The organism is Tropicimonas sp. IMCC34043, assembly GCF_003390845.1.
Lineage (GTDB): Bacteria > Pseudomonadota > Alphaproteobacteria > Rhodobacterales > Rhodobacteraceae > Tropicimonas.
In genome coordinates, this window is the sequence record NZ_QMEK01000002.1 from 226387 (window position 1) to 281805 (window position 55419).

Annotated in this window: 58 protein-coding genes (2 of these 58 cut by a window edge); 37 read left to right on the forward strand and 21 right to left on the reverse strand. The window is 65.7% G+C overall.

Annotated elements, in window-relative coordinates; translation table 11 throughout:
• Positions 1-707, forward strand: partial view of an MFS transporter gene (locus DQG17_RS10820; protein ID WP_116132853.1) — the 3' portion only. It extends 523 nt beyond the left edge of the window; 707 of the gene's 1230 nt are visible here — the last part of the coding sequence; the start codon falls outside the window, past its left edge; the stop codon is at positions 705-707.
• A 130-nt stretch (positions 708-837) separates the two neighbouring features.
• Here DQG17_RS10820 and DQG17_RS10825 read toward each other — a convergent pair whose 3' ends face one another.
• From DQG17_RS10825 to DQG17_RS10835, 3 genes are read right to left on the reverse strand one after another with little or no spacing between them, the layout of a single operon-like run.
• On the reverse strand, positions 838-1470 hold the full coding sequence (locus tag DQG17_RS10825) for a Smr/MutS family protein (protein ID WP_116132854.1): 633 nt from the start codon (positions 1468-1470) through the stop codon (positions 838-840).
• Positions 1471-1492: 22 nt separating this feature from the next.
• On the reverse strand, positions 1493-2542 hold the full coding sequence (locus DQG17_RS10830; RefSeq protein ID WP_116132855.1) for an MltA domain-containing protein: 1050 nt from the start codon (positions 2540-2542) through the stop codon (positions 1493-1495).
• A gap of 7 nt (positions 2543-2549) precedes the next feature.
• Entirely contained in the window at positions 2550-3218 is a 669-nt protein-coding gene (locus DQG17_RS10835) for a Tim44/TimA family putative adaptor protein (protein ID WP_116132856.1), read from the reverse strand.
• 123 nt (positions 3219-3341) lie between these two features.
• Between DQG17_RS10835 and DQG17_RS10840 the strand changes: the two genes are divergently transcribed.
• Positions 3342-3836, forward strand: a complete 495-nt coding sequence (locus tag DQG17_RS10840) for an FxsA family protein (protein WP_116132857.1) — start codon at positions 3342-3344, stop codon at positions 3834-3836.
• A 79-nt stretch (positions 3837-3915) separates the two neighbouring features.
• Positions 3916-4416, forward strand: coding sequence for a protein-export chaperone SecB (gene secB, locus DQG17_RS10845; protein WP_116132858.1), 501 nt, complete (start codon positions 3916-3918; stop codon positions 4414-4416).
• 149 nt (positions 4417-4565) lie between these two features.
• Here the strand turns inward: secB and dnaQ are convergent, their stop codons facing one another.
• Genes dnaQ through DQG17_RS10865 form a run of 4 tightly spaced genes read right to left on the reverse strand, consistent with a single transcriptional unit; the run spans position 4566 to position 7285 of the window.
• Entirely contained in the window at positions 4566-5258 is a 693-nt protein-coding gene (dnaQ, locus tag DQG17_RS10850; RefSeq protein WP_116132859.1) for a DNA polymerase III subunit epsilon, read from the reverse strand.
• Entirely contained in the window at positions 5251-5847 is a 597-nt protein-coding gene (gene coaE / locus DQG17_RS10855; RefSeq protein WP_116132860.1) for a dephospho-CoA kinase, read from the reverse strand. Before coaE ends, dnaQ begins: the two co-directional genes overlap by 8 nt.
• Entirely contained in the window at positions 5844-6677 is an 834-nt protein-coding gene (locus DQG17_RS10860; RefSeq protein WP_116132861.1) for a shikimate dehydrogenase, read from the reverse strand. Before DQG17_RS10860 ends, coaE begins: the two co-directional genes overlap by 4 nt.
• Positions 6674-7285 carry a nucleoside triphosphate pyrophosphatase gene (locus DQG17_RS10865; RefSeq protein ID WP_116132862.1) on the reverse strand — a complete coding sequence of 204 codons (612 nt, stop codon included), beginning with the start codon at positions 7283-7285 and terminating at the stop codon, positions 6674-6676. Before DQG17_RS10865 ends, DQG17_RS10860 begins: the two co-directional genes overlap by 4 nt.
• Before the next feature lie 400 nt (positions 7286-7685).
• Here DQG17_RS10865 and hemJ point away from each other — a divergent pair, with 400 nt between their 5' ends.
• The 7 genes from hemJ to DQG17_RS10900 all read left to right on the forward strand — a co-directional run bounded on the left by hemJ (position 7686) and on the right by DQG17_RS10900 (position 15085).
• Positions 7686-8147 (forward strand): protoporphyrinogen oxidase HemJ, encoded by a 462-nt coding sequence (gene hemJ, locus DQG17_RS10870; protein ID WP_116132863.1) that lies wholly within the window; start codon positions 7686-7688, stop codon positions 8145-8147.
• A gap of 128 nt (positions 8148-8275) precedes the next feature.
• A complete protein-coding gene (rho, locus tag DQG17_RS10875; RefSeq protein ID WP_116132864.1) occupies positions 8276-9547 on the forward strand; it encodes a transcription termination factor Rho in 1272 nt (423 codons plus the stop codon).
• A gap of 28 nt (positions 9548-9575) precedes the next feature.
• Positions 9576-10856, forward strand: coding sequence for a tRNA uridine-5-carboxymethylaminomethyl(34) synthesis GTPase MnmE (gene mnmE / locus DQG17_RS10880; RefSeq protein ID WP_116132865.1), 1281 nt, complete (start codon positions 9576-9578; stop codon positions 10854-10856).
• 11 nt (positions 10857-10867) lie between these two features.
• Positions 10868-12730 (forward strand): tRNA uridine-5-carboxymethylaminomethyl(34) synthesis enzyme MnmG, encoded by a 1863-nt coding sequence (gene mnmG, locus DQG17_RS10885; protein ID WP_116133164.1) that lies wholly within the window; start codon positions 10868-10870, stop codon positions 12728-12730.
• Positions 12723-13355, forward strand: coding sequence for a 16S rRNA (guanine(527)-N(7))-methyltransferase RsmG (gene rsmG / locus DQG17_RS10890; protein WP_232829405.1), 633 nt, complete (start codon positions 12723-12725; stop codon positions 13353-13355). Before mnmG ends, rsmG begins: the two co-directional genes overlap by 8 nt.
• Positions 13348-14163, forward strand: coding sequence for a ParA family protein (locus tag DQG17_RS10895; protein WP_116132867.1), 816 nt, complete (start codon positions 13348-13350; stop codon positions 14161-14163). The genes rsmG and DQG17_RS10895 overlap by 8 nt, the downstream gene beginning before the upstream one ends.
• Before the next feature lie 10 nt (positions 14164-14173).
• Positions 14174-15085: a ParB/RepB/Spo0J family partition protein gene (locus DQG17_RS10900; protein WP_116132868.1), complete on the forward strand. Its 912-nt coding sequence runs from the start codon at positions 14174-14176 to the stop codon at positions 15083-15085.
• On the opposite strand, the gene DQG17_RS10905 is transcribed toward DQG17_RS10900, so the two are convergent.
• The 4 genes from DQG17_RS10905 to rph are packed head-to-tail and all read right to left on the reverse strand — an operon-like array spanning position 15060 to position 17910.
• Positions 15060-15413 carry a YbaN family protein gene (locus DQG17_RS10905; RefSeq protein WP_116132869.1) on the reverse strand — a complete coding sequence of 118 codons (354 nt, stop codon included), beginning with the start codon at positions 15411-15413 and terminating at the stop codon, positions 15060-15062. The genes DQG17_RS10900 and DQG17_RS10905 overlap by 26 nt on opposite strands.
• The gene (gene hemW, locus DQG17_RS10910; RefSeq protein WP_116132870.1) at positions 15404-16624 is read right to left on the reverse strand and encodes a radical SAM family heme chaperone HemW; all 1221 of its coding nucleotides are present in this window, start codon (positions 16622-16624) and stop codon (positions 15404-15406) included. The genes DQG17_RS10905 and hemW overlap by 10 nt, the downstream gene beginning before the upstream one ends.
• Positions 16581-17195, reverse strand: coding sequence for an RdgB/HAM1 family non-canonical purine NTP pyrophosphatase (gene rdgB / locus DQG17_RS10915; protein WP_116132871.1), 615 nt, complete (start codon positions 17193-17195; stop codon positions 16581-16583). Before rdgB ends, hemW begins: the two co-directional genes overlap by 44 nt.
• A gap of 1 nt (position 17196) precedes the next feature.
• The gene (rph, locus tag DQG17_RS10920; RefSeq protein ID WP_116132872.1) at positions 17197-17910 is read right to left on the reverse strand and encodes a ribonuclease PH; all 714 of its coding nucleotides are present in this window, start codon (positions 17908-17910) and stop codon (positions 17197-17199) included.
• A gap of 128 nt (positions 17911-18038) precedes the next feature.
• Between rph and hrcA the strand changes: the two genes are divergently transcribed.
• The gene (gene hrcA, locus DQG17_RS10925) at positions 18039-19103 is read left to right on the forward strand and encodes a heat-inducible transcriptional repressor HrcA (RefSeq protein ID WP_116133165.1); all 1065 of its coding nucleotides are present in this window, start codon (positions 18039-18041) and stop codon (positions 19101-19103) included.
• A gap of 71 nt (positions 19104-19174) precedes the next feature.
• Entirely contained in the window at positions 19175-19699 is a 525-nt protein-coding gene (locus DQG17_RS10930) for a nucleotide exchange factor GrpE (RefSeq protein ID WP_232829423.1), read from the forward strand.
• Between the two features lie 67 nt (positions 19700-19766).
• Here DQG17_RS10930 and mutS read toward each other — a convergent pair whose 3' ends face one another.
• A complete protein-coding gene (gene mutS, locus DQG17_RS10935; RefSeq protein ID WP_369908016.1) occupies positions 19767-22436 on the reverse strand; it encodes a DNA mismatch repair protein MutS in 2670 nt (889 codons plus the stop codon).
• Between the two features lie 198 nt (positions 22437-22634).
• Here mutS and DQG17_RS10940 point away from each other — a divergent pair, with 198 nt between their 5' ends.
• Together DQG17_RS10940 and DQG17_RS10945 are read left to right on the forward strand one after the other, a co-directional pair.
• Complete coding sequence (locus tag DQG17_RS10940) at positions 22635-24890, forward strand: NADP-dependent malic enzyme (protein WP_116132874.1); 2256 nt, start codon at positions 22635-22637, stop codon at positions 24888-24890.
• A gap of 4 nt (positions 24891-24894) precedes the next feature.
• Complete coding sequence (locus DQG17_RS10945) at positions 24895-25782, forward strand: ribokinase (RefSeq protein WP_116132875.1); 888 nt, start codon at positions 24895-24897, stop codon at positions 25780-25782.
• 68 nt (positions 25783-25850) lie between these two features.
• Here DQG17_RS10945 and msrA read toward each other — a convergent pair whose 3' ends face one another.
• Complete coding sequence (gene msrA, locus DQG17_RS10950) at positions 25851-26513, reverse strand: peptide-methionine (S)-S-oxide reductase MsrA (RefSeq protein ID WP_116132876.1); 663 nt, start codon at positions 26511-26513, stop codon at positions 25851-25853.
• Positions 26514-26667: 154 nt separating this feature from the next.
• Here msrA and DQG17_RS10955 point away from each other — a divergent pair, with 154 nt between their 5' ends.
• The 3 genes from DQG17_RS10955 to DQG17_RS10965 all read left to right on the forward strand — a co-directional run bounded on the left by DQG17_RS10955 (position 26668) and on the right by DQG17_RS10965 (position 29465).
• Positions 26668-27597, forward strand: coding sequence for a D-amino acid aminotransferase (locus DQG17_RS10955; protein ID WP_116132877.1), 930 nt, complete (start codon positions 26668-26670; stop codon positions 27595-27597).
• Entirely contained in the window at positions 27597-28313 is a 717-nt protein-coding gene (locus DQG17_RS10960) for an HAD family hydrolase (RefSeq protein ID WP_116132878.1), read from the forward strand. Before DQG17_RS10955 ends, DQG17_RS10960 begins: the two co-directional genes overlap by 1 nt.
• A gap of 387 nt (positions 28314-28700) precedes the next feature.
• Positions 28701-29465: a hypothetical protein gene (locus DQG17_RS10965; protein ID WP_198666091.1), complete on the forward strand. Its 765-nt coding sequence runs from the start codon at positions 28701-28703 to the stop codon at positions 29463-29465.
• Positions 29466-29607: 142 nt separating this feature from the next.
• On the opposite strand, the gene DQG17_RS10970 is transcribed toward DQG17_RS10965, so the two are convergent.
• The gene (locus DQG17_RS10970) at positions 29608-30831 is read right to left on the reverse strand and encodes an argininosuccinate synthase (protein WP_116132880.1); all 1224 of its coding nucleotides are present in this window, start codon (positions 30829-30831) and stop codon (positions 29608-29610) included.
• 108 nt (positions 30832-30939) lie between these two features.
• Between DQG17_RS10970 and ilvA the strand changes: the two genes are divergently transcribed.
• On the forward strand, positions 30940-32184 hold the full coding sequence (gene ilvA / locus DQG17_RS10975) for a threonine ammonia-lyase IlvA (protein WP_116132881.1): 1245 nt from the start codon (positions 30940-30942) through the stop codon (positions 32182-32184).
• 37 nt (positions 32185-32221) lie between these two features.
• Here the strand turns inward: ilvA and DQG17_RS10980 are convergent, their stop codons facing one another.
• A complete protein-coding gene (locus DQG17_RS10980) occupies positions 32222-32554 on the reverse strand; it encodes an Hpt domain-containing protein (RefSeq protein WP_116132882.1) in 333 nt (110 codons plus the stop codon).
• Positions 32555-32722: 168 nt separating this feature from the next.
• On the opposite strand from DQG17_RS10980, the gene DQG17_RS10985 reads away from it, so the two are divergent.
• Positions 32723-34012 (forward strand): PP2C family protein-serine/threonine phosphatase, encoded by a 1290-nt coding sequence (locus DQG17_RS10985; RefSeq protein WP_232829424.1) that lies wholly within the window; start codon positions 32723-32725, stop codon positions 34010-34012.
• Positions 34013-34075: 63 nt separating this feature from the next.
• On the opposite strand, the gene DQG17_RS10990 is transcribed toward DQG17_RS10985, so the two are convergent.
• Entirely contained in the window at positions 34076-34519 is a 444-nt protein-coding gene (locus tag DQG17_RS10990) for an NUDIX hydrolase (RefSeq protein ID WP_116132883.1), read from the reverse strand.
• Positions 34520-34596: 77 nt separating this feature from the next.
• Here DQG17_RS10990 and DQG17_RS10995 point away from each other — a divergent pair, with 77 nt between their 5' ends.
• From DQG17_RS10995 to DQG17_RS11035, 9 genes are all read left to right on the forward strand, one after another.
• Positions 34597-35622, forward strand: coding sequence for an Hsp33 family molecular chaperone HslO (locus tag DQG17_RS10995; protein ID WP_116132884.1), 1026 nt, complete (start codon positions 34597-34599; stop codon positions 35620-35622).
• A complete protein-coding gene (locus tag DQG17_RS11000; RefSeq protein WP_116132885.1) occupies positions 35579-36211 on the forward strand; it encodes a CoA pyrophosphatase in 633 nt (210 codons plus the stop codon). Before DQG17_RS10995 ends, DQG17_RS11000 begins: the two co-directional genes overlap by 44 nt.
• Positions 36208-37359 carry a CCA tRNA nucleotidyltransferase gene (locus DQG17_RS11005; protein ID WP_116132886.1) on the forward strand — a complete coding sequence of 384 codons (1152 nt, stop codon included), beginning with the start codon at positions 36208-36210 and terminating at the stop codon, positions 37357-37359. Before DQG17_RS11000 ends, DQG17_RS11005 begins: the two co-directional genes overlap by 4 nt.
• 48 nt (positions 37360-37407) lie before the next feature.
• On the forward strand, positions 37408-38013 hold the full coding sequence (locus DQG17_RS11010) for a LysE family translocator (protein WP_116132887.1): 606 nt from the start codon (positions 37408-37410) through the stop codon (positions 38011-38013).
• Positions 38014-38131: 118 nt separating this feature from the next.
• The gene (locus DQG17_RS11015; protein ID WP_116132888.1) at positions 38132-39988 is read left to right on the forward strand and encodes an ABC transporter ATP-binding protein; all 1857 of its coding nucleotides are present in this window, start codon (positions 38132-38134) and stop codon (positions 39986-39988) included.
• Complete coding sequence (locus DQG17_RS11020; protein ID WP_116132889.1) at positions 39985-41814, forward strand: ABC transporter ATP-binding protein; 1830 nt, start codon at positions 39985-39987, stop codon at positions 41812-41814. The genes DQG17_RS11015 and DQG17_RS11020 overlap by 4 nt, the downstream gene beginning before the upstream one ends.
• Positions 41811-43043 carry a class I SAM-dependent RNA methyltransferase gene (locus tag DQG17_RS11025; RefSeq protein ID WP_116132890.1) on the forward strand — a complete coding sequence of 411 codons (1233 nt, stop codon included), beginning with the start codon at positions 41811-41813 and terminating at the stop codon, positions 43041-43043. The genes DQG17_RS11020 and DQG17_RS11025 overlap by 4 nt, the downstream gene beginning before the upstream one ends.
• 25 nt (positions 43044-43068) lie before the next feature.
• Positions 43069-43914, forward strand: coding sequence for an ion transporter (locus DQG17_RS11030; protein ID WP_198666092.1), 846 nt, complete (start codon positions 43069-43071; stop codon positions 43912-43914).
• A 92-nt stretch (positions 43915-44006) separates the two neighbouring features.
• Positions 44007-44510, forward strand: coding sequence for a murein L,D-transpeptidase family protein (locus DQG17_RS11035; RefSeq protein WP_116132892.1), 504 nt, complete (start codon positions 44007-44009; stop codon positions 44508-44510).
• Between the two features lie 80 nt (positions 44511-44590).
• On the opposite strand, the gene DQG17_RS11040 is transcribed toward DQG17_RS11035, so the two are convergent.
• Complete coding sequence (locus tag DQG17_RS11040) at positions 44591-45127, reverse strand: CAP domain-containing protein (protein ID WP_116132893.1); 537 nt, start codon at positions 45125-45127, stop codon at positions 44591-44593.
• A 176-nt stretch (positions 45128-45303) separates the two neighbouring features.
• Between DQG17_RS11040 and DQG17_RS11045 the strand changes: the two genes are divergently transcribed.
• Positions 45304-45906, forward strand: a complete 603-nt coding sequence (locus DQG17_RS11045) for a L,D-transpeptidase (RefSeq protein ID WP_116132894.1) — start codon at positions 45304-45306, stop codon at positions 45904-45906.
• Between the two features lie 142 nt (positions 45907-46048).
• Positions 46049-46240, forward strand: a complete 192-nt coding sequence (locus DQG17_RS11050) for a hypothetical protein (RefSeq protein WP_116133168.1) — start codon at positions 46049-46051, stop codon at positions 46238-46240.
• Positions 46241-46341: 101 nt separating this feature from the next.
• Here the strand turns inward: DQG17_RS11050 and hemH are convergent, their stop codons facing one another.
• Together hemH and DQG17_RS11060 are read right to left on the reverse strand one after the other, a co-directional pair.
• Positions 46342-47376, reverse strand: coding sequence for a ferrochelatase (gene hemH, locus DQG17_RS11055; RefSeq protein WP_116132895.1), 1035 nt, complete (start codon positions 47374-47376; stop codon positions 46342-46344).
• 40 nt (positions 47377-47416) lie between these two features.
• Positions 47417-48265: a methyltransferase domain-containing protein gene (locus tag DQG17_RS11060; protein WP_116132896.1), complete on the reverse strand. Its 849-nt coding sequence runs from the start codon at positions 48263-48265 to the stop codon at positions 47417-47419.
• Between DQG17_RS11060 and DQG17_RS11065 the strand changes: the two genes are divergently transcribed.
• From DQG17_RS11065 to thpR, 6 genes are all read left to right on the forward strand, one after another.
• Positions 48264-49010, forward strand: a complete 747-nt coding sequence (locus DQG17_RS11065; protein WP_116133169.1) for a ComF family protein — start codon at positions 48264-48266, stop codon at positions 49008-49010. The two genes, DQG17_RS11060 and DQG17_RS11065, sit on opposite strands and share 2 nt — an antisense overlap.
• Before the next feature lie 29 nt (positions 49011-49039).
• Positions 49040-49297: a glutaredoxin 3 gene (gene grxC / locus DQG17_RS11070; RefSeq protein WP_116132897.1), complete on the forward strand. Its 258-nt coding sequence runs from the start codon at positions 49040-49042 to the stop codon at positions 49295-49297.
• Entirely contained in the window at positions 49294-50136 is an 843-nt protein-coding gene (locus DQG17_RS11075) for a carbon-nitrogen hydrolase family protein (RefSeq protein ID WP_116132898.1), read from the forward strand. The genes grxC and DQG17_RS11075 overlap by 4 nt, the downstream gene beginning before the upstream one ends.
• On the forward strand, positions 50133-50588 hold the full coding sequence (locus tag DQG17_RS11080; RefSeq protein WP_116132899.1) for a MarR family winged helix-turn-helix transcriptional regulator: 456 nt from the start codon (positions 50133-50135) through the stop codon (positions 50586-50588). Before DQG17_RS11075 ends, DQG17_RS11080 begins: the two co-directional genes overlap by 4 nt.
• Positions 50589-50701: 113 nt before the next feature.
• A complete protein-coding gene (locus DQG17_RS11085; protein WP_116132900.1) occupies positions 50702-52768 on the forward strand; it encodes a hypothetical protein in 2067 nt (688 codons plus the stop codon).
• A 74-nt stretch (positions 52769-52842) separates the two neighbouring features.
• Positions 52843-53376, forward strand: a complete 534-nt coding sequence (gene thpR, locus DQG17_RS11090) for an RNA 2',3'-cyclic phosphodiesterase (RefSeq protein ID WP_157973585.1) — start codon at positions 52843-52845, stop codon at positions 53374-53376.
• Between the two features lie 84 nt (positions 53377-53460).
• Here the strand turns inward: thpR and ubiG are convergent, their stop codons facing one another.
• Complete coding sequence (gene ubiG / locus DQG17_RS11095) at positions 53461-54207, reverse strand: bifunctional 2-polyprenyl-6-hydroxyphenol methylase/3-demethylubiquinol 3-O-methyltransferase UbiG (RefSeq protein ID WP_116132902.1); 747 nt, start codon at positions 54205-54207, stop codon at positions 53461-53463.
• Between the two features lie 68 nt (positions 54208-54275).
• Between ubiG and pip the strand changes: the two genes are divergently transcribed.
• Positions 54276-55265: a prolyl aminopeptidase gene (gene pip / locus DQG17_RS11100; RefSeq protein ID WP_116132903.1), complete on the forward strand. Its 990-nt coding sequence runs from the start codon at positions 54276-54278 to the stop codon at positions 55263-55265.
• Here pip and DQG17_RS11105 read toward each other — a convergent pair.
• Positions 55234-55419: the end of a sodium:proton antiporter gene (locus DQG17_RS11105; protein WP_116132904.1), read on the reverse strand. Its footprint extends 1059 nt past the window's final position; the window shows 186 of its 1245 coding nt (coding positions 1060-1245); its start codon lies beyond the right edge, outside the window — the gene reads right to left on this strand; it ends in the stop codon at positions 55234-55236. The two genes, pip and DQG17_RS11105, sit on opposite strands and share 32 nt — an antisense overlap.

Here is a 55419-nt window from a genome sequence, read left to right on the forward strand (position 1 = left end):
TCCTGCTGGTGCTGCCGCTGTTGTTGGGGCTGCTGCGCCGCGAACGGACGCCGCAGGACGACATTGCCGCCAATCCCGCGCCCGGCATGGGCGGGCGGCACTGGCGCCGCGGCGATGTCCTGCACCACTGGCTGTTCTGGGCGATGGCGCCGCTGATCCTCGGCCCGCCCGCCTTTATCACCGCGCTGTTCTTCCAGCAGGTGCATCTGGCCGGCATCAAGGACATTGCGCATCTGTCGCTGGTGGCCCTGTTCCCGCTCTACTCTCTGGCCGGTGTCGGCTCGATGGTGCTGAGCGGCATCGCGCTCGACAGGCTCGGGACCGCGCCGCTGATCCCATTCCTGCTGCTGCCGATCGCGGCAGGCTTTGCGCTGATCGCGGCAGCAGGGAACGTACCGGCGCTGGCCCTTGGCCTGATGCTGGTCGGCGTGACCAGCGGCGCCAATTCGACGCTGCCCAATGCCTTCTGGGCCGAATTCTATGGCACCGCGCATCTCGGCGCGATCAAGGCGCTGGCGACGGCGCTGATGGTCATGGGCTCGGCGCTGGGGCCGATCCTGACCGGGGTTCTGATCGACGCGGGCGTCGCGTTCGAGCTGCAGCTCGGCGCAATCGCGGTCTATTTTCTGGCGGCAGCCGCGCTTGCCGCCGCGGCGATCCGGCGGGCAGCACCGATGCTGCCGCTGCGGACGATGGCGCTCGCCTGACGACCGCGCGGCGCCTGCGGCCGGGCCCCGGCTTCTTCTGTTCCGAAATATCCCGGGGGAGGTCGCGGCTTGCCGCGACCGGGGGCAGCGCCCCCTGCGACGCTCGGCACAGCGCGCTGTCCTGCCCGGATTATCCGTTCCGCCTCAGATAGACGTAATAGGCGCCGCCGCCGCCATGGCTCTGGTGGGCGTCTGTCAGCTGCAGCACCACACCGCCGAGCGGCGGCGCCTGCAGCCAGCCCGGCACATGGTGGCGCAGCACCCCGCGCGGGGTCGGGATCGGGCCGTCATCGTCGCGCAGCTTGCCCTTGCCGGTGACGACGGCGACAAGCCGAAGCCGCTCGCCATGGGCGCGCAGGATGAAACGGATCAGCGCGGGATGGGCCTGCGCCAGGGTCATCCCGTGCAGGTCGAGCGTGCGTTCCGGCGAAAGCTTGCCGCGTTTCATCCGCTGAAAGGTCTTTCGGTCCATCCGCAACGGCTGCGCGGCAAGCCGTGCTTCAAGCGTCGGCAGGATGTCGTGGCCCTTCGAGTGATCATAGCGCACCGCCTCGCCGAGCGAGAAGGGTGCGATTCGCAGCGGATCGGGGGTCCGCGGCGGTGCGTCCCTGGACGGCATCTCGATTGTCGACTGGGTCTGCAGCGGCGTCTGTTCGGTGCTGAGCGCGCGCGCCTCGGGTTTTATCGGGTTCGCCGTCCCCGCGACCCTGCGCCAGATCGCGAGGTCGTCCTCGCTCAGTCTTGGCGGGTGCTTTTTTGACATGGGTCAGGGTCCGGGCAGTACGTCAATTCCCCTCAGCCATCGCATAGGCGCGCTGGATCGGCAACAGAACCACCATCCGGCCGCCGTCGCGAACCCGCCCCGCCTGCCGGCCGGCAGCGTTTCCGGTCCCAAAGAAGATATCCGCCCGCTGCGGCCCCTTGATGGCCGATCCGGTGTCCTGGGCGATCATCAGCCGTTCGAACGGCGCATCGCCGGCCTTTTCCACCCAGACCGGTGCGCCAAGCGGCACATAGGCGGGATCGACGGCGATCGAGCGCCGCGGCGTCAGCGAACGGTTCATGGCGCCAATCGGACCGGCACGGGACGGTAGGCCCTCGATCATACGGAAAAACACGTAGGACGCGTTGTGTTGCAACAGTTCGCGCCCTTCATCCGGATTGTCGCGGACCCAGGACCGGATCATTGCGGCCGATGCCTCGTGCGGTTGAAACACACCGCGTCGCACCAGCTCTTCGCCGACCGATTGATAGGGATGCCCGTTGTGGCCGGCAAAGCCCAGCCGCAGCACATTGCCGTCCGGCAGGTGGATCCGTCCCGACCCCTGGATCTGGAGGAAAAACAGATCGACCGGGTCGTCGACCCAGGCGATTTCGAGCCCCCGGTCCGCCAGCGCACCGCCATCGATCTCGGCCCGGGTCGGGCCCTGGCCGTCGGTCGGCAGATCGGGGGGCAGGGCATAGACCGGAAAGCGGTATCGGTCGTCGGGGGCGAGGGCACCGGCAAGTTCGGGTTCGAAATATCCGGTGAAGCGTGCCGCATCCTCGCCACCGATCAGCACCGGACGAAAGAATGTCTCGAAGAAGGCGCGCGCGGTGCGGTTCGGCAGGGCCTGATCGCGGGCGATCCGGCACAGCGCCCGTCCCTCGGGGTCACGCGGGATCCCGCAGGTGGTCAGGAAGACCGACAGAGCGGCGCCTTGATCGCTTTCGGCCCAGCCCGCCAGATCCTGAAACGACAGCATCGTGGCAGAGGGCGCGGCACGCGCAGGCATCCCCAAGACGGCAAAGGCCCAAAACGCGACCACCAGGTGCGCCCGAGGCAACCGTGACATGAGCGGACTATTCGACCGTGGCGACGAGCTGCCAGTTCGGGTCGCCGGTGCCCATCTTGCGGGCAAAGCTCCAGACATCCTTCTGGCGCTTGATTTCGGTGTCGCTGCCCTCGAGCACGGTGCCGGTGGCATCGCGCACGATCGAGGTAAGCTCGCCGAGGAACCGCACCGTGATCTCGCCGATATCGGTGGCGGGATCGAAGGTCGCATCGACAAGCGTCAGTTCGCGCACGCCGACGAAATTCGCCGTCACCGACAATCCCTGCTGGCGGCGGTGGGCAATGCCGGCGGCGAAGGCATCGTGGACATCCGGAGCAAGGAACGGTGCAACGGGATCGAGATCGCCGTGTTCGAAGGCCATGAGGATCATCTCGTAGGCACCGCGCGAGCCTTGCAGGAAGTCGCCGACGCTAAAGCCGGGCTCGACCCGCTTCATCTGCGCGAGCGCAATGGCCGCATCGCTGCCTTCGGCCACATGATCGGTGATGTCATGGTCAGGGCCGCCCTCGATCACCTCGAAATCCGGACGATCGGACACCTGCCGGCCGATGACCGACTCGTCAGGCACCTGCGGCTTTTCGAAGCCTTCACGGGTTCCAAGTACGGAGCGGAGCCGCAAAATCAGGAATATCGCTATTCCGGCCAATACCAGCAACTGGATCACGGCAGCACTCATATGGTCCTCTTCTAGAAACGCTGGGGTTGGTAAACCAACGCGTTCATACCTATGTAGGCGACGCGCCAAGACAAGTCCACTCGCACCGCCTTTGCGGTTTGAGGAATAAACCGGAGGAAATCCATGCCGCTGTTTGCCCTGTTTCTGGTCATCCCGCTGGTCGAGATCATGCTGTTCATTCAGGTGGGCCAGTTGATCGGGCTGGGCTGGGTTCTGTTGATCGTTGTTTTTACGGCGATTCTGGGAACCTGGCTGATACGACAGCAGGGCCGGGGCGTGATGCGCCAGCTTATGGAAACCTTCAACGACATGCGCGATCCGACCGAACCGCTGGCGCATGGGGCGATGGTGTTGTTTGCCGGTGCGCTTCTGGTGACGCCGGGGTTTTTTACCGACACGCTCGGATTTCTTTTGCTCATCCCCAAGGTGCGTGAAACGGTCTTTCGCCGTTTGCGGTCTCAGATCGTGGTTCGCACCACCATGGCCACCGGCACCACCTGGCAGACCCGAACCACAGAGCGGCCCGGGGACGCCGGCGACGTGATCGAGGGGGATTTTCAGGAAATCGACCCCGAGGCGCGCCGCACGAATGGGCCATCCGGCTGGACGCGGGATTGAGGCGCGACCCGGGCTTTGCTAAGCCGCGGGCAAGATACACGCCAGATCTCACGAAACTCACGGTCCAAGGAGTAAAGACATGTCCGATACCCAAAACGAAAACGGCGCCGCCCAGGAACCTCAATCCGTGAAGATGCAGGTCCTCGGACAATACATCCGCGATCTCTCCTTCGAGAACGTCGTCGCCCAGAAGGGTGCGCAGGGCGAGGTTTCGCCCGACATTCAGGTTCAGGTGAACCTCGATGCGCGCAAGCGGCCGGCGGACAACCAGTACGAAGTGATCACGAAGTTCAAGGTCGAGAGCCGCAACAAGGCCGACAAGGCGCCGCTGTTCCTGCTGGAACTTGAATATGCGGGCATCTTCGTGATCGAAAACGTCCCCGAAGAGCAGCTTCACCCCTTCCTTCTGATCGAATGCCCGCGGATGCTGTTCCCCTTCGTGCGCCGGATCGTCAGCGACATGACCCGCGACGGCGGCTTCCCGCCGCTGAACCTCGACAACGTCGATTTCCTGGCGCTCTACCGTCAGGAACTGGTGCGCCGCGCCGAAGCCGACAAGCTGAAGAAGGCCGACGCCTGAGAAAGGGCGTTTCCGGGTGGCTGCGCAGCGACCCGGAGCGCAGTCCATGACGGCAAGGGGGTCGGGGGCGCTGCCCCCGCCGCGGCACGCCGCGGCGCCCCCGAGGTATTTCAGCCAAGAAGAAGCCCGCGGGGGACCCCGGTTCCCCGCTAGCGCAAAAACCTGCGCCAGACGGCCGCGGGTCCGAGGCGGTCGAGCAGGCGGTCGTGCGCTGCGCGTTCGTCCTCGGTCAGACGCGGAGGCAGCGGGGCCGGGCGAGGCCGGGGGCGCCAGGCCGCCTGACCGTTGCTGCCTGCATTCGCCGCGGAGGCGCCAAGCGCGAAATCGGGCTGCCGGCCACCGATCAGTTCAAGATAGACCTCTGCCAGGATCTCGCTGTCGAGCAGAGCGCCGTGCAGGGTGCGGGAAGAACTGTCGATGCCGAAGCGGCGGCAGAGCGCGTCGAGCGAGGCGGGCGAGCCCGGAAAGCGTTTTCGCGCGATCGCGAGGGTATCGAGCGCACGCTCCATCGGCAGCCGCGGCTGGCCTGCCCACTCGAGTTCGGCATTCAGGAACTTCATGTCGAAGCTCGCATTGTGGATCACCAGCCGTGCATCGTTGACGAAGGCAAGAAAGTCGGCCGCGATGGAGCGAAACACCGGCTTGTCGGCCAGAAATTCGGTGCTGAGCCCGTGGACATCGAACGCCTCGGTCGGCATGTCGCGCTGCGGGTTTATGTACTGGTGATAGGTGCGGCCGGTTGGCACGTGGTTGTCGAGCTCGACACCGCCGATCTCGACAATGCGGTGGCCGTCGAACGGGTCGAGCCCGGTGGTTTCGGTGTCGAGCACGATTTCACGCATGAACCTTGCGCAGCCTTTCCAGAAGGGCCCGAACCTGGGCACGGGCGCCGTCAAGGGTCGAGGTTTCGATGATCTCGTCGGCGCGCAGGCGTTTTTCCTCGTCGGGAAGCTGACTTTCGAGGATGCGCCGGAACTGATGGGAGGTCATGCCCGGACGGTCGAGCACGCGGCGCTGCTGCTCGGCGCGCGGCGCCGATACGACGACGGTCATGTCCATGTCCGCCTCGGCGCCGGTTTCGAACAGCAGCGGGATGTCGAGCAGCAGGATCGGCGCGGTCGCCGCGGCAACGAAAGCGGCGCGATCTTGCGCCACCAACGGGTGAACCACACGCTCGATCCGGCGCAACGCCGCCGGATCCCGGGCAATCCAGGCCTTGAGCGCGTCGCGGCTGACCGCACCGTCCAGGATCGCGTCGGGGTGCAGCGCGCCGATCGGGCCGACGGCCGCACCGCCCCGGGCATAGAGCCGGTGGACCGCTTCGTCGGCATCCCAGACCGGCACGCCTTCTTCGGCGAACATGGCCGCGGTCGTCGACTTTCCCATGCCGATGGAGCCGGTCAGACCGATCAGGAACGGACGCCCGGTCATGACCCCAGGATCGCGGTGCGCAGGGTGTCGTCGACCTCGGGCCTGTGCCCGAACCAGCGCTCGAACGCCGGCACTGCCTGATGCAGCAGCATCCCGAGGCCGTCGACGGTGCGGCAGCCGCGGGCCTCGGCGGCTTGCAGCAGCGTGGTCCGGAGCGGGGTGTAGACGAGGTCGGTGACCACCGCGGCGGCTTCGAGCCGGTCGAGCGGCACCCGGAACTCGGCCTTGCCGGTCATGCCAAGCGAAGTCGTGTTCACGACAGTACGGGCGCCGGGCAGCATTTCGGCCGCGCGGGCCCAGTCGTGAACCGTGATCCGCGGCCCGAACTCGACCCGCAGCGCCTCGGCCCGTGGCCGGGTGCGATTGGCCAGACGGATCTCGGGCACCCCGGCGTCGAGCAGGCTGGTGATCACGGCACGGGCCCCGCCGCCTGCGCCGAAGACGACCGCGGGGCCCGCGGCCGGATCCCAGTCGGGCGCATTCTGGCGCAGGTTGGCCAGAAAGCCGTAGCCGTCTGTATTGTCGGCGTGAATCCGGCCGTCCGGCTGAAAGATCAATGTGTTGGCCGCGCCGGCCAGCGCCGCGCGGTCGGTGACGTGATCGGCATATGCCAGCACGGATTCCTTGTGGGGAATGGTGACATTGGCGCCGACGAACCCCATGCGGGGCAGGGCACCCAACACCTCGCCCAGATCGGCCTCGGCCACGTCGAGCGGAACGTAATGGCCGCGCAGCCCGTAGGTGCGCAGCCAGTGGCCGTGGAGCCGCGGCGACAGCGAATGCGCCACCGGCGATCCGATAACGCCCGCGAGGGGGATCCTGTCATTCATGTCTCAATCATTCCCATGGCGGCAAGATGATCCAGAAGAGGCAGCAGCGGAAGCCCCAGAACGGTGAAGAAATCGCCGTCGATCCGGGTGAAGAGTCGCACGCCCTCGGCCTCGAGCATATAGGCGCCGACGCAGGCACCGATCGCGGGCCAGTTTCGCGCCACATAGCTGTCGATATAGCCCTCGGAAAGCGGGCGCATGGTCAGGCGGGCGCGGGCGACATGGCGCCAGACCGCACGCCCGCCGGCATGGAGGACGGCGGCGGAGTGCAGGGTGTGGCTGCGCCCGGAGAGTTCGGCAAGCTGGTCGCGCGCGGCCGCGGGGGTTTCGGGCTTGGTCAGGATGCGACCGTCGATGTCGAGGATCTGATCGCAACCAAGGACAAGCGCCTCGGGCCGTTTTGCCGCCACCCGCGCTGCCTTCAGCTCTGCCAGATGGTCGGCGACGTCACGCGGCGGTATCGCTTCGGCCTCGGCCGCCTGACGCAGCGCTTCCTCGTCGACCCGCGCCGACTGGACCTCGAAAAGCAGACCGGCGTTGCGCAGCAGCCGGGCACGAACCTCGGACCCCGAGGCCAGGACGAGCGGTGGCGCGGTCGGTGCGGTCATGTGCGGATCCCTGTGGAAAACCCCGGTATGGGCGGCGGAGATCTTGTGGCCCGAATGGGACAGAATTGCCAGCACGGCGACTTGCGGTGAACAACCGCAGATTCCGAAGCCGTTGATACAGGGTGGAGATCGTTGTTCGCGGGGGTGGAACAAGTTGGCTTATCCCGCCGACCGGAACGGCTGTCTTTCGGTTATCCCCAGGATTTGGTGACTTACAAGTATTTGATAATATTATTATTTACCGAAACTATCCAAAGATCCGCAGAGGGGCCGCGCAGACACGCAGACGTTGAACAAAGTTGTGGAGAATATCGCAATCCACATAGCCACAGGGCCTACAACAACAACAACCTTTTTTCTTTCTATCCTTGTTTCTATAGAGGGGGCGGCAACACGAAGGATGAAAACGATGCTTAGCGACTTTCTGGCGGACACTTACCTCTGGTCAAAGTCGCTGCACGTCATCTCGGTGATTTCCTGGATGGCGGGGTTGTTCTATCTGCCACGGCTTTACGTGCATCACTCCGAGCAGACGACGGCTGGCACAGAGATCGACGCGACGTTCCAGATGATGGAACTCAAGCTTCTGAAATTGATCATGAATCCGTCGATGATCGCGACCTGGGTCTTTGGATTGGCGCTGGTCTTCACACCCGGCATCGTCGACTGGAGCTCGCTCTGGCCCTGGACCAAGGCTGCGGCGGTGCTGGCGATGACCTGGTTTCACATGTGGCTGGCGATGCGACGCAAGGACTTCGTGCGCGGAGATTTCCGGGTCTCGGGCCGGACCTATCGGTGGATGAACGAGCTGCCGACGGTGCTGATGATCATCATCGTTTTCTCGGTGATCCTGCGGTTCTGAAGCGCGCCAAAGCGCAGGCCATTGACTTCGTCGTTCGTCCTGCCTAGATGGGCGGCTAATGGCTATCCTGCCAGGACTCTCCAAGACATATACCAATGGCCGGACCACGGCCGAGGACTATTCCCCTGATGCCCGAATTCTCGCTTACCCTGTCCGATCTGAAAGCCAAAACTCCCGCTGACCTTCTGGCGATGGCCGAAGAGCTTGAGATCGACAACGCCTCGACGATGCGCAAGGGGGACATGATGTTCTCCATCCTCAAGGAGCGCGCCGAGGACGGTTGGGAGATCTCCGGCGATGGTGTTCTGGAGGTCATGCAGGACGGGTTCGGATTTCTGCGCTCGCCTGAGGCGAATTATCTGCCCGGTCCCGACGACATCTATCTGTCGCCCGACATGATCCGCCAGCACTCGCTGCGCACCGGCGACACCGTCGATGGGGTGATCCAGGCGCCGCGCGAGAACGAGCGATATTTCTGCATGACGAAGGTGACGACGATCAACTTCGAATCGCCGGAGCGCGCACGTCACAAGATCAACTTCGACAACCTGACGCCGCTCTATCCCGACGAACGGATGACGATGGAGATCGAAGACCCCACGATCCGCGATCGGTCCGCCCGGATCATCGACCTGGTGGCGCCGATCGGCAAGGGACAGCGGAGCCTGATCGTGGCACCGCCGCGGACCGGCAAGACCGTGCTGCTGCAAAACATCGCCAATTCGATCGAGAAGAACCACCCGGAATGCTATCTGATCGTCCTGCTGATCGACGAGCGGCCCGAGGAAGTCACCGACATGCAGCGCAGCGTGAAGGGCGAGGTGATTTCCTCGACCTTCGACGAGCCGGCCACACGGCACGTTGCGGTCAGCGAGATGGTGATCGAAAAGGCCAAGCGGCTGGTCGAGCATAAACGAGATGTTGTGATCCTTCTCGATTCGATCACAAGACTTGGTAGAGCTTACAACACTGTGGTGCCATCTTCGGGCAAGGTCCTGACCGGCGGCGTCGATGCGAACGCGCTGCAGCGTCCCAAGCGCTTCTTCGGTGCGGCCCGGAATATCGAGGAGGGCGGATCGCTGACCATCATCGCGACGGCGCTGATCGACACCGGCAGCCGCATGGACGAAGTGATCTTCGAGGAATTCAAGGGCACCGGCAACTCCGAGATCGTGCTCGACCGCAAGGTCGCCGACAAGCGCGTGTTCCCGGCCATGGATATCCTGAAGTCTGGCACGCGGAAGGAAGAGTTGCTGGTCGACAAGGGCGATCTGCAAAAGACCTTCGTGCTGCGACGGATCCTGAATCCGATGGGGACGACGGATGCGATCGAGTTCCTGATTTCCAAGCTGAAGCAGACAAAGAGCAACGCCGATTTCTTCGATTCGATGAATACCTGATCGACGTCAGAGTACCCCGGAGACCGTTATGGACACGATTTTCGCCCTGGCAACGGCGCCTGGCCGTGCCGGGGTAGCCGTCGTGCGTGTATCGGGTCCGGCCGCCTGGACCGCGTGCGAGGCGCTGGCCGGACGTTTGCCGCGCCCGCGTCTGGCCAGCCTGTGCCGGCTGCACGAGGGCGGGGAGCTGATCGACGAGGCGCTGGTTCTGGTGTTCGAGTCTGGCAGCAGCTTTACCGGCGATCCAGTGGTGGAATTTCAGACCCATGGCAGCGTTGCGGTTGTGAACCGTCTGCTCGCGGCATTGTCGCGAATCGACGGCTTGCGGCCGGCAGAGGCGGGGGAGTTCACTCGGCGGGCGCTGGAAAACGAGCGGCTCGATCTGGCGCGGGTCGAAGGACTGGCCGATCTGATCGAGGCAGAAACCGAGGCGCAGCGGCGTCAGGCGATGCGGCTGTTCGAGGGGGATCTTGGCAAGCGCGTCGAGGATTGGCGCGCGCGGCTGCTGCGGGCGGCGGCTCTTGTCGAGGCGGGGATCGATTTTGCCGACGAGGAGATCCCGCAGGATATCTGGCCCGAGGTTGCGGCGCTGGTTCAGCGGCTGATCGCCGACTTTTCTGCCGAGATTGCCGGGATCGGCACAGCAGAGCGGCTGCGGCACGGATTCGAGGTCGCCATCGTCGGCGCCCCCAACGTGGGAAAATCGACGCTCTTGAACCGGTTGGCGGGACGCGAGGCGGCGATTACCTCGGAATTCGCCGGTACGACGCGGGATGTGATCGAGGTTCGCATGGATCTGGGTGGCCTGCCGGTGACACTCCTTGATACCGCTGGGCTGCGGGAAACCGAGGATGTCATCGAGGCAATCGGGGTGACGCGCGCGCGGGAACGGGCCGAGGCGGCGGACCTGCGACTGTTTCTTGGGGGCGAAGATCTGGGAATTTCGTTGCAGGCCGGGGATATCCTGGTCGCACCCAAGGCCGATCTTCAGCCGGGCGGCGGTGGCCTGCGGGTTTCCGGGCGGACGGGCGAGGGGGTCGATGCGCTGCTGGCCGAAATTCAACGGGAATTGTCCGACCGACTTGGCGCGACCCAGACGGCTGTTCGGCTCCGCCATGGCGAGGCGTTGGTGCGGGCAGTGACGGCTTTGGACTCCGCGACCGAGCTGCTATATATGCCCGAGGACGTGGCAGAGTTGATCGCTGAGCAGATACGGCAGGCCATCCGGGCGGTGGATTCGCTGGTCGGGCGGATCGGGGTCGAGGACGTGCTGGGCGAGATCTTCGCGAGCTTCTGCATCGGAAAGTAGGATTGTTTCACGTGAAACACGATTTTGACGTCATCGTGGTCGGCGGCGGCCATGCGGGATGCGATGCGGCGGCCGCGGCAGCGCGGGCGGGGGCAAGCGTTGCGCTTGTGACCTTGAAGCTGCAGGACCTGGGCACAATGTCGTGTAACCCGGCGATCGGGGGCCTGGGAAAAGGCCACCTGGTACGGGAAATCGACGCGCTCGACGGCCTTATGGGGCGGGTCGCCGACCGCGCCGGAATCCAGTTCCGGCTGTTGAATCGCAAGAAGGGCCCGGCTGTCCAAGGGCCACGTTCCCAGGCGGACCGCAAGCTCTATCGCGCTGCGATGACGCAGGAAATTACAGAATATCAAAGGCTTACTGTGATAGAGGGCGAGGTTGCAAGCCTGGTCCTGGATGGTCGGACCCTGCGTGGCGTCAGATTCGGAGACGATGCCGAGGTTACGGCAAGGGCAGTGGTTCTGACGACGGGGACATTTCTGAATGGCCTCATCCATATTGGCGACGAGAAATCGCCCGGCGGGCGCATGGGCGGCCGTCCGTCGATCGGATTGGCTGAACAGATCAAGTCCATGGGCCTTGCCACGGGCCGATTGAAGACCGGGACTCCCCCACGCCTTGACGGGCGGACCATCGACTGGGACGGGCTGGAAGAACAGTCTGGCGACGACGATCCGGCGATGTTCTCGTTTCTGTCCTCGGGGCCGGTCGCCCGACAGATTTCCTGCCGCATTACCCACACGAATGAACGCACCCACGACATCATCCGGCAGAATCTGTCGCGATCAGCGATGTATGGCGGGCATATCGAAGGGGTGGGTCCGCGCTATTGTCCCTCGATCGAGGACAAGGTCGTCCGATTCTCTGAAAAGGCCTCGCACCAGATCTTTCTGGAGCCCGAAGGGCTGGATGATCCGACGATCTATCCGAACGGTATCTCGACCTCACTGCCGCAGGATGTGCAGGAAGCCTATGTGCGCTCGATCCGCGGGCTCGAAAATGTAGCGATCCTGCAGCCGGGCTACGCCATCGAGTACGACTATCTCGATCCCAGGGGCCTCGATCTGACGCTCGCACTGAAAGACCACGAGGGCATTTTTCTCGCCGGGCAGATCAATGGCACGACGGGCTATGAGGAAGCCGCAGCACAAGGTCTTGTGGCGGGACTCAACGCAGCACGCTTTGCCTTGGGTCAGGATCCGGCGCAGCTGCAGCGATCCGACAGCTATATCGGCGTGATGATCGACGATCTCGTCACTCAGGGCGTCTCCGAACCCTATCGAATGTTCACCTCGCGGGCCGAATACCGGCTGTCCTTGCGTGCGGACAATGCAGATCAGCGTCTGACACCGCTCGGAATCGCATGGGATCTGGTCTCGGACGCACGGAAGCGGGCGTTCGACGCCAAATTGGAGCGGATAGATGCGGCCCGTGAGATACTGGGAGAGATTTCGGTATCGTCTCGGGCGTTGAACGGCGCCGGGATCCGGGTCAATCCCGATGGTCCGCGCCGCAATGCGTTGGAATCCCTGGCGCTTCCCGGCGCGGGGATTGGGGCGCTGACGCAGCTGGTTCCGGAACTTGCGGGTTTCGATCCTGTCACTCTGGAGCAGATCGGCCGCGATGCGATGTACGAATCCTACCTTCAGCGGCAGCGCAAGGACGTCGAAGCGCTGCAGCGCGACGAATCCTGGGAGATTCCGGGCGATTTTCGCTACGAGGACCTCCAGGGGTTGTCTGCCGAGTTGCAGGGCAAGTTGAAACGGGTCAAGCCGCGCACATTGGCGCACGCGGGTCGGATCGAAGGGATGACGCCGGCCGCCCTGACCCTGATCCTTGCCCATCTGCGACGTGGGGAGCGAAAACGTGCCTGATCTGGCTTTGAGCCTCGAAAGGCACCTCGGTCTGTCTGTTTCACGTGAAACACTCGAACGGCTGACCATCCATCTGGAATTGCTGGAGAAGTGGAATCCAAGGATCAACCTTGTTTCCCGCGCGACCTTGCCCGAGGCTTGGCAACGCCATGTCCTCGATTCTGCGCAAGTATTTCAGTTCTCTCCGGCCTCCGGGGGGCTTTGGCTGGATTTTGGCACGGGCGGCGGTTTCCCCGGGCTCGTTTGCGCCATCCTTGCGGCCGAACTGCACCCCGATCTCGCCTATACCTTCGTCGAAAGCGACGGGCGCAAGGCGGCATTCCTGCATCAGGTGCTTGCCGCAACGGGACTTCGGGCAGAGATTCGCGCAGACCGTATTGAGGCGGTGCCGCCGCAGGCAGCCCGGATCGTTTCGGCCCGTGCTGTTGCAGCCTTGCCGAGCCTTTTGGCCTATGCGCAGCCGCATCTGGCGCCGGGAGGGACATGCCTGTTCCCCAAGGGCGCCAATCATGACGAAGAAATAGCACTGGCGCGGCAACACTGGCGCTTCAAGCTCAGCAAGAAGCCGAGTATAACGGAAGACAAGGCGGTCATCCTTGTACTTGGAGATATCGAGCGTGTCTGAGACCTCCCGGTCCAAGGGACCAAAGATCATTGCCGTCGTGAACCAGAAGGGTGGCGTCGGCAAGACGACGACCGCGATCAATCTTGGTGCGGCGTTTGTCGAACGCGGTCAAAGGGTGCTGATCGTCGATCTGGACCCGCAAGGGAACGCGTCGACCGGGCTCGGGATCGAGCGGTCCGAACGCGAGAAGACAACGTACGATCTTTTGCTCGACAATGTCCCTTTGGGCGAGGTCTTGCGGCCAACCGACGTCGAAGGCCTATATATTGCGCCTTCAACCACCGATCTCAGCTCTGCCGACATCGAACTGGTTTCGAACGAGCGCCGCAGTTTCCTTTTGCATGACGCGCTTCGTGCGGCCGAGGTGGCGGGATTCGGCCTCGATCATATCCTGATCGACTGCCCGCCGTCGCTGAACCTGCTGACCGTCAATGCCATGGTCGCGGCGCATTCCGTTCTGGTGCCGCTGCAAAGCGAGTTCTTTGCCCTCGAAGGCCTGTCGCAACTGATGCTGACCCTGCGCGAGGTTCGGGCCAGTGCCAATCCCGAGCTACGGATCGAAGGCGTGCTGCTGACCATGTATGACAGTCGCAACAATCTGTCCCAGCAGGTCGAGGAGGATGCGCGCGCCGCACTCGGCAATCTGGTGTTCCGCACCCGTGTTCCGCGCAATGTCCGGCTCAGCGAGGCGCCAAGTTTCGCCAAATCGGTGCTGGAATATGATACCATGTCGAAGGGTAGCGTCGCCTATCGGGCCTTGGCCCATGAAATGATCGAACGGGGCATTGCAGCGACCCCGGCGGTGTGAGGAGGGCAGAATGGACAACATTCCGAGGAAGACCCGCGGACTGGGCCGCGGCTTGTCCGCGCTGATGGCGGATGTGTCGATTGACGGCCACGGCGCGGCGCCGGAGGCGCCCGTGACAGCCGAGCGCCATCTGCCGATCGAGGTGCTGGAGCCGAACCCGGATCAGCCGCGCAAGACTTTCCTGCCCGAAGCATTGCAGGAACTGTCGGAGTCGATCCGCACAAAGGGCATCCTTCAGCCGTTGATCGTGCGGAAAAGCCCAAGGACTCCAGGTAGTTACGAGATCGTGGCCGGCGAACGCCGGTGGCGGGCGGCGCAGATGGCGCAGTTGCACGAAGTGCCGGTGATCCTGCGCGATCTCGACGACACCGAAGTGCTCGAGATTGCGATCATCGAGAATATCCAGCGTGCGGATCTGAACTCGGTCGAAGAGGCGCTGGGGTTTCGTCAGTTGATCGAACGCTTCGGTCACACGCAGGAACAGCTCGCCCAGGCGTTGGGGAAAAGCCGCAGTCACATCGCCAACTCGATGCGCCTGCTGCAACTGCCCGACCAGGTGCAGGAGATGCTGCGCGGCGGCCAGTTGTCGGCCGGTCATGCCCGCGCGCTGATCACCGCGACCGATCCGGCAGCACTCGCCCGCCAGGTCGTTGCCGGCAACCTGTCGGTGCGCGAGACCGAGGCTATGGCGAAGCGCGCCGCCACCGGCGCTGTGACGCCTGTTGCCCGGGCGAAGCCTGAAAAGGATGCCGACACCCGCGCGCTCGAACAGGATCTGTCGGCGAACCTGCGGATGAAAGTGACGATCGAGCATCTGGATATCGACGGCTCGGGCCGGATTATCCTGCGCTATCGTTCGCTCGACCAGCTTGACGCGCTGTGCCGAGTGCTGTCGGCTACGCCGTTGGACGAGTCCATATAAAGGCCAGCATCAGCCCGAGTGCGACGGCCTGAACCGCCAGCAGCGATAGCCGCAGGCCGATTGCCAGCGATATCCCGAACACCACCGCGGCCGAAAGCGTCGCCATCCGCTTGCCGCGGCGGCTGATCGCGCCGCGCTCGCGCCAGTTCAGGATCGTTGGTCCGAACAGCGGGTGGCTGACGATCCAGTCGTGCAGCCGCTCGGACGACCGGGCAAAGCAGAATGCTGCGAGCAGGATGAAAGGCACCGTCGGAAGCAACGGCAAGACCACGCCGAGCATGCCCAGCCCGAAGGCGAGGCACCCGGCCACACCCCAGATCAGCCGCACGACTCTCCCACCAGCAAATTGCGCAGAAGCGCGTTGAGCAGCAGACGGCCGCGCGCTGTCGCCCGCACCCGGTCGCCGTCGATCTCCAGCAGCCCGTCTTGCGAGGCATCGAAAATGCGCTGCGACAGCCCCGGATCGACGCCCATCGCCTGGGCTCGCGCAAGCGAAATCCCTTGCCGGACACGCAGCCCCATCATCAAATATTCCTCGGCGCGTTCCTGACCCGAAAGCGGCTCCCAGACCATCGCTGCGGGGGCGTCGGCCTCGGTCGCCTGCAGCCAGATCTCCGGTGCGCTTGGTGAAACAGTCGCGTGGCGGGTGCCTGCCAGTGTCAGGCGGCCATGGGCGCCAGGCCCTATACCTGCGTAATCTCCGCCATTCCAATACAACATGTTGTGCTGGCTCTCGGCGCCCGACCGTGCGAAGTTCGACACCTCATAGGCGTCGAGGCCGGCCGTCGCGCAGCGCTCCAGCGTCGCGTCGTACATGTCGGCGGCCAGATCCTCGTCGGGCAGCCCGCGCAGCCCGCCGGCGGCAAAGCGCGCGCCAAAGGCAGTGCCGGGCTCGATCGTCAGTTGATACAGCGACAGATGGTCGATGGCGAGCGCAAGTGCCCGGTCGAGCTCGGCCTGCCAGCGGACCAGCGACTGGTCCTGACGGGCATAGATCAGATCGAACGACACCCGTTCGAACGTCGCCCTGGCGATCTCAAAGGCGTGGACCGCCTCGGCCGCCGTGTGCCGCCGCCCGAGCTGGCGCAAGTCGTCGTCGTTGAGCGCCTGCACCCCCAGCGACAGACGGTTCACGCCGGCCTCGCGATAGCCGGCAAAGCGCCCCGCCTCGACCGAGGTCGGATTGGCCTCGAGCGTCACTTCCCAGTCGTTGGCAACGGGCCACATCGCGCGCACGGTGTCGAGCACCGCGGCGACCGTCTCGGGTGCCATCAGGCTGGGCGTGCCGCCACCGAAATAGACCGACCGCAGCACGCGGCCTTCGGTCCGTGCGGCGACGCGGGCGATGCCCGCGGCAAAGGCCGCCGCCCAACGCGGCTGGTCGATCGATGCGGCGACGTGCGAATTGAAGTCGCAATAGGGGCATTTCGACTGGCAGAACGGCCAGTGCAGGTAGAGGCCGAACCCGGCCTCTACCCAGTCGGCGCGGGGCGGGTCAGCCGCGGGCAAAGCAGCCAGCAACCAGCTTGGCGAAAGCATCGGCCCGGTGGCTCATCGCATGTTTCCGCGCCGGGTCCATCTCGCCAAAGGTCTCGGCCTCGCCATCGGGCAGGAACATGGGGTCAAAGCCGAAGCCTTCAACGCCGCGGATCGGCCAGACCAGCCGCCCCGAAACCTGCCCGTCGAAGACCTCGTCGTGGCCATCGGGCCAGGCCAGGCACAGAACCGCGTGGAACTGGGCGTTGCGCGGTTCGGGGGCGGCGATCTTCTCGCATTCCTCCCAGACCTTCGCCATGGCCATGTGGAAATCGCGGCCCTCGGGCGTCTCGGCCCAGTTCGCGGTATAGACGCCCGGCGCGCCGCCAAGCGCATCGACCGTCAACCCGCTGTCATCGGACAGTGCCGGCAGGCCGCTGGCCTTTGCTGCGGCGTGGGCCTTGATCCGGGCGTTGCCGGCAAAGCTGTCCTCGGTTTCGTCGGGCTCGGGCAGGCCAAGCTCGCCGGCCGAGCGTACGGTGACCCCGAAAGGCGCCAGCAAGGCCGCGATTTCGCGCAGCTTGCCGGCGTTGTGGGTCGCAATGATCAACTCGTCGCTGTCGAACTGGCGCATCTCAGGCTCCGACTGCGGCTTTCTGGGCCGCCACCAGCTCGGCCACGCCAGCGTCGGCCAGCGCCATCAACTGGTCGAGTTCGGTGCGCGAGAAGGTCGCGCCCTCGGCCGAGGCCTGAACCTCGATCAGCCGCCCGCCGCCCGTCATCACGAAATTGCTGTCGGTCCCGGCCTCGCTGTCCTCGGCATAGTCCAGATCGACCACGGGCTGACCGCCATAGATCCCGCAGCTGACCGCCGCCACATGATCGATGATCGGGTCGGTGCGGATGTCGCCGGCCTTCATCAGCTTGTTGACGGCCAGCCGCAGGGCCACCCAGCCACCGGTGATCGAGGCACAGCGCGTGCCGCCATCGGCCTGGATCACGTCGCAGTCGATCGAGATCTGGCGCTCGCCCATGGCAACGCGGTCGACACCGGCGCGCAGCGCGCGGCCGATCAAGCGCTGAATCTCCTGGGTGCGCCCGGACTGGCCCTTCTTGGCCTCGCGCTGCATGCGGGAATGGGTCGCCCGCGGCAGCATTCCGTATTCGGCCGTCACCCAGCCGAGGCCGGTGTTCTTCATAAACGGCGGCACCCGCTCTTCGAGGGTGGCCGTGCAGAGCACATGGGTATTGCCACAGCGGATCAGGCAGGACCCTTCGGCATATCGGTTCACACCGGTCTCGATAGAGATCGGGCGCATTTCTGTGACCTTTCGGCCGGACGGACGCATGGGGCTCTCCTTCTGGGTCGCTTTCCTCTAGGCGTTGATGCAGAGTTGATGCAACCCCGATTGACGGTCACCGCAATAGCGCTTTAACTCCGAGGCCGACCCGAGGCGAGAGCGACAGAGCCATGACCATGAGCGACGGCGCCAGGATCCTGGAACAGATGAACGAGCGGTCGCGCGAAGTGTTTCGCCGTGTCGTCGAGGGCTATCTTTTGACCGGCGATCCGGTGGGGTCGCGCACGCTCAGCCGCACGCTGCCGGAAAAGGTCTCGGCGGCGACGATCCGCAACGTGATGCAGGATCTCGAATATCTCGGGCTTCTGAATAGCCCCCATGTCTCGGCCGGCCGGGTTCCGACGCAGTTGGGGTTGCGGATGTTCGTCGACAGCCTGCTCGAAGTGCGCGATCTGGATCAGAGCGACCGCGCGCAGCTCGAAGCGACGCTGGGGCGGAGTGATTCGGATATCGGCGACATGCTGGCCCGGGTCGGCTCTGCGCTGTCGGGGGCGACGCAGGTGGCAAGCCTGGTGCTGGCACCCAAACACGAGGCGCCGATCCGGCACATCGAATTCGTGCAGCTCGGCCCGGACCGGGCGCTGGTGGTGCTGGTCTTTGCCGACGGGCAGGTCGAGAATCGGGTTTTCACGCCACCGCCGGGCCAGACGCCATCGTCGATGCGCGAGGCCGCGAATTTCGTCAATTCGCTTGCCGAGGGCCGGACCGTTTCGGATCTGCGCGGGATCATGGCCCGCGAAATCGCCGCGCGCCGGCAGGAAATCGACATTGCGGCCCGCGATCTGGTGGAAAGCGGCATGGCGATCTGGGAGGACAGGGGCGAGCCGACCGAGCGGCTGATCGTGCGCGGCCGCTCGCACCTGCTCGAGGAAGGCACGGCACCCGAGGATCTGGAGCGGGTCCGGTCGCTGTTTGACGACCTCGAACGCAAACGCGACATCGCCGAGTTTCTCGAACTGACCGACGAGGGCGCGGGTGTGCGCATTTTTATCGGCTCCGAGAACAAGCTTTTCTCACTTTCGGGTTCCTCTTTGGTGATCTCTCCCTATATGAACGCGGATCGAAGGATCGTGGGTGCGGTCGGTGTGATTGGACCTACGCGGCTGAACTATGGCCGCATCGTGCCCATCGTGGATTACACCGCGCAGCTGGTGGGCCGGATGATCTCGGACCGGAGCTAGGATAGACGATGGCAGACGCGAAGAAAGACGAATTTGAAACCCTTCAGGGTGAGGACCTTGCCGCCCCCGGAATGGCCGAGGACGCCGACGAATTCCTGTCCGATCCCCTTGCCGGTTTCGACCCGACCGAAGAGATCGAGGCGCTGAAGGCGGAGCGAGACGAATTTCGCGACCGTTTCATGCGCGCGCTCGCCGAGGCGGAGAATTCGCGCAAACGCGGCGAACGTGATCGTCGCGAGGCCGAACGCTATGGCGGTGCCAGGCTTGCCCGCGATCTGCTGCCGGTGTTCGACAACCTCAGCCGGGCGCTCGGCGCCGTGACCGACAGCCAGCGCGAGCAGGCCGGTGCGGTGATCGAAGGTGTCGAGCTGACCCTGCGCGAATTGCAGAGCGTCTTTGGCAAGCACGACATCACGCTGATCGAGCCCAAGGCAGGCGACAAGTTCGACCCGCAGCTGCATCAGGCGATGTTCGAGGCACCGGTGCCGGGGACCAAGGCGGGTCAGATCATCGAAGTGATGACCATGGGATTCCTGCTTCACGACCGTCTGCTGCGCCCCGCGCAGGTCGGCGTGTCGTCGATGCCGGCGTCCTGAGCCGCGCGCCGCGCGGGCCTTTTCTTTGCCAGACAGGATCCAGTCGTGACCCGGCACACCTGCCGGGTCATTTTCCTGTCATGGCCTTGAGTTCATAGAGTACGGCAAGCGCCTCGCGGGGTGAAAGCGCATCGGGTTCGACGGCCTCGAGCCGGTCGAGCACGGGCGAGGCGGCTTTCGCGGCTGGCGCAGGCTGATTGTTTGCGGCCAGAAACAGCGGCAGATCGTCGATCCGCGCCTGACGACTGCGCCCCGATTCCCGATCGCCGCGTTCCAGTTCGTCCAGCACCATGCGGGCCCGTTCGACCACCGAGGCGGGCAGACCGGCAAGCCGGGCGACCTGAACGCCATAGGACCTGTCGGCGGCGCCGTCGCGCACCTCATGCAGGAACACCACATCGCCCTGCCATTCCTTGACCGTGACCGTCGCGTTCCGAACCCCGGGCAGGCGGGCGGCAAGCGCCGTCAGCTCGTGGTAGTGGGTGGCAAACAGCGCCCGGCAGCGGTTGGTTTCGTGCAGGTATTCAAGCGTCGCCCAGGCAATCGACAGCCCGTCATACGTCGCGGTGCCGCGCCCGATCTCGTCCAGGATGACAAGGCTGCGCGGCTCGGCCAGATTGAGGATGGTCGCGGTCTCGACCATCTCGACCATGAAGGTCGACCGCCCCCGCGCCAGATCGTCCGAGGCGCCGACGCGGGAAAACAGGCTGGTGACCCGGCCGATCCGGGCCGACCGGGCAGGCACGAAGCTGCCCGATTGCGCCAGCAGCGCGATCAGCGCGTTCTGGCGCAGATAGGTCGACTTGCCGGCCATGTTGGGGCCTGTCAGCAGCCGGACATGCGCCGCCTCGCCTTCGGCCGTCAGTTGGCAGTCGTTGGCGACAAAGGTCTTGCCGTCGCGCTTCAGCGCCCGTTCGACCACCGGATGGCGGCCCTCGAGGATCTCGAAATCGCGGCTGTCGTCGACAACCGGGCGGCACCAGTCCTCGGCCCGGGCAAGATCGGCCAGCGCGCTTGCGACATCGAGCCCGGCAAGCGCCGCGGCCGCCTCGGCGATGGCACCGGCCCTTTCCAGCACCTCGGCGCGCAGCTCGGCGAACAGGCGGCGTTCGATCTCCAGCGCGGCGTTGCCGGCGTTCTGGATGCGCGACTGCAGGTCGGACAGTTCCACCGTCGTGAAACGCACCGCGCTTGCGATGGTCTGACGGTGGATGAAGGTCCCGGCCATCGCCTCGGACTGCATGGTGCGGGCGTGGGTCGCGGTGGTTTCGATGAAATAGCCCAGCACGTTGTTGTGCTTGACCTTCAAAGACCCGATCCCGGTCACTTCGGCATAGCGCGCCTGCAGCGAGGCGACGACGCTGCGGCCCTCGTCGCGCAGTTGGCGCGCCTCGTCGAGATCGGTATCGAACCCGGCGGCGATGAAGCCGCCGTCGCGGGTCAGCAGCGGCGGTTCGGCAACGAGCGCGGCGTCAAGCCGGTCGATCAGCGCCGCATGCCCGCGTAGCGGTGTCAGCAGACCCTCCAGCGATGTCTGCAGGGCGGCATCGTCCAGATCGGCGCCAATCGCTGCGGCCTGGGTAAGGCCCGCGCGGATGGCACCCAGATCGCGCGGACCGCCGCGGTCGAGCGACAGCCGCGACAGCGCCCGGTCGATGTCGGGGACCTTGCGCAGCAGCCCGCGCAGCCGGTCGCAGGCGGCAGCATCCTCGACGAACAGCGCGACCCGGTCGAGCCGGGCGGCGATGCGGGCCGGATCGCAGGCGGGGCTGGCGATGCGCCGCGCCAGCAGACGGCCGCCGCCCGCGGTCACGGTTCGGTCGATGGCGCCCAGCAGCGACCCGGCACGCCCCCCCGACAGCGCCTCGGTCAGTTCAAGATTGCGGCGGGTGGCTGCGTCGATCAGCATTGCCTGCCCGCCGGTCTCGTGCCGCGGCGGGGCCAGCCGCGGCAGCCGCCCCTTCTGGGTCAACTCCAGATAGGCGACGAGCGCGCCCATGGCGCCCAGCTCGGCGCGGGTGAAGGCGCCGAAGGCGTCCAGCGAGGCGGTGCCATAAAGCGCCGTCAACCGGCGTTCGGCCGACAGGCTGTCAAAGCTGCCCTGTGCTACCTCGGTCACCGCCGCGCCGCTTTCCGTCACGATCCCGGCCAGCGCGCGGTCCTCGTTCTCGGCCAGCAGCACCTCGCGCGGGGCAAGGCGGGCCAGTTCGGGGCCAAGCCGGACAGCCGGGCAGGGGCCGACCCAGAGCTCGCCGGTCGAGATGTCGACGCTCGCCAGCGCCGCCTCGTCGCGGACACGGGCAAAGGCCGAAAGATAGTTGTTGCGCCGCGCGTCGAGCAGGCTGTCCTCGGTCAACGTGCCCGGCGTGACCAGCCGCACCACCTCGCGCCGGACGACCGACTTCGCGCCGCGCTTCTTCGCCTCGGCCGGGTCCTCCATCTGCTCGCAGACAGCGACCCGGAATCCCTTGCGGATCAACGTCAGAAGATAGCCTTCGGCCGCATGGACCGGCACGCCGCACATCGGGATGTCATCGCCGTCGTGCTTGCCGCGCTTGGTCAGCGCAATATCCAGCGCCTCGGCCGCCGCCGCCGCGTCGTCGAAGAACATCTCGTAGAAGTCGCCCATCCGATAGAACAGCAAGGCCCCCGGATGGTCGGCCTTGATCTCGAGATATTGCGCCATCATCGGCGTGACGGTCACGGCCTGTCCCCCTGCCTGGTTTTCGGCGACCATAGGCGAGCCGCCCGCCGCTTTGAAGCCGCATCGGCCCGAGACGGGCGTTCTCTCTGCACCGGCAATGCTGCAAATGCAGCATCACTGACTGCGCAGGCAGCGCCAAAATCGTGCCAATCTGCGTCGATCGGCGGTTTTGCATTTCCCCGAAAGTCGGGATAGTGGCGGCGCAAAGTTACCCCGGGGAGCGCCGTTCAAATGGCCAAGAACAAGATCACCTCAAGCGAGGCACTGCTGTATCACACCGAACCGGAGCCCGGAAAATACGAGGTGGTGGCGACAAAGCCGATGACCACCCAGCGGGACCTGAGCCTTGCCTATTCTCCGGGCGTCGCCGTCCCCGTCGAGGCGATCGCCGAGAACCCGGAAAGCGCCTATGACTATACCACCAAGGGCAACATGGTGGCGGTGATCACGAACGGCACTGCGATCCTGGGGCTTGGCAACCTGGGGGCGCTGGCGGCGAAGCCGGTGATGGAGGGCAAGGCGGTACTGTTCAAGCGCTTTGCCGATGTGAACTCGATCGACATCGAGCTCGACACCGAAGACGCCGAGGAGTTCATCAACGCGGTCAAGCTGATGGGCCCGGCCTTTGGCGGCATCAACCTTGAAGACATCAAGGCGCCCGAGTGTTTCATCATCGAACAGCGGCTGAAGGAGATCATGGACATCCCGGTGTTCCACGACGATCAGCACGGTACGGCGGTGATCTGCGCGGCGGGCCTGATGAACGCGCTGCTGCTGACCGGCAAGAAGATCGAGAATTGCAAGATCGTGCTCAACGGTGCCGGGGCTGCCGGGATCGCCTGTATCGAGCTGATCAAGACCATGGGTGCGAAGCACGACAACTGCATCGTCTGCGACACCAAGGGCGTGATCTGGCAGGGCCGCACCGATGGCATGAACCAGTGGAAAAGCGCCCACGCAGTCGCGACCGACGCCCGCACGCTGCAGGACGCCATGGTCGGCGCCGATGTCTTTCTGGGTGTGTCGGCAAAGGGCGCCGTCACCGCCGAGATGCTGGCCGTGATGGCCGACGATCCGGTGATCTTTGCCATGGCCAACCCCGACCCCGAGATCACGCCGGAAGAGGCGCACGAGGTGCGTGCCGATGCCATCGTTGCGACCGGGCGCTCGGACTATCCCAACCAGGTCAACAATGTCCTTGGCTTCCCGTATCTGTTTCGTGGGGCGCTGGATATCCATGCCCGCGCCATCAATGACGAGATGAAGCTTGCCTGTGCCCGCGCGCTGGCCGAACTGGCGCGCGAGGATGTGCCCGACGAGGTTGCCATCGCCTATGGCCGCAAGCTCAGCTTCAGCCGCGACTATATCATCCCGACGCCCTTCGACCCGCGGCTGATCTACCGGATCCCGCCCGCGGTCGCCCTTGCGGGCATGGAAACCGGCGTCGCGCGCCGCCCCATCGTCGACATGCCGCGTTATGTGGAATCGCTGCGCACCCGGATGGATCCCACGGCCTCGATGCTGTCGTCGATCTCGGCCCGGGCAAAGGCGGCACAGGCGCGGATGATCTTTGCCGAAGGCGACGACCTGCGGGTGCTGCGCGCCGCCGTCGCCTATCAGCGTCAGGGCTTTGGCAAGGCGCTGGTGGTGGGCCGCGAGAACGACGTGAAGGAAAAGCTCGAGGCCGCGGGCCTTGGCGACGCGGTGCGCGAGTTGACCGTGGTCAACGCCGCAAACAGCCGGCATCTCGAAAGCTACACCGCCTTTCTCTACAAGCGGCTGCAGCGCAAGGGCTTTGACCGCGGCGACATCTTCCGCATGGCGGCGCGGGACCGGCACGTGTTCTCGGCGCTGATGCTGGCGCATGGCCATGGCGACGGGCTGGTCACCGGGGTTACCCGGAAATCCTCGCACGTCATGCACCAGCTCGACCGCGTGTTTCCGGCCTCGGCCGAGGATGGTGCGGTCGGCGTCACGGCGATCCTGCACAAGGGCCGGGTCGTTCTGGTCGCCGACACGCTGGTTCATGAATGGCCCGAGGCCGAGGATCTGGCCGATATCGCGGTCGCTGCGGCCCGCGTCGCCCGCAGCCTGGGGCTCGAACCGCGGGTGGCGTTCTGCAGCTTCTCGACCTTCGGCTATCCGCGCTCGGAGCGCGCCACCAAGATGCATCAGGCGCCCGGCGTTCTGGACCGTCGCGGCGTCGATTTCGAATACGATGGCGAAATGACGGTCGACGTGGCGCTGAACATGACCCAGATGGCCGAATACCCGTTCTGCCGCCTGACCAAACCCGCCAATATCCTGGTGATGCCGGCGCGCCATGCCGCCTCGATCTCGGTCAAGTTGATCCAGGAGATGGCGGGCGCGACCGTGATCGGCCCGATCCTTGCCGGCGTCGGCAGCCCGATCCAGGTCTGCCACACCGGGGCGACCGTGAACGACATCCTCAATATGGCGACAATTGCAGCCTGCAAGATCGGGTAAGACCATGGCGATCTACAATCTCGGGTCGATCAATATCGACTGGTTCTACAAGGTTCCGCACTTTCCAGTGGCGGGCGAAACCGTGGCCGCCGGCGCCTGTGACAGCGGGCTTGGCGGCAAGGGCGCCAACCAGTCGGTGGCGGCGGCGCGCGCCGGCGCCAGCGTTCATCACCTGGGGGCGGTCGGCAGCGAAGGCGTCTGGACCACCGAGCGGCTGAAGGCTGCGGGCGTTGACGTGACACATGTGGCGATCGAGATGGCCGCGCCCACCGGTCACGCGCTGATCTTCATCGAGCCCGATGGCGAAAACCGGATCGTGATCTATCCCGGCACCAACCGGCTGATCGCCGATGGCGACGTCAAGGCGGCGCTGGCCCCTGCCCGGGCGGGCGACACGCTGATGCTGCAAAACGAGACCAACTGCCAGGTCGCGGCCGCACGGCTGGCGCGTCTTCGCGGCATGAGGGTGGTCTATTCGGCGGCGCCCTTCGATGTCGCGGCGGTGCGCGAGGTGATCGAAGACGTCGATCTTCTGGCCGTCAACGCGATCGAGGCTGAACAGGTCGCCGAGGCGCTCGGTGTGGCCATCACCGACCTGCCGGTGCCGGAATTGCTGATCACGCGCGGCTCAAAGGGCGCGACATGGCATGACCTCGCCACAGGCGAAACGCTGACCGTGACCGCGCCGAAGGTCACGCCGGTCGACACCACCGGTGCCGGTGACACCTTCGCGGGGTTCTTCTGCGCCAGCCGCGACCAGGGCCTGCCAGTCGCCGAATGCCTTGAACTTGCTGTCGCCGCGGCGTCGCTGAAGGTTACCCGCGAGGGCACCGCCGATGCGATCCCGACCATGGCCGAGACCCGCGCTTTCATCGCCGAGCTTGCCGGCTGACACCGGTCGGGGCGCGGGCCGCCCGTCTCCGATCCGGGCCTCTCCGCGGGAAAATGACAGCTGCCAGGTCAGCCGCCGGCAAAGGGTGCGTCGGCCCCCCACAGGGCCTTCACCCGCTGGTCGCGGCCGCAGGCATTTCGATACAGCTTGTAGGCATCGGCTTTCGACTTTGGCCCGAACCGGGTCAGGATCAGATCGCCGCTCTTGTAGTAGCCCTGATGATAGTCCTCGGCCGGATAGAACGGCACGGCTGCCTGAATCTCGGTGATGACCGGTTGCCCAAGTTCCGCCTCGGCCTCGGCTTTCGCGGCCTCGGCCACCGGCCGCTGCGCCGCTGTTGCGAAGATCGCGGTGCGGTAGCTTGCACCCCGGTCACAGAACTGACCGCCGCCATCCGTCGGATCGACCGAGCGGAAGAACAGGTGCACCAACTGGTCATAGCTTACCACGGCCGGATCATAGGTGATCTCGACCGCCTCGTAATGCCCGGTGCCGCCGCGCACGACCTGCTTGTAGCTCGGGTTTTCGACCGTGCCGCCGGCAAAGCCCGAGATCGCGCCGGTCACGCCTTTGACCTTCTCGAAATCCGCCTCGACGCACCAGAAACAGCCGCCGGCAAAGATCGCGGTCTCGGATGCCGCCGCGCGGGCCGGCGCGGAATGCACCACAAATCCCAGCGCAATGGCGATGACAAGGATCGCGGGCTTCAGGGTCTCCAGTGCGATGCGCATGGCAAGTCTCCTCTCCGGCCAAGAATGCGGTCGCGGCTCCCCGGCCGACAAGTCACCGGCGCGTGAGGTCACGGACAGGTGACACAGGTTTCAGGGTATCCTGCGACAGCCAAGGCGCTTTCCGCCGCCCCGAACTGCTCCTATCGTCCGCGCCATGACAGAGACATCCGACAAGATCACCACCCATCAGGCGGCCGACGATCCGCGCAACGACCATCTGCAGATCTGGCTGAACGGCCGGGTCGTGCCAAAGGCCGAGGCGCTGGTGTCGGTCTATGACGCAGGCTTCATGCTGGGCGACGGCGTGTGGGAGGGGCTCCGGCTCTATGACGGCTGCTGGGCCTTCCTCGACGATCACCTCGACCGGCTGTTCGAGGCCGCCAAGGCGATCGACCTCGACATCGGCATGAACCGGGCCGGAATCGCCGCGGCGCTGGAGCAGACACGCGCCGCGAACGCCATGCAGACCGACGCCCATGCGCGGCTGATGGTGACCCGCGGGGTGAAATCGCGGCCGTTCCAGCATCCGGGCCTGTCGCTGCAGGGACCGACGGTCGCGATCATCATGGAACATTCGGTGCCCTCGCTGCCGCGGCCGGTGCGGCTTGCCACCGTGCCCCATGTCCGCGGCTTGCCGATGACGCAGGACCCGAAGCTCAACTCGCATTCCAAGCTGAACTGTATCCTTGCCTGCATCGCCGCCGAGAAGGCCGGTGCCGACGAGGCGCTGATGCTCGACATCCATGGTTTTGTGAACACCACCAACGCCTGCAACTTCTTCATCATCCGCAAGGGGCAGGTCTGGACCAGTACCGGGGACTATTGCATGAACGGCATCACCCGCCAGAAGGTGATCGACCTCTGCCGGGCGAACGGCATTCCGGTCTTCGAACGCAACTTCAGCCTTGTCGATACCTATGGCGCCGACGAGGCGTTTCTGACCGGCACCTTCGGCGCCCAGACCCCGGTCGGGCAGATCGACGGCCGGGTAATCGGCACCGGCCAGATGGGCCCGGTCACCGAACGGATCCGCGGCCTTTACACGGCGCTGATCGCAAGTCAGGCCCCGACGGTGACCTGCTGATGCGTATCGCCATGTGGTCCGGCCCCCGCAACCTGTCGACAGCGATGATGTATGCCTTCGGCAACCGCGCCGATTGTGCTGCAACCGACGAGCCCTTCTATGCTGCCTATCTGGCCAGGACCGGGCTCGATCACCCGATGCGGGCCGAGATCCTGGCCAGTCAGCCCCAGGACCCGGCCGAGGTTGCCGCGCAGATCATGGGCCCGATCCCGGGCGGCAGGCCGCATTGGTATCAAAAGCATATGACCCACCACATGGTGCCGGGCGTGCCGCGCGACTGGATGGCCGAGGTCGTGAACGTCTTCCTTCTGCGCCATCCGGCGCGGGTGATCGCAAGCTATGCCGAGAAACGCGAAAACCCGACGCTTCAGGACATCGGCTTTGTCCAGCAGGCCGAGCTTTACGACGAGGTCATTGCGCGTCACGGCAGGGCGGTGGTGATCGACGGCGCCGATATCCGGATGGACCCCGAGGGGATGTTGCGCCGGCTCTGTGACGCCATCCTGTTGCCCTTCGATGCCGCCATGCTGTCCTGGCCGAAGGGTCCGAAACCCGAAGACGGCGCCTGGGCACCGCACTGGTACAACGCGGCCTGGGCCAGCACCGGCTTTGCCGGCCCCGAGGGGCCGCTGCCAGAAGTGCCCGAGCATCTGCAGCCGGTGCTGAAAGCAGCGATGCCGGTCTATGAGGCGCTGGCGGCCGCCAAGCTCCGATAGGCCCGGGAGGGATTGAGCCAGGCGAGGGCCCTCGAGGCCGGCCTTTGGACCGCGGAATGCCGCCTGTTGCGGCGGCGTTAACGAAGATTAATTGACTCGATCACTCCGGCTGGCCAAGATTTCCCGAGGCCTGTCATGAGCAATACGCAACACGATCCAGCATCGCGATTCGCAGATGCCTTGCCGTATGACCCGGTCGAATGGGAGCAGCGACTGGCGAAGGCGCGCGTTCAAAGGGCCGAAGTTCTCAAGCGCAAGGGCCTCACCCTCGACGAGCCGAGTTTCGGCTTTCCCATGCACCTGAATGCGCCGCCACAGAAGGGCGGATCCAAACCGGACACGGCCCGGCCCATCGGGAAGGACCCCGGATCCCGACGCGAACGGCGGATGTGGCAGCTTGCGATTGTCGCGGCGCTTCTGGTCGGAGCGGCCATCGGGGCCTCTGTGCGGTCACTCACAAGCCCCGCCGAAACCGATGTAGCCGGCATCTATGTGGAATCCGCCGGCTCCGCTGAGGCCGCCGGCTCCGCTGAAGCCGCTGGCCCTGTAGAGGCCGGCGACGCGCAGCCCGCGCCATTGCTGCCGGTCACGGACCCGGCGCCGCAGACCGACGCTCCCGCCGAGGATGTCGCCGCCAGCCCGCCCGCACCGGCAGAGCTGCCCACGATTGCAGACATGGCCTTGGCAGACATGGCCTTGCAACCGACGCCGCAGGTCCTGGCAGAACCGCCTGCGCCGGAAGATCCGGCCCCTGTCCCCGCGTTCGATGCCAACCACGTTGTCGTCTATGCCCCGGCAAGTGTTCCCGAGCAGCAGCGCGGCGAGATCGTCGATGCGTTGTCGCAGGCCGACTGGCATGTCGATGCGCCACGGCAGACCCGGTTCACAATCGCGGACACGCAGGTCCGCTTCTATCACGAAGAGGATCGCGAAGCGGCGCAGGCCCTCGCCGAGGCGGTCGGGGCAGAGGCGCGCGACTTCACGCAGTATACTCCGTCCCCCGACGTCGGCATGCTGGAGCTTTGGGTGGCCGGCAACAGCCCTTCGTCAAGCCGCAGCAATACTACCGTATCGAGGCGGAACACCGATCCGCAGGATCTTCCAGACATCCGCAAATTCCTGAAGCGGCTCGCCCGACCGCGCCCTGAATAGGGCCAAGGGGTCGCGGTGCCTTCGGTCGTCGCGCACCTGACGCGATGGCACGGCACCCCACAAAAACGGACGCCGCGGCGTCCGTTCGTGATCGTTGAGAGTGTGATCGCGCGTCAGAATAACGCCCGACGCAAAGAGCCAGTCACTCGAACTTCTTGTTGCGTTGCGCCAACAGCTTCAGCCGCAGGGCGTTCAGCGCGATGAACCCCTCGGCGTCCTTCTGGTCATAGGCGCCGGCGTCGTCCTCGAAGGTCACGGCCGCTTCGGAATAAAGCGAATGTTCCGACCACCGCCCGACGGTACGCGCCAGACCCTTGTACAGCTTCAGCCGCACGGTCCCGGTGACATGTTCCTGGCTCTTGTCGATCAGGGCTTGCAGCATCTCGCGCTCGGGGCTGTACCAGAAGCCGTTATAGATCAGCTCGGCATAGCGCGGCATCAGGTCGTCCTTCAGATGCATCGCGCCGCGGTCGAGCGTGATCGATTCGATGCCGCGATGCGCCTCGAGCAGTAGCGTGCCGCCCGGGGTTTCATAGACGCCACGGGATTTCATGCCGACGAACCGGCCCTCGACCAGATCGAGCCGGCCGATACCATGCTTGCCGCCAAGCTCGTTCAGGCGGGTCAGCAGCGTCGCCGGGCTCATCGCCACGCCGTCGATGGCGACCGCATCGCCCTTTTCGAACGTGACCTCGACGTACTCGGGCTGGTTCGGTGCATCCTCGGGGTTCACGGTGCGCTGATAGACGTAATCGGGCGCCTCCTGTGCCGGATCCTCCAGCACGCGGCCTTCGGACGAGGTGTGCAGCAGGTTGGCATCGACCGAGAACGGCGCCTCGCCGCGCTTGTTCTTGGCGATCGGGATCTGGTGCGCCTCGGCGAATTCGAGCAGCTTGGTGCGGCTCGACAGGTCCCATTCCCGCCAGGGTGCGATGACCTTGATCGAGGGGTTGAGCGCGTAGGCGCTCAGCTCGAACCGGACCTGGTCGTTGCCCTTGCCGGTCGCCCCGTGCGACACCGCATCGGCCCCGGTCTCGGCGGCGATCTCGACCAGACGCTTCGAGATCAGTGGCCGGGCGATCGAGGTGCCGAGCAGATAGAGCCCCTCGTACTGGGCGTTCGCCCGGAACATCGGGAAGACAAAGTCGCGGACGAATTCCTCGCGCACATCCTCGATAAAGATGTTCTCGGGCTTGATGCCCAGCAACTCCGCCTTGGCCCGCGCCGGCTCCAGCTCTTCGCCCTGACCGAGGTCGGCGGTGAAGGTCACGACCTCGCAGCCATACTGCACCTGCAGCCACTTCAGGATGATCGAGGTGTCGAGGCCGCCGGAGTAGGCAAGCACCACTTTTTTCGGCTGGGTCATCGGAGGCTCCGTCACGTATTGTTCGAGGCCCGGATTTACCGGGGATACCCCGCAGCGGCAAGGCGGATTCCCGTAGCGGGCGGCTGTGTGGTCTGGTACGCGCGAACCATGACCAGCTTTGCCGAAAAAGCCCGCGCGGCGACCCTGAAGATGCGGGAGTTGTTCCCGCCGACACCGCTGCAGCGCAACGACTTCCTGTCCGACCGCTTTGGCGCCGAGATTCTGCTGAAGCGCGAGGATTTGGCCCCCGTCAGATCCTACAAGCTGCGCGGCGCCTTCAACGCCATGCACAAGGTGCTGGCGGTAAAGCCCGATCAGGGGCTGTTCGTCTGCGCGAGTGCTGGCAACCATGCCCAGGGCGTCGCCTTCGTCTGCCGCCATTTCGGGGTGAAGGGCGTGATCTTCATGCCGGTGACCACACCGCAGCAGAAGATCTACAAGACCCGCAGCTTTGGTGGCGACGCAATCGAGATCCGGCTGACGGGCGATTATTTCGACGACACCCTGACCGAGGCAAAGGCCTGGTGCGCGCGCGAGGGCGGCCATTTCCTGGCGCCCTTCGACGATGCCGACGTGATCGAGGGTCAGGCCTCGGTCATCGTCGAGGTGCTGGACGAGATCGACCCGCCCGATCTGGTGATCCTGCCGGTGGGTGGCGGCGGGCTTTCGGCCGGCGTCAGCCGCTATCTGGCCGAGACGGCGCCGATGGTCGGCCTGCGCTATGTCGAGCCCGCGGGCGGCGCGAGCCTGACCGCGGCGGTGGCCGCGGGCCGGCCGGTTACGTTGTCCAAGGTCGACAGTTTTGTCGACGGTGCCGCGGTGGCGCGGATCGGCGATCTGCCCTTTGCGGCACTGAGCCAGGTGGCGCCGGCAGACGTGTTGCGCGCGCCTGAGGACCGGATCTGCACCACCATTCTCGACATGCTGAACATCGAGGGGATCGTTCTGGAACCCGCGGGCGCGCTGTCGATCGATGCGCTGCCCGATCTGGCCAATCAGATCCGCGGGCGGCGCGTGGTCTGCGTGACCTCGGGCGGAAATTTCGATTTCGAGCGGCTTCCGGACGTCAAGGAACGCGCGCAGCGGTTCCTTGGCGTGAAGAAGTACCTCATCCTGCGTCTGGCGCAGCGCCCCGGCGCGCTGCGGGATTTTCTGGATCTGCTTGGACCGGAAGATGACATCGCCCGGTTCGAATACATGAAGAAATCGAGCCGCAACTTCGGGTCGGTCCTGCTGGGAATCGAGACGACAGATGCGGCGAATTTCGACGCGCTGTTCGCCCGGCTCGAGGCGAAGGGATTTGTCTTTACCGACATCACCCGCGACGAAACTCTGGCGGAATTCGTGATCTGAACGCCCATGGTGCGGCGCAGCCCGGAGGGACGTGTCGTCACGCCGCCACGCGCGATTGCAGCCCGGCAAGGAATTCGACCTTCGAGGCCGCATAACAGGCGAAGATCGGGGCGAGATCGACGGTTTCGGGACGGCCGGCGGCCGATGTCGTCTCGCCGACAAGGCAGAGCCTGGCGAATTGTTCGAAGCCGAGGTTGACCGCGCAGCCCTTCAGGAAATGCAGGTCAGCCTCGAATTTCGATGGTTGCGGGTTGCTTTGCAGCCGCGCCATCAGCGCCTCCACCTCCTCCAGAAACAGGTCCACCACTTCCTGAAATTCCGAAACGCCAATTTCGTCGCGCAACTCGTCGACCCGTTTCCAGTCGATCATCTTCAATCCCCCTCGCATGGATTGTCTCAATGCGCGCAGCCTAGGTCCCGAGAGCTTAACATTGCCTTAGCGACTGCCGTCCGGAAACGGTTTCGGTTCATCTGACATTAATCGGCCCCGTGCAAGGGATCGGTACAGAGCGAACGAAACGCGGAACACGACGTGGCATTGAGGGAACCGGAGCGAAGCGACGAGACGACGGAGCACGGTCTGGTGCCCGCCCGGCGGATTCTTGTCGTTGACGACAGCCGACTGCAGCGGCGCATCCTGCTCGCCTCGCTGAAGCGCTGGGGATTTGAGGTCGAGGAGGCAGCCTCGGGGCCCGAAGCGCTGGAGCTTTGCCGCACGAACCCGCCCGACATCGTGATCAGCGACTGGATGATGCCCGAGATGAACGGGCCGGAATTCTGCCAGGAGTTCCGCCGGATGGGGCGCGGCAGCTATGGCTATTTCATCCTTCTGACGTCGAAGTCGGAATCCTGCGATGTGGCTCAGGGGCTCGATGCCGGGGCCGACGATTTCCTCACCAAGCCGGTCAGCGGCGACGAGTTGCGGGCGCGGCTGAACGCGGGGGAGCGGATCCTGAAAATGGAACAGCAGCTGGTCGAAAAGAACCGGCTGGTGTCCGAGACGCTGGCCGAGCTTCAGGCGCTCTACAACTCGCTCGACAGCGATCTGGTCGAGGCGCGCAAGCTGCAGCAGTCGCTGGTGAAGGAACGGTTCCGGCAGTTCGGCAGCTCGCAGGTCTCGCTGCTGCTGCGGCCCAGCGGTCATGTGGGGGGCGATCTGGTGGGGTTCTTCCCAGTGAATGCGCGGCGGGTCGCCCTGTTTGCCATCGACGTCTCGGGACATGGCGTCGCCTCGGCGCTGATGACGGCGCGGCTGGCCGGGTATCTGTCGAGCGCAGCACAGGGTCAGAACGTGGCGCTGATCGAAGGGCCGGAAGGCCAGTACGACTCGCGCCCGCCCGAAGAGGTCGCGGCCGAACTCAACTGGCTGACCCTGGCAGAGATGGAGACCGACACCTATTTCACCCTGCTGTTTGCCGACGTGGATCTGGTGACCGGCGATCTGCGGCTGGTGCAGGCGGGCCACCCCCATCCGGCGGTGCTGCACGCCGACGGCTCGGTCGAATTTCTCGGCGATGGCGGGCTGCCCGTGGGGCTGATCGGCGAGGCGGGGTATCAGCGGATCTCGACGCGGCTCGGCCCCGGCGACCGGCTGTTCATCACTTCGGACGGGGTGACGGAATGCGAGGACGCGGCCGGAAAGATGCTCGATCACGCAGGTCTGAGCGAGCTGCTGCAGCGCAACGCCGGGCTTGCCGGCCCGGCGTTTCTGGAAGCGTTGACCCACGATCTGTCCAGCTATGCCGGCGAAACCGAGTTTGCGGACGACGTCTCGGCCGTCCTGTTCGAATTCGGCGGCAAGGATGGGCCGCAAGGTTTTGGCTCGTGACAGGAACCGGAGCGGCGCGCCCGATACGACGCGGGTTTGCCAGGGGGGCGAGCGGATGCCCGGCTAGAGCTTTCGCAGCGCCTGACGCAGGAAATGCCGGTCGCCGCTGTTTCCTAGCATGTCGGCCGCGTCCCGCGCCGGCATCCAGACCGCCTGATGTTCCGGTTCCGGAACGGGGCCGAGCCTTTGGCCCGGTCGGCCCAGATAGACAGTGCAGAGCTTTTCGGCCCAGAGATCGTAATCTGGCATGTAGGTGAAGCGGCGGAAGGCACCGAGGCGACGGTGAGGGCGCATGCTCCAGCCGGTTTCCTCGAACACCTCGCGGTGCAGTGCGGCGAGCGGCTGTTCGCCCGGATCGATGCCGCCGCCGGGCAGTTGCAGTTCGGGGGTTGGCGCCGCCTGATGGGTCAGCAACACCAGATCGCCCTTCATCAGCACCGCGTAGACGCCGTGCCGCAGCCTGTAGTCCTGGCCCGGTTTCACGCGCTCGCCGACCCGTCTGATCATCGCCTGCCCCTTTTACCCGTGCATTGCCGCGCCTACATGGCTGCGATATGCCAAGTACAGGCTTGCAAGGAAACCCCATGACACTTGGATCCCGAATTGCGTGGGACGACACCGTCCTGCCCTTCCAGCTTGATCGTTCCGACATCCGGGGCCGCGTTGCGCGGCTCGACGGCGTGCTCGACCGGCTGCTGGCGCAGCACAGCTATCCCCCCGCGATCGAGGCGCTGGTGTCCGAGATGGCGCTTTTGACGGCCCTGATCGGGCAGACCATAAAGCTGCGCTGGAAACTGTCGCTGCAGGTCCGCGGAAACGGACCGGCGCGGCTGATCGCGACCGACTATTATGGACCGGCCGAGCCGGGTGCGCCGGCGCGGATCCGCGCCTATGCCAGTTTCGACAAGGAGCGCGATCTGGGCGGCGATCCCTTTTCGCTGATCGGCGAGGGCTATTTCGCGATCCTGATCGACCAGGGTGCGGGCACGACGCCCTATCAGGGCATCACGCCGATCTCGGGGCGCAGCCTGTCCTCCTGCGCCGAGACCTATTTCGCGCAGTCCGAACAGATCCCGACCCGGTTTGCCCTGAGTTTCGGCGAGATGATCGGTGAGACGGGCGACGAATGGCGCGCCGGCGGCGTGATGCTGCAGGCGATGCCCAAGGCCTCTCCTTTCGTTGCACAGGACGGCGGCTCGGGCGAGCAGGGCCTGCTGCAGGCCGAGGACATCCTGCAGGGCGAGGAAGGTGAGAACTGGACGCGCGCCAACTTGCTGCTCGATACCGTCGAGCCACTGGAACTGGTCGGGCCGCATGTACAGCCGACCGACCTTCTGGTGCGCCTGTTTCACGAGGAATGGCCGCGGGTCTTCGATGCGCAGCCGGTGGAATTCGGCTGCACCTGTTCGCCCGACCGGGTGCGGCAATCGATGTCGATCTATTCGGCCAAGGACATCGCACACATGACGACCGAAGACGGCATTGTGACCGCCGATTGCCAGTTCTGCGGCGCGCATTACGAATTCGACCCGAAGACACTCGGTTTCGAGGCCGAAGTGGCCCCGGATGACGCCGACACCAATCGCGAGGCGGGCGGTGAGCAGTCGTGAGGCGCTGCGCGAGCGGCTGCTCCGCGCCGTCGCTGCCACGGGGCGGCCGTCGTCAGATTACGATCTGAATCCCGACACGCTGCCGCCGAACCGCAAGCTGCGCGAGGCGGGCGTGCTGGTGCCCATCGCGCTCGAGGCGCGGGGGCCGCGGCTTTACCTGACCAAGCGGTCCTCGGGGTTGAAACACCATCCGGGCCAGATCGCCTTTCCGGGCGGCAAGCGCGACGAGGGCGACACCACGGTGACTGACACCGCGCTGCGCGAGGCCTGGGAGGAGATCGCGCTGCCGCCCGAAAACGTCGAGGTTCTGGGCTGCCTGCCCGAGCACGAGACGATCACGAGTTTTCGCATCACTCCGGTCGTCGGGCTTTTGCGCGGGCCGTTCCAGCCCCGGTCCGAGCCCGGCGAGGTCGAAGAGATCTTTTCGGTGCCGCTCGATCTGGTCACCACGCCGGCGCGATTTTCCATCGAACGGCGGCGTTGGCGCGGCGAGTGGCGGCATTTCTATACCGTGCCGCACGGGCCCTATTACATCTGGGGCGCTACCGCGCGAATGCTGCGGGCACTGGCCGACCGGATGGGGCCGTGACGCGGCTGTCTGCCTCCTGGCTCGATGCGCCTGCCGTGCAGCGGGTCTGCGGGCTGCTGGAGGCGGCCGGGTTCCGGGCCCTGTTCGTTGGCGGCTGCGTGCGCAACACGTTGCTCGGTCAGCCGGTGTCGGACCACGACCTGTCGACCGACGCCCGGCCCGAGAGGGTAACCGAGGTGATGCAGGCCGCCGGGTTGAAGGTGGTGCCCACAGGCATCGAACATGGAACTGTGACCGTGCTGGTCGGGCGCGAACCTTTCGAGATCACGACCTTCCGGCGCGATGTCGAAACCGACGGCCGCCGCGCGGTGGTGCATTTCTCGGACAGGGTGGAGGAGGACGCGCGACGCCGCGACTTCACCATGAACGCGATCTATTGCGACAGGCTCGGGCTGATCGTCGATCCGCTGAACGGGATGCCCGATCTGCAGGCCCGGCGGCTGCGCTTTGTCGGCACGGCGGTCAACCGGGTGCGCGAGGACTATCTGCGCATCCTGCGCTTCTTCCGCTTTTCGGCCTGGTATGCGGACCCGGCAGACGGGATCGACCCCGAGGCGCTGGCGGCCTGTGCTGCCAATGTCGAGGGCTTGCACCAGATCTCGGCCGAACGTATCGGGGCCGAGGTGTTGAAGCTGCTGGCCGCCCCCGATCCCGCCCCCGCGGTTGCGGTGATGCAGACCGCGGGCGTGCTTGCCGCAATCCTGCCCGGGGCCGATGTGTCGCCACTGACGGTGCTTGTGCATCTGGAGCAGATGACCGGCACGGCGTCCGACCCGATCATGCGGCTGGCGGCGCTGGGCGGCGAGGCCGCACCACAGCGGTTGCGCCTGAGCCGCACGGAGGCGCGCCGGCTCGACACCCTTGCCGAGGCCGCGCGGTCCGATCGTGGCGCGGGCGAGCTTGGCTTTCGCCTCGGCGCGGTCGATGGGCGGGCCGCAGTTCTGGTACGCGCGGCACTGATCGGTGTCGCTGTGCCGCCCGAGGCGCTGGCCGAGGTCGCGCTTGGTGCCAACGCGCATTTTCCGGTTGCGGCGCATGACCTGATGCCGGGGCTTCAGGGTGCAGCCCTTGGTGCCCGGATGCGGGCGCTGGAACAGCGCTGGATCGCTTCGGGTTTTGCACTCAGCCGGGCCGAGCTTCTGGCTTGACGCGTCAGGGTGCGACCGGCAGTCTCCGCCGCGATCAGGAGTGCTATCATGTCGGCCATGTCACCAGAGACGTTTTCCGCGCTTGTTGCGCTTGCGGCGGTCGCGGCCTTCACGCCGGGGCCGAACAATGCGCTGCTGGCCAGCTCTGGCGCCACCTTCGGTCTGCGCCGGACGGTGCCGCATGTGCTGGGCGTGGCCTTGGGCTTTCCGGTGATGATCTTTCTGGTGGGCTATTTCCTCGGCGGGCTGTTCCAGACGGTCCCGGTTTTTCGTGAGGCGCTGCGCTGGATCGGGGCGGCGGTGCTGCTGTGGATGGCCTGGAAACTGGGCCATACCGGAGCCATCGTGACTGCGCGCGGCGAGCCGCGGCCGTTCACCTTCATCGAGGCGGCGGGATTCCAGTGGATCAACCCGAAGGGTTGGGCGATGGCCATCGCGATCACGGCGCAGTTCGTCCTGCCCGAGGCGCCGCTGCGCAGTGCCGCCATCGTGGCGCTGGTCTTTGTCGCACTCGGGCTTGGCAGCGCGGCAAGCTGGGCGGTTCTGGGGCAGGGGATCACCCTTTGGGCCCGGGACGAGCGACGGATGCGCCGGTTCAACCTGGTGATGGCGTTGCTGCTGGTCGGCTGCGTGGGGCTTTTGTTGCTCGACTGACCGCTGCCGGCAGCCCGCCGGTCGCCTCCGCCACCGGTTCTTTTCGAACGCCGGGTTTTGAGATAACAGGAGGGCAATCCGACGGCCCAAGCCGTCCGCCGTCGCAGGGTAGTTCCCGGTGTTCCGATATTTTGAGAACCTGATCGATCCTTATACGCCGTATGAGGAAACCGACCATCCGCCCCGCCGGTTGGTGGCTTTCCTGTGGGAGTATTCGCGCCCGCTGCGCAAGTGGTACGTGGTCATCACGGTGCTGTCGATTCTGGTCGCGGCGATGGAAATCGCGCTGATCGACTACATGGGCCGGATGGTCGACCTTCTGTCGGGGGCCGACCGCGCGACGTTCTGGACCGATCACGGGCTCGAAATGGTCGGGGTGGCGGCGTTCCTGCTGCTGATCCGGCCGGCGTTGCAGGGGCTCGACGTGCTGGTGCTGAACCTTGGCATCGTGCCGAACTTCATCACTTTGGTGCGCTGGCGGGCTCACCGGCAGGTGCTGCGGCAGTCGGTCGGCTGGTTCGAGAACGATTTTGCCGGCCGCATCGCCAACCGCGTGATGCAGACGCCGCCTGCGGCGGGCGAGGCGATCTTCCAGATCTTCGATGCGATGACCTATTCGGTGGCCTATGTGATCGGCGCGGCGGTGCTGCTGGCCGATGCCGACCTGCGCCTTGCGCTGCCGCTGCTGGTCTGGTTCGTGCTCTACGTGCTGCTGATGCGCTGGACGCTCAATCGTGTCGGCCCGGCGTCCAAGGCGGCGTCCGAGGCGCGCAGCCAGGTGACCGGACGGGTTGTCGACAGTTATACCAACATCCATTCGGTCAAGATGTTCGCCCACCACGACCGCGAACTTGGCTATGCCCGCGAGGCGATCGAGAACACCCGTATCACGGCGATGCGCGAGATGCGGATCCATTCGATCATGGATATCGTGCTGACGATCCTGAACGGCCTGCTGATCGTCGGCGTCGTCGGCTGGGCGATCCTGCTCTGGACGCAGGGATCGGCCTCGGTCGGGGTGGTCGCGGCGGCGGCCGCGCTGACGCTGCGGCTGAACGCCATGACCGGCTGGATCATGTGGGCCATGTCGAGCTTCTTCCGACAGCTCGGGGTGGTGGCAGAGGGGATGGAGACCATCGCCCAACCGGTCGAGCTGACCGACCGGCCGAGTGCGCCCGAGATGAAGATCGACCGCGGCGGCATCGAGTTTCGCGCCGTCAGCCACCATTACGGCCGCGGCGGCGGCGGGTTGGACCGGCTGTCGCTGAGCATCGCGCCGGGCGAGAAGATCGGGCTGATCGGCCGGTCGGGGGCGGGAAAATCGACTCTGGTGAAGCTGCTGCTGCGGTTCTACGACCCCGAGGCGGGGCAGATCCTGATCGACGGCCAGGACGTGACTGCGGTCACGCAGGACAGCCTGCGCCGCCAGATCGGCATGGTCCAGCAGGACAGCGCGCTGCTGCACCGCTCGATTGCCGAGAACATCCTTTATGGCCGCCCCGAGGCGAGCGAGGCCGAGCTGACGGCCGCAGCCGACCGCGCCGCGGCGACCGAGTTCATCGACGCGCTGACCGACCCGCAGGGCCACAGCGGCTATGACGCGCGGGTCGGCGAGCGCGGGGTGAAGCTGTCGGGCGGGCAACGTCAGCGGATCGCGCTGGCACGTGTCATCCTGAAGGACGCGCCGATCCTCGTGCTGGACGAGGCGACATCGGCGCTCGACAGCGAGATCGAGGCGGCGATCCAGGACACGCTCTATGGCGTGATGGAGGGCAAGACGGTGATCGCCATCGCGCACCGGCTGTCGACCATTGCGCGCATGGACCGGATCGTGGTGCTGGATGGCGGACGGATCGTCGAGGTCGGGGACCACAACGCGCTGCTGGCGCAGGGCGGGCTTTACGCAAGCTTCTGGAAACGCCAGTCGGGCGGCTTCATCGGTGTCGAAACCGAAGAAACTGAGGCCGCGGAATGAGGCCCGAAGACCTGATCGATGCCTTCACCCCGGCCGAGGGGCAGCCGCCGCGCCGGTTTCTGCCCTTCGTGACCTGGAGTCTGAAGGGATCGCTGCCGGTCTTGCTGGTCTCGGGGCTGCTGTCCTCGCTGGTCGGTACGCTCGAGGTCGTTTCGGCGCTGGTGCTGGGGCGGATCATCGACAGTGCCCTCGGCAGCGGCCCGGCCGAATTCTTTGACCAGAACACGGGGCTGCTGATTGCGGCCTTCGTGTTTTTCGTGGTGCTGCGCCCGGTCGCCTTCGGGCTGTCGGCAACGGCAAACGCGGTCGTCGTGCAGCCGAACGTCATGCCGCTGGTGCTGTCACGGCTCAATCGCTGGACGCTCGGTCATTCGGTGACGTTCTTCGACAACGACTTTGCCGGGCGCATCGCGCAGAAGATGATGCAGACCTCGCGTGCGATCACCGACGTCGTGTCCGAAATCATCAACGTCGTCTTCTTCGCCGTCGCCTCGCTGGTCGGGGCGGTGCTGATGCTGACCTCCATCGACGGGCGCATCGCGCTGTCGCTGGCGGTCTGGCTTTGCGCCTATGTGGCGCTGATTGCCTGGTTCATGCCGCGGATCCGCAAGCGGTCGAAGGCACGGGCGGGCGCGCGCGCCATGGTGTCGGGCCACATCGTCGACACGATCACGAACGTCAAGACGGTCAAGCTGTTCGGCCATGCCGGGCGCGAGGATCAGGCCGCGCTGCAGTCGATGCAGCAGTTCCGGCTTCGGGCCATTGCCTTTGGCAATTACGCCTCGATCTTTCGCACCCTGCTGATGACGCTGGCGGGGTTTCTGCCCGTGCTGCTGATCGGCGGCACGCTGATCCTGTGGAGCCATGGCCATGCCACGGCCGGCGACATCGCGGCGACCGGCGCGATTTCGATCCGGATTGCGCAGATGACGGGCTGGGTCAGTTTCACGCTGATGGGGATCTATGCCAATATCGGCGAGATCGAGGACGGGATCCGCACCCTGACGCCGCCCTATGGGCTGACCGACGCGCCGGACGCCAGGCCGTTGCCGGCAGCGAAGGGGCGGGTGGTGTTTGACCACGTCAGTTTCACCTATGGCCGCGGCAAGGGCGGGCTCGAGGATGTGTCGCTGGTGCTGGAGCCGGGCGAGAAGGTCGGGCTGGTCGGCGCCTCGGGCGCGGGCAAGTCGACACTGGTGTCGTTGCTGCTGCGGCTGCACGATGTCGAGGCGGGCGCGGTGACGATCGACGGGCAGGACGTGCGCGAGCTGACCCAGGATTCCTTGCGCCGCCAGATCGGCATGGTCACGCAGGAAACCGCGATGTTCAACCGCTCGGCACGCGACAACCTGCTGTATGGCCGCCCGGACGCGACAGAGGCCGAGGTGGTGGCCGCCGCCGAACGCGCCGAGGCGCACGAATTCGTGCTGGGCCTGCGCGATTTCGCCGGGCGCGAAGGCTATGAGGCGCATCTGGGCGAGCGTGGCGTCAGGCTGTCGGGCGGACAGCGCCAGCGGGTTGCACTGGCCCGGGCCATCCTGAAGGACGCGCCGATCCTGGTGCTGGACGAGGCGACATCGGCGCTCGACAGCGAGGTCGAGGCGCTGATCCAGACCGCCCTCGAACGGGTGATGGAGGGCAAGACGGTGCTGGCCATCGCGCACAGGCTGTCGACCGTCGCCCGGATGGACCGGATCGTCGTCATGGATGCGGGCCGCATTGTCGAAGAGGGAACTCATGCCGATCTGCTGGCCCGCGGCGGGCTTTATGCCCGCTACTGGAAGCGTCAGTCCGGCGGTTTCCTGAACCTCGAGGCGGCGGAGTGAGCGCAAAAGTCACGATCGAACGGCTGGGTCATCTGGGCGACGGGATCGCGCGGGGCCCGGTCTTTGTCGCAGGCGCCCTGCCGGGTGAGGTGGTTTCGGGCGAACTCGATGGCGGGCGGCTGACCGCGCCGCGGATCGTCACGCCCTCGCCCGACCGGGTTTCGGCGCCCTGCCGGCATTACAAGACCTGCGGCGGCTGCGCGTTGCAGCACGCCTCGGACGCCTTTGTGGCCGCGTGGAAGCAGGAGGTGGTGCGCACTGCGCTGGCAGCACAGGGGCTGGCGCCGCCGTTTCGCGCCATCCTGACCTCGCCGCCGCAGTCACGCCGCCGCGCGGTGTTTTCGGGCCGCCGGACCAAGCACGGCGTCCTGGTCGGGTTCCACGCCCGCGCCTCGGGTATGGTCGTCGACGTGCCGGGTTGCCTGCTCGTCGACCCCGCAATCGCCCGCGCCCGCCCGTGCCTTGAGGCGCTGACCCGGCTTGGCGCCTCGCGCAAGGGCGCATTGGCGCTGACCGTGACCGTGGCGCCGGAAGGACCCGACATCGCGGTTGCCGGTGGCAAGCCCGCGGATGCTGCGCTCCGCGCCGAACTGGCGGCGCTGGCCGAGGCACATGGCCTGTCGCGGCTTAGCTGGGAGGGCGAGGTGATCGCGCTGCGCCAGCGCCCGACCGTCGGGTTCGATGGCATTGCGGTCACGCCCCCGCCCGGCGCCTTCCTGCAGGCGACCGGGCAGGGCGAGGCGGCGTTGCGCGCAGCGGCCGCCGAGGCGGTGGGGAATGCCGCGCGGATCGCCGATCTGTTCGCCGGATGCGGCAGCTTTGCTCTGCCGCTTGCCCGCCGGGCCGAGGTTCATGCGGTCGAAGGCGCGGGCGAGATGGTCGCGGCGCTCGACGAGGGCTGGCGCCGGGCCTCTGGCCTCAAGCGCGTCACCACCGAGGTGCGCGACCTGTTCCGCCGGCCGCTTTTGCCCGACGAGCTTGCCCGATTTGATGCCGTGGTGATCGACCCGCCACGTGCCGGGGCCGAGGCGCAGATGACCGAACTTGCCCGGGGAGAGGTGGCGCGTATCGCGGCTGTTTCCTGCAACCCGGTCAGCTTTGCCCGCGACGCGGCCATTCTGGTCGCCGGCGGATACGCGCTGCACTGGGTGCAGGTGGTCGATCAGTTCCGCTGGTCGCCGCATGTGGAACTTGCAGCCCTGTTTTCGCGCGACCATATCCCGGTCTGAGCGACCCATTCCAAAGCGGACAGACATGCGACAGACCCTGAAGGCCTGGCTTGAACGCCCGGCGACCGGCAATTTCATCATCGGCGTGATCGTGTTCAACGCGATCCTGCTCGGGCTCGAGACCTATCCGGCGGCGATGGAGCGGGCGGGCGGGCTGATTTTGACCCTCGACTACCTCTGCCTGACGATCTTCGTGATCGAGATCGCGGTGCGGATCTTTGTCCACCGGCTGGCGTTTTTCCGCGACGGCTGGAGCCTGTTCGACTTTGCGGTGGTCGGCATCGCGCTGGTGCCCAACGCACACGGGCTGTCGGTGCTGCGGGCGCTGCGGATCCTGCGGGTGCTGCGCGTGATCTCGGTCATGCCGCGGCTGCGCCGGGTGGTCGAGGGCTTCGTTTCGGCGCTGCCCGGCATGGGCTCGGTCTTTGTGTTGATGGGGCTCGTGTTCTATATCGGCGCGGTGATGGCGACGAAGCTCTTCGGCGCGGCGTTCCCGGACTGGTTCGGCTCGCTTGGCAAGTCGGCCTATTCGCTGTTCCAGATCATGACCCTCGAATCATGGTCGATGGGGATCGTCCGTCCGGTGATGGAGGTCTATCCCGAGGCCTGGGTTTTCTTCATCCCCTTCATCCTGCTCACCACCTTCGCGGTGGTGAACCTGCTGGTCGGCCTGATCGTGAACTCGATGCAGGACGCCCACCAGGAGGACGAGATCGCCCGCACCGAAGCCTATCGCGACGAGGTTCTGATCCGCCTTGCCGCAATCGAAACGCGCCTGAGCCAGTCCGAACCGCAGGGAGACTCGCGCGCGATCCCCGATCCCGATGGCGCCGCAGTGCGGCAGGCGGATCACACCGGGATGCGTCTGTAGGCGAAGCGGTGCCGAAGCCGCCAAGGCCTCTTCAAGATAACGATTTTTCGGCTATAATCCGCCTATAAAAAAACTGGTTGGGGCAAGGCAGCATGAACTATCCCAGACGCACTCTGCTGGCTGGCGGTGCAGCGCTCGCGCTTTCGGCGTGTTCGGGCAAGAAGGTCGCGACCTATAACGGACCCGAGGTAACGCGGCTTCAGGTCGTGAAAAGCCGACGCAAGCTTTACGTCTTCAACGGCCATACCTTGCTTGAGGACTACAAGATCGACCTCGGCTCGGCGGCCGAGGGGCCGAAGCGATTCCGCGGCGATGGCAAGACGCCGGAAGGAACCTACGTGATAGACCGCCGCAATCCGCGCAGTTCCTATCACCTGTCGATCGGGATCTCCTATCCGAACCAGGACGACGTGGCCTATGCGAACGCCTTTGGGCAGGACCCCGGCGGCGACATCTTCATTCACGGCGAACCGAACGACGGCAAGAAAGGCCGCCGCAAGGACTGGACCGCCGGCTGCATCGCCCTGACCGACGAAGAGATGGAACAGATCTATCTCATGGTCCGCCTCGGGACACCGATCGACATCTACGCCTGAAACCGGATCCTGAATCAAGAAGGCGCCGCGTGGTCTGTCCCGCGGCGCCTTCCTGTTTTTCGGGCTGTTCCGTTGCCGCCCTAGAAGCCGGTGGCCTCATAGGCTGCGGTCATCGATGTGCCGTATATTGGGGCACCTGTCACCAAAGTCCACCAGATCTTGCTGTTGGCGTCCTGATGCCACCCGAACCCCATTTCGGTCGCTTCGGGATCCATGATCACTGACCGGGTGTCGCTTTCGTTCATCCAGGCGTTCAGCGTGGTGATCTCGTCCTCGAAGGATTCCGACACGTTTTCACCCATGAACTTGCCGGAATAGCCGGCGCGCGCGACGCGCTGGATCGGCGAGGAGCCGTCCGAGCCCCAGTGCCAGGGCCGGTTCTGATAGGACATGTCGCGTGAATGCGCCATCGCGGCGGCGCTCAGTTCGCTGCTGAGCGTCATCGGCTGCAGGCCGGCCGCGGTGCGCGAGCCGTTGGCCTGTTCGAGCACCCGGCCGGGGATCCGGGCAGCGTCACCGCGGGAGATACGATAATTGCCGCTGCCGCCGCCCCCAGGGCTTCCGCAGGCTGCCAAGGTCAGGGTCAGGGCTGAGAGGATCGCAATCAAGCGTGTCATGTATCTGCCAGAAGATTCGAGTTCAGACCCGTCTAGCCTTCGAAACGCCGGGGCACAAACACTTCAAGAGGCAAGTCGAAAACTGGCGCGCGTTTGATTTGCGACCGAGGCGCTATGGCCATAGTATGACGCAGCACCCGGACGAGGTGTGTCAAACGGAGTCTCAAGGATACCCGATGTCTGATTCGTTCCTTTCGAAGCCTAGCCGCCGCGCCTTCCTTCGGGCAGGCGTTGCCGCAACGGCCAGCGGCATTGCCCTTCCGGCATTTGCCCAGACCGACGTCTTCGGCGTGGTGGAAGAAACCGGCACCACTCCGTCGCACAACATCTCGAGCTTCCGGAACCGCAGCTGGCAGCCCTATTTCACCTCGACTCAGGGCGGCGCGATCCTGGTCGACATCGACTCGCGTGCGCTGCATTACTGGTCCTCGGATCAAAGCGTCTATCGGCTTTATCCCTGCAGCGTTCCGGTGTCGCAGGACCTGACCCGGCGGGGCCGGACCGATGTGATCCGCAAGGTCGAGGGGCCGACCTGGTCGCCGACGCCGTCGATGAAACTGCGCAATCCCGAATGGCCGGATTTTGTGCCCGCGGGCCCCGACAACCCGCTCGGCACCCACGCGCTCTATCTCGGATGGCAATACTATCGGATCCACGGAACGCACGACACACGCAAGATCGGGCGCCCCTCGTCGTCAGGCTGCATCGGCCTGTACAATGAACATATTGCAGAACTTTATTCTCTGGTGGCGCCGGGCGCGCAGGTGTTGCTTATTTGACGACATCGGCGCAAGCTTGCTGATGTGTGGCGCGGAGACCGATTGCCAAATCTGCGATGGTCTGCGAGGAATTGAGCACGAGGTACTACTAGAGCGTGCGGGCGTCCTCACTATCCAGCCCGTGCAAAAACTGGAGGTTAACATGAAGAAGTTCGTTCTCGCTGCTGCTCTGGCCGCTGCCGCTTCGACGGCTGTCGCTGGTGGCTACGAAGAGCCGGTCGTTGAGCCGGTAATCATCGAAGAAGACACCGGTTCGTCGGGCGGTGGCCTCTGGGTTCCGCTGTTGATCTTTGTGATCATCGCCGGCGCCGCGGCTGCTGCTGCTTCCAACTGATAAGTTGGTCGAAAAGATTCTGGAAAAGGCGGGCATCGGCCCGCCTTTTTCATGTCTGGCGTCAGGGAAACTGAAACCCCATTCGGCCGCTTTTTGCAGATCTATTCCGTCCAGCCGCGAAGATTGTCGCCGATCACGTCGCAAAGCGCTGCAATATGGGCGTCGTCGTCATTTAGACACGGGATGTAGGTGAATCGCTCGCCGCCCGCATGTTCGAAACTCTCGCGGATTTCCTCGCGGATCTCTTCCAGCGTCTCGATGCAATCGGCCGAAAACGCCGGCGCGATCACCGCGATCCGTTTGTTTCCCGCCTCGGCCTGACGGGCAACCTCCTCCACCGTATAAGGCTTCAGCCATTCCTCGGGGCCAAAGCGGCTCTGGAAACTGGTCTTGATGCGGTCATCGGCCCAGCCCAGCCGTTCCTTCAACAGCCGCGTCGTTTTCTGGCATTGGCAATGATAGGGATCGCCCTCGGTCAGATAGCGTTCGGGCAGGCCGTGGTAGGAGCAGATCAGGATGTCAGGCTCGGGGTCGAGCGCGGCATAGGCCCGGCGCACCGAGGCCGCAAGCGCATCCATATAGCCATCGTTGGTAAAATAGGGCGGCACGGTGCGCACCGCTGGCTGCCATCTTTCTTCCATCAGCGCGCGAAAGAACTGGTCGTTGGCAGTTGCGATCGTTGCACCGGCGTATTGCGGGTATAGCGGAAAGAACAGGATCCGGCGGCAGCCCTGTTCGACCAGGGCGCGGACCTTCGAGGCGGTCGAGGGATTGCCGTAGCGCATGCAATAGTCGACCACGACACCCTCGCCATGACGATCTGCAAGCGTCGCGGCGATCTTTTCCGTCTGCGCCCGGGTGATCGTCGCCAGCGGGCTTTCGTTCGCTTCCTCGTTCCAGATCGAGCGATAGGCAGCGCCCGACGAGAACGGCCGTTTCGACAGGATGATCAGCTGCAGCAGCGGCTGCCATTTCCAGCGCGGATAGTCGATCACGCGGCGGTCGCTGAGAAACTCGCTCAGATAGCGGCGCATCGACCAATAGTCGGTGCCATCGGGTGTTCCAAGGTTTGCAAGCAGCACACCGATCTTGTCGGTCGGCAGAACCGGGTGGCTGGCAGGACGGGTGTCGGTCATCGGGAAACTCCGGTGGCAGTTGCAGTCGTTTTGCCGGCGATCAGTCGCCGACGGGCGGCAATGTCCCGCCAACGGGGTGTTCCTCGGTTCCCAGCGCGTCGGCCAGCCGGGTGGCGGCCGAGCCGGGGCGCAGGGGCCGCGGTTGCGAGGCGTCGGGCGCCCAGCCCGACAGGAACAGGATCTCGAAGGTCGCGGGGATGCGGCCGTCCTCCTGGCCATGGTCGGCGGCATATACCTCGGCCATCCGAAGGAACAGTTGCCGTGGCGCCGGCTGGCGGTGGCGGGCATCAAGCGCGTTGGTCTCGCCCATGGCGCGCAGATCGTGCATCAGGTGGAATGGCGTCTGGTAGCTGACGTTCAGCGTCAAGCTGTCGGCGACCGGCAGCGCAAAGCCCGCCCGCTGCAGCAGGCTGCCGATGTCCCGGATCTCGGCCATCGGCAGGATCCGCGGCGACAGCCCGCCGAGTTCCGCGATCTCGGCCCGGGTCAGGGCGTCGCGCAGCTCGCACAGGGTTTCGCCGCCAAAGAGGCAGGCGAGGAACAGCCCGTCGGGCTTCAGCGCCCGGTGGGACTGGACCAGCTGGCCCACGGGATCGTCGGCCCAGTGCAGCGCCAGCGCATGGATCACCAGATCATGGGCGCCGACGGACAGATCCAGAACCTCGTCGTCGGCCACGTGGGTCGCCTCCGGCATCAACTCGGCCCAGAGATCCGGGAAACCCGACACCACCGCCGGTGCCGTAAAGCTCCTGTTAACCATGGCCAGTCTCTCCTGCATCTCGTCGGCCATTTCGCGGTGCAGGAAGTCGGCCATGCCCTCGGGCGCCCGCCGGGCGCGGGCGCGGGCGCGGCTGAGGGCGGCGCGGTCGGTAAGGCGGGGTGGGGGCATGATCGGTCTATCTGGGGTGAGGGCAGGGGCGCAGGCGGTGATCGCGGCAATCTACCCGCCCCATTGCGTCAACTGCAACGCCATCGTCGGTCACGAAGGTGCGCTTTGCGGTCCGTGTTGGCGCGATACGCCGTTCATCACCGGCCTTGTCTGCGATCTTTGTGGCACGCCTTTGCCTGGCGAGGCGCCAAAGGGGCCGGTGCATTGCGACGATTGCCTGAAGATCGCCCGGCCCTGGACCCGCGGGCGGGCGGCGATGACCTATGGCGGCAACGGGCGTCGGCTGGTTCTGGGGCTCAAGCATGGCGACCGGACCGATCTTGCCCGTGCTGCGGCCGGATGGATGGCGACCGCGGGTGCGGCGCTGCTGCAGGACGATCCGCTGATCGTTCCCGTGCCGCTGCACTGGCGGCGTCTGTTCCAGCGCCGCTATAACCAGTCGGCCCTGCTGGCCCGGGCGCTGGCGGCACGGACCGGGCTTGCCTGCTGCCCCGACCTGCTGCAACGCCGCCGTTTCACCGGCAGCCAGGACGGCAAGGGCATCGAGGCGCGATTTGCCAACCTTGCGTCGGCGATTCGCGTTGCGCCGGGGCGGGCGGCGTTGTCACGGTGCCGGGTGATTGTGCTGGTCGACGACGTGATGACCTCGGGTGCCACCTTTGCAGCCTGCGCCGAGGCCTGCCTTGCGGCTGGCACGGCCGAGGTTCGGGTTCTGGCACTGGCGCGGGTCAGCAAGGACGGATAGGGTTTTGCAGGTCCCATTCGGAGAATTGAATGCCACCTGTCGAGATCTACACCACACCCTATTGCGGCTATTGCGCGGCAGCCAAACGGTTGCTCGAGAAGAAAAGCGTGCCGTTTTCCGAGATCGACCTGTCGCGCCAGCCAGAGCGGCGGCAGGAGATGCTGAGCCGCGCCAACGGCGGCTATACCGTGCCGCAGATCTTCATCGGTCCCACCCATGTCGGCGGCTGCGACGAACTTTATGCGCTGGAGCGGGCGGGCAAGCTCGACCCGCTGCTGGGGGCATGAGCCGGGTTCGTGCCGCCCTGCTGCAGCTGAACGCCGGCGACGATCCGGCGGCAAACCTTCCGGTGACGCGAGGGTTCATCGACAGTGCCGTGTCCGAAGGGGCAGAGTTCGTGCTGACCCCCGAGATGACCAATTGCCTGTCGGCCAGTCGCCGGATTCAGGCCGAGGCGATGCGCCCCGAGGCCGAGGACCCGACCCTGGCGGGCCTGCGCGATACCGCGGCGCGCCACGGGATCTGGCTGCTGATCGGCTCGCTCGGGCTGAAGACCGACGACCCGGACGGCCGGTTCGCCAACCGCTCGTTCCTGATCGGCCCCGATGGCGGCATCGAAGCGCGTTATGACAAGATCCACATGTTCGACGTGGATGTCTCGCCAACCGAAAGCTATCGCGAATCCACCGCCTATCGGCCGGGCGCGCGGGCGGTTCTGGCCCGGACGCCTTTTGCCACGCTCGGTCTTTCGATCTGCTATGACCTGCGATTTCCGTATCTGTTCCGTCGCCTTGCCGGGGCGGGCGCGCAGATCTTGACCGTTCCGGCGGCCTTCGCGGCCGTCACCGGCGCCGCCCATTGGGAGGTGTTGCTGCGTGCCCGCGCCATCGAAACCGGCGCCTTCGTTCTGGCACCCGCGCAGACCGGCACCCATGCCGCACGCGAAGGCCGGTCGCGGCAGACCCATGGACACAGCCTGGCGGTGGCGCCATGGGGCGAGATCCTGGTCGATGCCGGCACGGCACCCGGCGTCAGCTGCGTCGATCTCGACCTCGATGCGGTGGCCGAGGCGCGCTCGCGCGTTCCCTCGTTGCGTCATGACCGCGCCATTGAGGGCCCGGAATGAACCCGCAGAGCCGAAGCCTCGCCGTCGCCTTGTTCAGCGAGATCTTCACGGTCGACCAGCTCGCCCGCAACCGGCTGACCAAGGCGATGCCGAAGGGCATGGAGATCAGCCATTTTTCGGTTCTGAACCACCTCGCCCGCGTCGGCGAGGAGCGGACGCCTGCGCAGCTTGCCCAGGCGTTTCATCTGACCCGCGGTGCCATGACCAATACGCTCGCGAAACTCGAATGGGCGGGGCATGTCCATATCCGGCCCGACTGGAACGACGCCCGGCGCAAGTTCGTGTCGATCAGCCCCTCGGGGCGCGCAGCCCGTGACGCGGCGATCGCCGCTGTCGCGCCCCTCGTCGCCGAAGTGGTGGAAGAGATCGGCGCCGACCGCATCCGCCTGATCCTTCCCGTTCTGCGCCAGTTGCGGGAACGGCTCGGGGCCGAATCGCCCGGGTCCGAATAGCAAATTAGGGTACGCCAGACCGTCGTTCGGGATGCTATCGTGAACCAGCGGCCGCCTGCTCCCGCAGGGAGCGGCCGGCTCCTCGGGACCCAAACGATGCAAGGACCTTGCCGATGCCCCAGCCTCAGGACGACATTTTCCGCCTTGGCCTGACCATGGCCGGCGCAATCTCGGCCGGTGCCTACACCGCCGGGGTGCTGGATTTCCTGTTTTCGGCGCTGAAGGCGCAGGACCCGGAGGGCAGCGGGATCCGGGTCGTGCTGAAGGCGATGAGCGGCACTTCGGCCGGCGGGGTCTGCACCGCGCTGTCGGTTCCGGCCCTGATTGAAGGTATCCGCCCGTTCGACGCTGCGGCGCCCTCGGTGCCGCTGCTGCACGCGATCTGGGTGCGCGAGCTTGATTTTCTTGGCGGACCGGGGCGCACCGGCCTCGTCTCGCAGACCGACCTCGACCGGGCCCGCAAGGATCCCGCCGGTGCCCATGTCTATTCGCTGCTGAACAGCGAGGCGATCGAGGAGGCGGCGAGCCGGGTGCTGGCCGATGTGGCGTGGAAAGGCGGGCGCTATGATTTCGTGGCCGAGGAGCTCGATCTTTTCATCACCTGCACAAACCTTGCAGGCCAGCCCTATCGCATCGCCTTCAACGCGGGGGACGAGGGCGACGGCCATCTGATGGCGAACCACGCCTATGTCGCGCATTTCCGGGTCGACGGGCTGGGCGCGATCCCGGTCGCGTCGCATTGGCTCGATATCTGGAAGGATCGCGGGGTCAGGCTGACGCTCGATCCCGCCGCCGGTCCCGGCGCGCCACAGGCGATCGACTTCGAGACGGCGGGCCCCTGGCACGATCTGCGCGAGATGGGCGTGGTCACCGGCGCCTTTCCCATCGGGCTTGCCGCCAAGCAGGTCGTTGTCAGCGCCCGCGAATTCGGGGTGTTCGATCCCGACGAGGACGATTGCGCCCGCGGCGGCGCCTGGCCGCTGGAGATCGACCCGGGACTGCGCCCCGTCGCATTCGGGCAGGGCGAACTGGTCTGCAGCCAGTCGATGAGCTTTGTCGGCGTCGATGGCGGGGTCTGCAACAACGAACCGTTCGAGCTTGCCCGCTATGCGCTGCGCGCGCCCGCCGCCCGGCCCGGTGCCGCGCCATGGGAGCTGGAGCCGAACCCGCGCGCACCGGACCGCGCCGACCGCGCGGTCATCATGATCGACCCTTTCCCCGAAGGACCGCAGCCTGACATGCGACGCGAGCTTTCTGCCGCGGACCGGGCGATCCTGCCGGTCGTCGCGGCGTTGAAATCGGCGCTGCTGGATCAGGCAAGGTTCAAGCCAGGCGAACTGGTCGCCGCGATGGACGGCGCCGGGCGCTCGCGGTTCCTGATTGCGCCGGTGCGCGACGGCAAGCGCGGTTCAGAGGCCATCGCCAGCGGTCTTCTCGGCGGCTTCGGCGGGTTTTTCAGCGAGGCGTTCCGCGAGCACGATTTCCAGCTGGGGCGCCGCAACTGCCAGTGGTTCCTGCAGAAGTATTTCACCCTGGAGGCGCCGCATCAGGTCTTTTCCGGGTTCGGCGCCGGCTCTGCGGCGGGGGATCGCCCGATCCTTGCGCTCGACGCAAGCCTCACCGCCGAGATCGCAGAGCCGCAATGGCCGCGGCTGGACGTGTCAGACATCACGACGCTGATCGAGGCGTTGCAGGCCCGCGTCGGCCGGATCGGCGGCGAACTGGTCCGCCAGGGATTCAGCGGAAAGATCTGGAAGATGGCGGTTGGCCTGCTGTGGAATGCCGCGGGACGGGGCCGGATCGAACAGTTGCTGACGCGGACCGTCGGCGCTGAACTGATCGCGCGCGATCAGGTGACCGAACTGGCCGGGCGCAGCGAGGCCGAACGCAAGGTGCTTGCCACGCTATTCGCCCCCGGACCCGACCTGCGGACGATCCCGGGGCTTGGCGCTGCGACGGGCCTGCCCGAAACCGATGTGGCGCACGTCATCGCCCGGCTCAAATCCGACCCGCGGCACCAGAACTTCGCAATCTGGGAAGGCGACGGGATTGTGATCGACGGTCAACGCCACCGGACCTTTGCAATCTGGGGCTTCCGGCCCAGGAGCATTCTGCTGTTCCCGGGGATCGGCGGCTATCTTCAGGGTCTGGCCGGGCGGATTTCGAGCGATATGGATTGAACTTTGGTGCCAATACCGCGCCGCCCCTTGCGCACCGCCCCGAGGCGAGCGAGGTTCGGCTCATGCGATGCTTCGTGGCAATATCCCTGACCGATTCCCTGACCGACGCCCTGGCGGAGTTGCAGGCGGAAATACCCGTCGGTCGGTTGACGCCGCCCGAAAACCTGCACCTGACGCTGAATTTCCTTGGTGAGCTTCGCGATCCGCAGGTGGTCGAAGCTCACGAGGCGCTCGAGGCGATCCGCGCCAAGCCGGTGCGCATCGAACTGACCGGGCTCGACCTGTTGGGCGCAGGCCGGCCGCAGGCCCTGCACGCCACCATCCGCTCGACCGAGCCGTTGCTGGCGCTGCAACGCAAGGTCACGCAGGCCCTGCGTAGCGCGGGACTCGATCTGCCGCGCCAGCGCTATCATCCTCATATTACCCTGGCGCGGTTCAACCGTCAGCCACAAGGCCTGGAAGCGACCGGACTTGCCGCGTTCCTGCAAGCGAATGCCGTGGCGGCCCTGCCAGGGTTCATGGCCGAGGCGATCACGCTGTTCCGCTCGGACCTCGGGATTGGCGGGGCCGTTCACAGTGAACTCGGGTGCTACCCGCTGGTTCCCTGAGGCCTAGGGGCGCACCCCGACCGGCGCGCCGTTGCCAGAGCATGCCGCCGCGCGGCCCGCAGGCCGCACCGCGGCAGTGCCGCCTCAGGCCGGCCGCACGCTTGCCGTCACATAGTTCACCGCAAGATCCTTGTCCGAGATCGACCAGCTCCAGTTCAGCGGGTTGAACACGAACCCCTTGACGTCGACCGGGGTCAGTCCGGCCTTGGCGATCAGGTCCTGCAGTTCCGCGGGCTTTATGAACTTGTCCCAGTCGTGGGTGCCCTTCGGCAACCAGCGCATCACCCATTCGGCGCCCACGATTGCCATCGCAAAGCTTCGGGCGTTGCGGTTGATCGTCGAACAGATCATCAGCCCGCCGGGCCGCAGCAGGTCATGGCAGGCGGTCAGATAGCTTTGCGGATCGGACACATGCTCGACCACTTCCATGTTCAGCACGACGTCGAACTGCTCGCCCGCCGCGGCCAGCGCCTCGGCGGTGACGTGGCGATAGTCGATATCGAGCCCCGATTGTTCGGCATGGATCTGTGCCACCGGAATGTTGCGCGGCGCCGCGTCGGCGCCGACCACCGTCGCGCCAAGCCGCGCCATCGGTTCGCTCAGCAATCCGCCGCCGCAACCGATGTCGAGCACGCGCAGTCCCTCGAACGGGCGCGGTGCGTTCAGGTCGCGGTCGAATTCTGCCGCGGTCTGCCGGGTGATATAGTCGAGCCGGGTCGGATTCATCATGTGCAGCGGCTTGAACTTGCCCGTCGGGTCCCACCACTCTGCGGCCATCGCCTCGAACTTGGCGACTTCGGCCGGATCGACGGTATTGGTGGACGTGGTCATGGCGGGCTCCTTCGGACGGGCGTTCATTGGACGTAGCGCGCTTCTTTCGGGCGCTATATAGCTCACTTATGGACAAAGACGCAGGGCACAAGAGCGCACTCCAGTATCTCTATCCGCCGCTGGTACCCTACGACCAGCGCATGATCGAGGTGGGCGATGGCCACACGCTTTACGTCGAACAATGCGGCAATCCCGGGGGCATTCCTGTCGTCGTCCTGCACGGCGGTCCCGGCGGTGGCTGCAGCCCGGCCATGCGGCGCTATTTCCATCCGCGACACTACCGGATCGTGCTGTTCGACCAGCGTGGCTGTGGCAGGTCGCGCCCCCATGCCAGCGTCGAGGCCAATACGACCTGGCATCTGGTCTCGGACATCGAGGTGATCCGCGAGGCGCTGGGAATCGACCGCTGGGTCGTCTTCGGCGGCAGCTGGGGGGCGACGCTGGCGTTGTGCTATGCCCAGACCCATCCCGACCGCGCCGCCTATCTGGCGTTGCGCGGGGTATTCCTGATGACCCAGGGCGAGCTCGACTGGTTTTACGGCGGCGGTGCCGGGCAGTTCTTTCCCGAACAATGGCGGCGCTTTGCGGGCATGATCCCGGGGGCCGCGCCAGGCAATCTGATCGACGCCTATACGCCCTTTCTGTTCGATGGCGACATGGCCCGGCAGATCCGCTTTGCCCGCGCCTGGACGGCGTGGGAAAACGCGCTCGCCTCGATCAACAGTTCCGATTCAGGTGGCGAAAGCCCGGGCGATCATGCCCGCGCCTTCGCCCGGATCGAGAACCACTTTTTCCGTCACCGCGGCTGGCTTGACAGCGACGAACAGATTCTCGAGCGCGCCGACCGTCTCGCCGGGATGCCGGGGGCCATCGTGCAGGGCCGGTACGACATGATCTGCCCGCCGGTTTCGGCCTGGCGGCTGGCCGAGCGCTGGCCCGCCGCCGATCTGCGCATGATCGGGCTTGCGGGGCACGCGCTCAGCGAACCGGGGATCAGCGCCGAACTGGTGCGGGTCACCGACGCGCTCATTCACCAGGCCGACCGTCTGGATCTGTGACCGCGGGCGGTTCCGGGGCGGTACCGTTCACCGGACCAAGCCGGAAGATCTGCGCCGCCCATCGCGCCGTCAGCCCGTGGACATAGGCCGAGACGAGGACGGCGCTGGTGGCGACGACCAGGATCTCGGGCCCTTTCGCCAGCTCGTCGAAATC

Coding starts and splice junctions, on each gene's coding strand:
- pip (WP_116132903.1), top strand. CDS start 54,276: ATGGACAAAGACGCAGGGCACAAGAGCGCACTCCAGTATCTCTATCCG.
- DQG17_RS11080 (WP_116132899.1), top strand. CDS start 50,133: ATGAACCCGCAGAGCCGAAGCCTCGCCGTCGCCTTGTTCAGCGAGATC.
- DQG17_RS10945 (WP_116132875.1), top strand. CDS start 24,895: ATGGCGATCTACAATCTCGGGTCGATCAATATCGACTGGTTCTACAAG.
- DQG17_RS10980 (WP_116132882.1), bottom strand. CDS start 32,554: ATGATCGACTGGAAACGGGTCGACGAGTTGCGCGACGAAATTGGCGTT.
- DQG17_RS10990 (WP_116132883.1), bottom strand. CDS start 34,519: ATGATCAGACGGGTCGGCGAGCGCGTGAAACCGGGCCAGGACTACAGG.
- dnaQ (WP_116132859.1), bottom strand. CDS start 5,258: ATGCGTGAAATCGTGCTCGACACCGAAACCACCGGGCTCGACCCGTTC.
- DQG17_RS10830 (WP_116132855.1), bottom strand. CDS start 2,542: ATGTCACGGTTGCCTCGGGCGCACCTGGTGGTCGCGTTTTGGGCCTTT.
- DQG17_RS10960 (WP_116132878.1), top strand. CDS start 27,597: ATGCGTATCGCCATGTGGTCCGGCCCCCGCAACCTGTCGACAGCGATG.
- DQG17_RS10865 (WP_116132862.1), bottom strand. CDS start 7,285: ATGACCGCACCGACCGCGCCACCGCTCGTCCTGGCCTCGGGGTCCGAG.
- rdgB (WP_116132871.1), bottom strand. CDS start 17,195: ATGCGCCAGTTCGACAGCGACGAGTTGATCATTGCGACCCACAACGCC.
- grxC (WP_116132897.1), top strand. CDS start 49,040: ATGCCACCTGTCGAGATCTACACCACACCCTATTGCGGCTATTGCGCG.
- DQG17_RS10900 (WP_116132868.1), top strand. CDS start 14,174: ATGGACAACATTCCGAGGAAGACCCGCGGACTGGGCCGCGGCTTGTCC.
- rph (WP_116132872.1), bottom strand. CDS start 17,910: ATGCGTCCGTCCGGCCGAAAGGTCACAGAAATGCGCCCGATCTCTATC.
- DQG17_RS10930 (WP_232829423.1), top strand. CDS start 19,175: ATGGCCGAGGACGCCGACGAATTCCTGTCCGATCCCCTTGCCGGTTTC.
- DQG17_RS10940 (WP_116132874.1), top strand. CDS start 22,635: ATGGCCAAGAACAAGATCACCTCAAGCGAGGCACTGCTGTATCACACC.
- DQG17_RS11020 (WP_116132889.1), top strand. CDS start 39,985: ATGAGGCCCGAAGACCTGATCGATGCCTTCACCCCGGCCGAGGGGCAG.
- DQG17_RS10825 (WP_116132854.1), bottom strand. CDS start 1,470: ATGTCAAAAAAGCACCCGCCAAGACTGAGCGAGGACGACCTCGCGATC.
- hrcA (WP_116133165.1), top strand. CDS start 18,039: ATGAGCGACGGCGCCAGGATCCTGGAACAGATGAACGAGCGGTCGCGC.
- DQG17_RS11045 (WP_116132894.1), top strand. CDS start 45,304: ATGTCTGATTCGTTCCTTTCGAAGCCTAGCCGCCGCGCCTTCCTTCGG.
- DQG17_RS11000 (WP_116132885.1), top strand. CDS start 35,579: ATGACGCCGACACCAATCGCGAGGCGGGCGGTGAGCAGTCGTGAGGCG.
- DQG17_RS11050 (WP_116133168.1), top strand. CDS start 46,049: ATGAAGAAGTTCGTTCTCGCTGCTGCTCTGGCCGCTGCCGCTTCGACG.
- coaE (WP_116132860.1), bottom strand. CDS start 5,847: ATGACCGGGCGTCCGTTCCTGATCGGTCTGACCGGCTCCATCGGCATG.
- DQG17_RS11075 (WP_116132898.1), top strand. CDS start 49,294: ATGAGCCGGGTTCGTGCCGCCCTGCTGCAGCTGAACGCCGGCGACGAT.
- DQG17_RS11040 (WP_116132893.1), bottom strand. CDS start 45,127: ATGACACGCTTGATTGCGATCCTCTCAGCCCTGACCCTGACCTTGGCA.
- DQG17_RS10835 (WP_116132856.1), bottom strand. CDS start 3,218: ATGAGTGCTGCCGTGATCCAGTTGCTGGTATTGGCCGGAATAGCGATA.
- DQG17_RS10955 (WP_116132877.1), top strand. CDS start 26,668: ATGACAGAGACATCCGACAAGATCACCACCCATCAGGCGGCCGACGAT.
- DQG17_RS10860 (WP_116132861.1), bottom strand. CDS start 6,677: ATGAATGACAGGATCCCCCTCGCGGGCGTTATCGGATCGCCGGTGGCG.
- DQG17_RS10995 (WP_116132884.1), top strand. CDS start 34,597: ATGACACTTGGATCCCGAATTGCGTGGGACGACACCGTCCTGCCCTTC.
- DQG17_RS11035 (WP_116132892.1), top strand. CDS start 44,007: ATGAACTATCCCAGACGCACTCTGCTGGCTGGCGGTGCAGCGCTCGCG.
- DQG17_RS10840 (WP_116132857.1), top strand. CDS start 3,342: ATGCCGCTGTTTGCCCTGTTTCTGGTCATCCCGCTGGTCGAGATCATG.
- hemH (WP_116132895.1), bottom strand. CDS start 47,376: ATGACCGACACCCGTCCTGCCAGCCACCCGGTTCTGCCGACCGACAAG.
- DQG17_RS11010 (WP_116132887.1), top strand. CDS start 37,408: ATGTCGGCCATGTCACCAGAGACGTTTTCCGCGCTTGTTGCGCTTGCG.
- mnmE (WP_116132865.1), top strand. CDS start 9,576: ATGGACACGATTTTCGCCCTGGCAACGGCGCCTGGCCGTGCCGGGGTA.
- DQG17_RS11085 (WP_116132900.1), top strand. CDS start 50,702: ATGCCCCAGCCTCAGGACGACATTTTCCGCCTTGGCCTGACCATGGCC.
- secB (WP_116132858.1), top strand. CDS start 3,916: ATGTCCGATACCCAAAACGAAAACGGCGCCGCCCAGGAACCTCAATCC.
- hemJ (WP_116132863.1), top strand. CDS start 7,686: ATGAAAACGATGCTTAGCGACTTTCTGGCGGACACTTACCTCTGGTCA.
- ubiG (WP_116132902.1), bottom strand. CDS start 54,207: ATGACCACGTCCACCAATACCGTCGATCCGGCCGAAGTCGCCAAGTTC.
- msrA (WP_116132876.1), bottom strand. CDS start 26,513: ATGCGCATCGCACTGGAGACCCTGAAGCCCGCGATCCTTGTCATCGCC.
- ilvA (WP_116132881.1), top strand. CDS start 30,940: ATGACCAGCTTTGCCGAAAAAGCCCGCGCGGCGACCCTGAAGATGCGG.
- DQG17_RS11060 (WP_116132896.1), bottom strand. CDS start 48,265: ATGCCCCCACCCCGCCTTACCGACCGCGCCGCCCTCAGCCGCGCCCGC.
- DQG17_RS10970 (WP_116132880.1), bottom strand. CDS start 30,831: ATGACCCAGCCGAAAAAAGTGGTGCTTGCCTACTCCGGCGGCCTCGAC.
- DQG17_RS11030 (WP_198666092.1), top strand. CDS start 43,069: ATGCGACAGACCCTGAAGGCCTGGCTTGAACGCCCGGCGACCGGCAAT.
- hemW (WP_116132870.1), bottom strand. CDS start 16,624: ATGCTTTCGCCAAGCTGGTTGCTGGCTGCTTTGCCCGCGGCTGACCCG.
- rho (WP_116132864.1), top strand. CDS start 8,276: ATGCCCGAATTCTCGCTTACCCTGTCCGATCTGAAAGCCAAAACTCCC.
- mutS (WP_369908016.1), bottom strand. CDS start 22,436: ATGGTCGCCGAAAACCAGGCAGGGGGACAGGCCGTGACCGTCACGCCG.
- DQG17_RS10965 (WP_198666091.1), top strand. CDS start 28,701: ATGTGGCAGCTTGCGATTGTCGCGGCGCTTCTGGTCGGAGCGGCCATC.
- DQG17_RS11065 (WP_116133169.1), top strand. CDS start 48,264: ATGATCGGTCTATCTGGGGTGAGGGCAGGGGCGCAGGCGGTGATCGCG.